At 47.3% G+C, this 44279-nt stretch carries 40 protein-coding genes; 23 read left to right on the forward strand and 17 right to left on the reverse strand.

What is annotated here, in order from left to right; all coding sequences use genetic code 11:
• Window positions 1–81 precede the first annotated feature (81 nt).
• On the reverse strand, window positions 82–1995 hold the full coding sequence (locus tag OS145_RS07610) for an AAA family ATPase (protein ID WP_006955748.1): 1914 nt from the start codon (window positions 1993–1995) through the stop codon (window positions 82–84).
• A 394-nt stretch (window positions 1996–2389) separates the two neighbouring features.
• On the reverse strand, window positions 2390–3304 hold the full coding sequence (locus OS145_RS07615) for a LysR family transcriptional regulator (protein WP_006955750.1): 915 nt from the start codon (window positions 3302–3304) through the stop codon (window positions 2390–2392).
• 99 nt (window positions 3305–3403) lie between these two features.
• Between OS145_RS07615 and OS145_RS07620 the strand changes: the two genes are divergently transcribed.
• On the forward strand, window positions 3404–3967 hold the full coding sequence (locus OS145_RS07620; RefSeq protein WP_006955751.1) for an FMN-dependent NADH-azoreductase: 564 nt from the start codon (window positions 3404–3406) through the stop codon (window positions 3965–3967).
• 2 nt (window positions 3968–3969) lie between these two features.
• Here OS145_RS07620 and OS145_RS07625 read toward each other — a convergent pair whose 3' ends face one another.
• On the reverse strand, window positions 3970–4161 hold the full coding sequence (locus tag OS145_RS07625) for a zinc ribbon domain-containing protein (RefSeq protein ID WP_006955752.1): 192 nt from the start codon (window positions 4159–4161) through the stop codon (window positions 3970–3972).
• 89 nt (window positions 4162–4250) lie between these two features.
• Between OS145_RS07625 and OS145_RS07630 the strand changes: the two genes are divergently transcribed.
• Entirely contained in the window at window positions 4251–5315 is a 1065-nt protein-coding gene (locus OS145_RS07630) for an efflux RND transporter periplasmic adaptor subunit (protein WP_006955754.1), read from the forward strand.
• Window position 5316: 1 nt separating this feature from the next.
• Window positions 5317–8409: an efflux RND transporter permease subunit gene (locus OS145_RS07635; RefSeq protein WP_006955755.1), complete on the forward strand. Its 3093-nt coding sequence runs from the start codon at window positions 5317–5319 to the stop codon at window positions 8407–8409.
• Here OS145_RS07635 and OS145_RS07640 read toward each other — a convergent pair.
• Together OS145_RS07640 and OS145_RS07645 are read right to left on the reverse strand one after the other, a co-directional pair.
• Window positions 8380–8895 carry an SRPBCC family protein gene (locus OS145_RS07640; RefSeq protein WP_006955756.1) on the reverse strand — a complete coding sequence of 172 codons (516 nt, stop codon included), beginning with the start codon at window positions 8893–8895 and terminating at the stop codon, window positions 8380–8382. The two genes, OS145_RS07635 and OS145_RS07640, sit on opposite strands and share 30 nt — an antisense overlap.
• A gap of 102 nt (window positions 8896–8997) precedes the next feature.
• Window positions 8998–9507 (reverse strand): fasciclin domain-containing protein, encoded by a 510-nt coding sequence (locus OS145_RS07645; RefSeq protein ID WP_006955757.1) that lies wholly within the window; start codon window positions 9505–9507, stop codon window positions 8998–9000.
• Window positions 9508–9642: 135 nt separating this feature from the next.
• Here OS145_RS07645 and OS145_RS07650 point away from each other — a divergent pair, with 135 nt between their 5' ends.
• The 11 genes from OS145_RS07650 to ttcA all read left to right on the forward strand — a co-directional run bounded on the left by OS145_RS07650 (window position 9643) and on the right by ttcA (window position 20417).
• Complete coding sequence (locus OS145_RS07650; RefSeq protein WP_006955758.1) at window positions 9643–11283, forward strand: methyl-accepting chemotaxis protein; 1641 nt, start codon at window positions 9643–9645, stop codon at window positions 11281–11283.
• Between the two features lie 153 nt (window positions 11284–11436).
• A complete protein-coding gene (gene ccoN / locus OS145_RS07655; RefSeq protein WP_006955759.1) occupies window positions 11437–12873 on the forward strand; it encodes a cytochrome-c oxidase, cbb3-type subunit I in 1437 nt (478 codons plus the stop codon).
• An 11-nt stretch (window positions 12874–12884) separates the two neighbouring features.
• Window positions 12885–13508 (forward strand): cytochrome-c oxidase, cbb3-type subunit II, encoded by a 624-nt coding sequence (gene ccoO / locus OS145_RS07660; RefSeq protein ID WP_006955760.1) that lies wholly within the window; start codon window positions 12885–12887, stop codon window positions 13506–13508.
• Entirely contained in the window at window positions 13505–13711 is a 207-nt protein-coding gene (locus OS145_RS07665) for a cbb3-type cytochrome oxidase subunit 3 (RefSeq protein ID WP_006955761.1), read from the forward strand. The genes ccoO and OS145_RS07665 overlap by 4 nt, the downstream gene beginning before the upstream one ends.
• Window positions 13704–14657 carry a cytochrome-c oxidase, cbb3-type subunit III gene (gene ccoP / locus OS145_RS07670; protein ID WP_006955762.1) on the forward strand — a complete coding sequence of 318 codons (954 nt, stop codon included), beginning with the start codon at window positions 13704–13706 and terminating at the stop codon, window positions 14655–14657. The genes OS145_RS07665 and ccoP overlap by 8 nt, the downstream gene beginning before the upstream one ends.
• A 58-nt stretch (window positions 14658–14715) precedes the next feature.
• Entirely contained in the window at window positions 14716–15213 is a 498-nt protein-coding gene (locus tag OS145_RS07675) for a FixH family protein (RefSeq protein ID WP_006955763.1), read from the forward strand.
• Window positions 15203–17602, forward strand: coding sequence for a heavy metal translocating P-type ATPase (locus OS145_RS07680; protein WP_006955764.1), 2400 nt, complete (start codon window positions 15203–15205; stop codon window positions 17600–17602). Before OS145_RS07675 ends, OS145_RS07680 begins: the two co-directional genes overlap by 11 nt.
• Entirely contained in the window at window positions 17599–17781 is a 183-nt protein-coding gene (gene ccoS / locus OS145_RS07685; protein WP_006955765.1) for a cbb3-type cytochrome oxidase assembly protein CcoS, read from the forward strand. The genes OS145_RS07680 and ccoS overlap by 4 nt, the downstream gene beginning before the upstream one ends.
• Window positions 17765–18427, forward strand: coding sequence for a sulfite exporter TauE/SafE family protein (locus OS145_RS07690; RefSeq protein WP_006955766.1), 663 nt, complete (start codon window positions 17765–17767; stop codon window positions 18425–18427). Before ccoS ends, OS145_RS07690 begins: the two co-directional genes overlap by 17 nt.
• 78 nt (window positions 18428–18505) lie before the next feature.
• On the forward strand, window positions 18506–19432 hold the full coding sequence (gene uspE / locus OS145_RS07695; protein WP_006955767.1) for a universal stress protein UspE: 927 nt from the start codon (window positions 18506–18508) through the stop codon (window positions 19430–19432).
• A gap of 64 nt (window positions 19433–19496) precedes the next feature.
• Window positions 19497–20417: a tRNA 2-thiocytidine(32) synthetase TtcA gene (ttcA, locus tag OS145_RS07700; protein WP_006955768.1), complete on the forward strand. Its 921-nt coding sequence runs from the start codon at window positions 19497–19499 to the stop codon at window positions 20415–20417.
• Here the strand turns inward: ttcA and OS145_RS07705 are convergent.
• Together OS145_RS07705 and OS145_RS07710 are read right to left on the reverse strand one after the other, a co-directional pair.
• Window positions 20414–21268, reverse strand: coding sequence for a glucosaminidase domain-containing protein (locus OS145_RS07705; RefSeq protein ID WP_006955769.1), 855 nt, complete (start codon window positions 21266–21268; stop codon window positions 20414–20416). The two genes, ttcA and OS145_RS07705, sit on opposite strands and share 4 nt — an antisense overlap.
• A 10-nt stretch (window positions 21269–21278) precedes the next feature.
• Window positions 21279–22082, reverse strand: coding sequence for a hypothetical protein (locus OS145_RS07710; protein ID WP_006955770.1), 804 nt, complete (start codon window positions 22080–22082; stop codon window positions 21279–21281).
• Window positions 22083–22154: 72 nt separating this feature from the next.
• Here OS145_RS07710 and OS145_RS07715 point away from each other — a divergent pair, with 72 nt between their 5' ends.
• The 6 genes from OS145_RS07715 (at window position 22155) to OS145_RS07740 (ending at window position 28274) form a co-directional block, all read left to right on the forward strand.
• Entirely contained in the window at window positions 22155–22754 is a 600-nt protein-coding gene (locus OS145_RS07715) for a pseudouridine synthase (protein ID WP_006955771.1), read from the forward strand.
• A gap of 43 nt (window positions 22755–22797) precedes the next feature.
• Window positions 22798–23928: a tRNA 2-thiouridine(34) synthase MnmA gene (gene mnmA, locus OS145_RS07720; protein ID WP_006955772.1), complete on the forward strand. Its 1131-nt coding sequence runs from the start codon at window positions 22798–22800 to the stop codon at window positions 23926–23928.
• Window positions 23925–24548: a high frequency lysogenization protein HflD gene (hflD, locus tag OS145_RS07725; RefSeq protein WP_006955773.1), complete on the forward strand. Its 624-nt coding sequence runs from the start codon at window positions 23925–23927 to the stop codon at window positions 24546–24548. Before mnmA ends, hflD begins: the two co-directional genes overlap by 4 nt.
• A 31-nt stretch (window positions 24549–24579) precedes the next feature.
• Window positions 24580–25953 (forward strand): adenylosuccinate lyase, encoded by a 1374-nt coding sequence (gene purB, locus OS145_RS07730; RefSeq protein ID WP_006955774.1) that lies wholly within the window; start codon window positions 24580–24582, stop codon window positions 25951–25953.
• The gene (locus OS145_RS07735) at window positions 25953–27083 is read left to right on the forward strand and encodes a cupin domain-containing protein (protein ID WP_006955775.1); all 1131 of its coding nucleotides are present in this window, start codon (window positions 25953–25955) and stop codon (window positions 27081–27083) included. The genes purB and OS145_RS07735 overlap by 1 nt, the downstream gene beginning before the upstream one ends.
• A gap of 153 nt (window positions 27084–27236) precedes the next feature.
• Window positions 27237–28274, forward strand: coding sequence for a Glu/Leu/Phe/Val dehydrogenase dimerization domain-containing protein (locus OS145_RS07740; RefSeq protein WP_006955776.1), 1038 nt, complete (start codon window positions 27237–27239; stop codon window positions 28272–28274).
• 17 nt (window positions 28275–28291) lie between these two features.
• Here OS145_RS07740 and ydiJ read toward each other — a convergent pair whose 3' ends face one another.
• Both ydiJ and ppsA read right to left on the reverse strand, forming a co-directional pair.
• A complete protein-coding gene (ydiJ, locus tag OS145_RS07745; RefSeq protein WP_006955777.1) occupies window positions 28292–31327 on the reverse strand; it encodes a D-2-hydroxyglutarate dehydrogenase YdiJ in 3036 nt (1011 codons plus the stop codon).
• A 17-nt stretch (window positions 31328–31344) separates the two neighbouring features.
• A complete protein-coding gene (gene ppsA / locus OS145_RS07750) occupies window positions 31345–33711 on the reverse strand; it encodes a phosphoenolpyruvate synthase (RefSeq protein ID WP_006955778.1) in 2367 nt (788 codons plus the stop codon).
• Window positions 33712–33840: 129 nt separating this feature from the next.
• Between ppsA and ppsR the strand changes: the two genes are divergently transcribed.
• Window positions 33841–34650: a phosphoenolpyruvate synthetase regulatory kinase/phosphorylase PpsR gene (gene ppsR / locus OS145_RS07755; protein ID WP_006955779.1), complete on the forward strand. Its 810-nt coding sequence runs from the start codon at window positions 33841–33843 to the stop codon at window positions 34648–34650.
• A gap of 69 nt (window positions 34651–34719) precedes the next feature.
• Here the strand turns inward: ppsR and OS145_RS07760 are convergent, their stop codons facing one another.
• The 3 genes from OS145_RS07760 to htpX all read right to left on the reverse strand — a co-directional run bounded on the left by OS145_RS07760 (window position 34720) and on the right by htpX (window position 37894).
• Window positions 34720–35517, reverse strand: coding sequence for a DUF1338 domain-containing protein (locus OS145_RS07760; protein ID WP_006955780.1), 798 nt, complete (start codon window positions 35515–35517; stop codon window positions 34720–34722).
• Between the two features lie 47 nt (window positions 35518–35564).
• Window positions 35565–36923 (reverse strand): class II 3-deoxy-7-phosphoheptulonate synthase, encoded by a 1359-nt coding sequence (locus tag OS145_RS07765; RefSeq protein WP_006955781.1) that lies wholly within the window; start codon window positions 36921–36923, stop codon window positions 35565–35567.
• Between the two features lie 95 nt (window positions 36924–37018).
• A complete protein-coding gene (gene htpX / locus OS145_RS07770; protein ID WP_006955782.1) occupies window positions 37019–37894 on the reverse strand; it encodes a protease HtpX in 876 nt (291 codons plus the stop codon).
• A gap of 128 nt (window positions 37895–38022) precedes the next feature.
• Between htpX and pepE the strand changes: the two genes are divergently transcribed.
• Window positions 38023–38733, forward strand: a complete 711-nt coding sequence (pepE, locus tag OS145_RS07775; RefSeq protein WP_006955783.1) for a dipeptidase PepE — start codon at window positions 38023–38025, stop codon at window positions 38731–38733.
• On the opposite strand, the gene bioD is transcribed toward pepE, so the two are convergent.
• From bioD to bioB, 4 genes are read right to left on the reverse strand one after another with little or no spacing between them, the layout of a single operon-like run.
• Entirely contained in the window at window positions 38722–39396 is a 675-nt protein-coding gene (gene bioD, locus OS145_RS07780) for a dethiobiotin synthase (protein WP_006955784.1), read from the reverse strand. The genes pepE and bioD overlap by 12 nt on opposite strands.
• Window positions 39397–39408: 12 nt before the next feature.
• Window positions 39409–40185, reverse strand: a complete 777-nt coding sequence (locus OS145_RS07785; RefSeq protein ID WP_006955785.1) for a methyltransferase domain-containing protein — start codon at window positions 40183–40185, stop codon at window positions 39409–39411.
• Window positions 40186–40194: 9 nt separating this feature from the next.
• Entirely contained in the window at window positions 40195–41325 is a 1131-nt protein-coding gene (locus OS145_RS07790) for an 8-amino-7-oxononanoate synthase (RefSeq protein ID WP_006955786.1), read from the reverse strand.
• On the reverse strand, window positions 41285–42337 hold the full coding sequence (bioB, locus tag OS145_RS07795; protein WP_006955787.1) for a biotin synthase BioB: 1053 nt from the start codon (window positions 42335–42337) through the stop codon (window positions 41285–41287). The genes OS145_RS07790 and bioB overlap by 41 nt, the downstream gene beginning before the upstream one ends.
• Window positions 42338–42443: 106 nt before the next feature.
• On the opposite strand from bioB, the gene bioA reads away from it, so the two are divergent.
• Window positions 42444–43739 carry an adenosylmethionine--8-amino-7-oxononanoate transaminase gene (gene bioA / locus OS145_RS07800; RefSeq protein WP_006955788.1) on the forward strand — a complete coding sequence of 432 codons (1296 nt, stop codon included), beginning with the start codon at window positions 42444–42446 and terminating at the stop codon, window positions 43737–43739.
• Here the strand turns inward: bioA and OS145_RS07805 are convergent.
• Entirely contained in the window at window positions 43736–44098 is a 363-nt protein-coding gene (locus OS145_RS07805; protein ID WP_006955789.1) for a hypothetical protein, read from the reverse strand. The genes bioA and OS145_RS07805 overlap by 4 nt on opposite strands.
• Window positions 44099–44279: the final 181 nt, after the last annotated feature.

The raw sequence follows: 44279 nt of genomic DNA on the forward strand, positions 1-44279 counted from the left end.
GTATACCACTGAAATCAGATTGCAGTTTAGCGTACAGCTGTACGCTAAACAACTCCGATTAGTGGAAGTGGGTGCTTTGAATCAACTAAACCAGCGTTGCCACCATGAACGATTCTCCGATTCTTGTTCATGATGTGCGTTTAGTTTGACTTGCCGATATAAGTCTTTCACAGGCATATCACATAAATATGACAACGCCTCATCAACGTGGTCAACGGTATGGATATGAAACTGACCTTGTTCGACCGCTTGGACTATGTCGGGTCTCAACACTAATTGCTTTTGGTTCGACTTGGGGATTAATACACGATGATTGCCATCTAAGCCACGCAACGCGCATAAATCAAAAAAGCCTTCGATTTTCTCATTAACACCGCCAATCGCTTGCACCTGACCAAACTGGTCAATAGCGCCGGTTAGCGCAACTGATTGCTTGAAGGGGACATCAGCAAGCGCACTGATTAAGCAACAGAGCTCACCTAAGGAGGCGCTATCACCGTCGACCTCATGATAAGACTGTTCAAATACCACCGTAGCAGAAACCGACATGGGTTCATGACGGGCAAAATGATGTGCTAAATAAGCGCTCAAAATCATCACACCTTTTGTGTGAATGTTACCCGAGAGCTCCGATTTGCGTTCGATATCGATAATATCGCCATCGCCATAATGGATGGTTGCCGTGATCCGCGATGGCTCGCCGAACTCCACGCCAGCGACACTGACGACCGTTAAACCGTTCACCTGACCCACGACTTTACCCGCAGTATCGATACGGACTTCGTTATTTAGAATACTGCGCCGACTCACTTCTTCTATATAACCACCGCGCTCACGTTGGTGTTTCACGGCACTACGTATGCTGTCACTGTCTATTTGTGTCTTTTCCTCGTGTGAGGCAACGGCATTCGCTTGTTTAAGCAATTGAAGGAGGGCGATGGCATCTAAGCTCAGTTCATGTTGATGCTCAGCCCAGCGCGACAACTCCGTTAGCACAGCGGCGTATGCGTCTTCGGTTAATGGCAATACGTCGGCAACATCCCATACATAGTCGAGGAATTTAAAATATTCTGAAACGGGCTGCTGTGTTGTGTCGTAACGCGACTGAAAGTCCGCTAAAAACGGGAATAGATCGCTGAAGTCGTCGTCATAGTCAGTGAGCGTCGCATAACTGCTGCGGCTTCCCACCAAGATAATTTTTATATCGATAGGTACCGGCTCTGGACGATAAAAATAAGCGGCTCCCGCTTCCATGGTGGGCTGCGGCCACTCAAAATAGCCACTCTTAAGCACTTCTTTTAAGCGCTTGTACATTGCCGGTTGGTCCAACAAAGCATCAATATCGATGGCTAGCACACCGCCATTGGCTTTTAGAATCCAACCGGGCTCTAAAAGATGAAGATCTGAACGCACAGTGCCACCAATGGACTGTACACCCATTTGGCCGAATAACTGCGATTCTGATACCCGATCACAATAATAATAAGGAGCAGGGTGCTCATGTCCGACAATCACTGTCGCAAATTGGTCGGACGCAAAATCATCAAAGGTTTTTTGTTTAACACGTTGGATATAGTCGCGCAGAGCGCGCGTATCGAACGACGTAACGAGTTCTTCAACAAGGTCATCGCGCTGGTCGAGCGGTTGCTGCAAGATGTGTTGTAACGCACCAATTACCGCAAACGCGTTACCCGATGGCACATTGACACACAGCGGGCGCAACGCATCGTCCGGGTCAGCTAAATAAAGCCAATCAAACCACCGACTGTGTTGCCATGTGGTCGTCGCAAAACACTCATCAAATACCTCTCTATGATTAAACCCACGAGGTACGATCGCAAAACAATGACCGTAAGCTCCCGTTTGCCGTAAAGCGGCCGTTAAACCGTTTAAGGCACGCTGTTGACCGACAAGCAATTGTGAACTGCATTCTTTCGGCCGTTGCGATAACCATGTGTGTGTTTGAGGAGTTAGTTGCGAAGCGCTCAGCTGCATATAAATCGAGTTCCTTATCCTATGGCCAGCTTAGATATGACCACAACAATCTTAGATGAAATTAATCGACCGATGTTAGCACAGGTTGGCTTTAGCTGTTAGCTAATAGCACGACGATATTGCTAAAGCTCGTACGCAAAATCTGCGATACATAACAGCCAAAACTGGACAAAATTTCACGTAGCAGCGCCTGAATAAACAGGCACATTTTAGAGTCGAAATCCTTAAATCGACTACGGCAAGGGCCGAGCGAGCGAAGCCGCATATCGACCGCCCCAAACTACCATATTAATGATTGCGTATAATGTATATTATGTTAAATCAGAGGTATATCAGCATAAGAGCTAGGTGAAGTGCTCACATTTTTACGTGAGCGCCGCCCTGCGTATGGCTGTCAGTAATTAAATAGTTCGGCGCGTTTGGGTAAGTTTTCGGTAAGATAATCTATCAACACGCGTACCGCTGGCAGTAATCCGCGTCGGTGTGGATACGTGAGATGCATAATGCCCACTGGCAATGTCCATTCGGGTAACACCTGCACTAGTTGTTGGTTTTGTACGGCTTCATTACATAAGTAAGTTGGTAATGCGGTTACACCTTGTGCCTTGATAGCCGATTCACGCAAAACAATCATATCGTCGGTAATAAGGCGTGGCTCAAATTTAATGGTTTGCTGCTCGCCTTTCTCGTGGGTCAACAAATAACGATACTGACCGCTGGTGTAATGCAAAGACAAATGATTCAGTGCTAATAAGTCGCTAGGCTCGTTTATTGGGTGTTGTTCTAGCAATGCCGGTGCGGCAAATAATGTCAGTGGCGATTCGCTCAATGGACGTGCAATTAAACTCGAGTCCTCAATATTTGGACGCACCCGTAAAGCAACATCGATGCCTTCATCAATTAAGTTAATCGGGCGATTAGTCACGACTAAATTAATGTTTATTTCTGGATACAGTGTCATAAACTCGGGCAATACATCCACAAGTAAACTTTGGCTTAATGCATAAGGCGCACTGAAATTGACTCGACCGCGTGGCTTTTCTAATAAGCGCTGGGTAACTTGCTGTGCACTTTCTGCGGCTTCGACCAGTTGTTGGCAATGCAATAAAAATGCTTCGCCCACATCGGTAAGCCGAATCCCCGATTGAGACCGATTAAACAAACGCATGCCCTGCTCTGTCTCAAGCTGTTGTAATCGCCGGCTCACCGTGGCTTTGGGCAAGCTTAACGCCCGAGCCGCAGATGAAATACTGCCAGCCTCAACCACTTTGGCGAATAAATAATAGTTAGTGATATCCGGAAGCGCCATACGGTGTACCAATTATGGAACGAGAGTTCTCATTTTAGACATCTTTTTAATTTTATGGAACACCATACAATAGCAGTATCAAATAATTGGAGGTGGTTTATGAACATTTTACACGTAGATTCTGGTATTTTCGTCGAGCAATCAGTCAGCCGTAAGCTCAGCGCCGATGTGGTAGCGCAGTTAAAAGCAAGCAATCAGAACGCACGCGTCACCCATGTTGACCTTATTCAAGCCCCGCTTGGTCATCTAACAGCAGAAGAGTTGTTGGCTGAAGAAAAACCGCATTTCGACAAGTACGTAAGCCAGTTACAAGAAGCTGATGTACTCGTGATTGGTGCACCGATGTACAACTTTACTATTCCGTCTCAGTTGAAAGCATGGATTGACCGTGTTTTACAAGCCGGTGTGACTTTCCAGTATACCGAGCAAGGTCCTGAAGGGCTGCTTAAGGGCAAAAAAGCGATTATTGCCTCAGGTCGCGGTGGTGTGTATTCAACGGGTGATCTCACAGCACTTGATCACCAAGAGAGTTACCTAAAACATGCCCTCGCCTTTATTGGCATCACGGATGTCGAGGTCGTACGTGCAGAAGGCATGAACATGGGTGATGAAGCACGCGAGCAAGGCTTTAAGAACGCGGCCGAGCAAATCGAACAGTTATAAGCTCATTCGTCATCGCGGCGCGCAATCAGTTGCGCGTCGTCTCCTATTTGTAAGATCTCTAATTCTATCGGCTGACAGCAAATCTGACAGTCGACAATTTGTCGCGTACCCAAGTCATTTAGCCAATCCAGCTCTAGCTCATTAATCGCCATACAATATGGGCATTCAAATGTCCGTGCATCCGCTAAGCTCATCGCTACGCCTCTATTTATCGCCGATAATTGAATCCAACTGCGTTATATCGCTCGTATACAAGTCAATCAAGTCACCAACGCAGGCTGTCATGAAATCCTACACTTTTCTACTGGCATCGCTACTGCTGATGCCTACATTGACTGTAGCACAAGATACGCAAGTTACCGTTGATAAGGCTCACTTTCGTGCACCGATAAAAGAAGTGCGTGTACCTTCGGTGGTCAATACACTTGAGCAAAGCCAGCTGAGTTTTGCTGTTGAAGGTCTATTTAAAGCCCACAACGTTGACGTCGGCGCCAAAGTGGCTCAGGGTGACACCATCGCGGAACTCGATAAGCAACAAAGCGAAGCACAGTTGACTGAGTTGAGTGCGCAAGTGCGCGCAAGCCAAGCGACGTTGGATGATCAACAACAACAGTTTGATGAACTGAACGCACTCACTGAGAGTCAATCCGTGGCAAAAAGTGAGCTTAGACGCGCTCGTGCGGCGCTCAACATGGCGCGCGCCGAATTAGAAAGCCGTAAAGCGGCATTGCTGCGTGCACAAGTTCAACTTGAGTTTCATTCGTTAAAAGCACCGTTTGATGGCGTTGTATCGGCGCGCTACATTGATTTGGGTGAATGGGTAACGCCGGGTACGGCGGCGTTTGAGCTAACACGTTTAGATAAGCTGTATGTCGATGCCTTCTTACCTTTCCGTTACTTGCCTTATGTAGATAAAACGACCGAAGTATCCGTCATTCGCAAGGATCTATCGGGCGATGTACGGCACTACGATGCGTCCATTTCGGATATTGTTCCGACGACTACTAACAGTGAACGCGCTTTTAGGGTTCGTATCAGCGAACTGCCTAGCGATTCGCTCTATGTGGGTATGCCCGTTGATGTTCAATTTGATATAAAGCTGTCAGAGCCTAGCACGGTAATAAACAAGGATGCGCTGATACGCTACAGTGATGGTCGAACGTCGATTTGGCTGGTTGAGAGCAACGGTAATCAAACGATCGCAAAGCAGCAGTTTGTTAACGTGACCTATCGCTTTGGCGACTTTATAGCCATTGAAGAACGTTTACCTGAAACTGCGCAGGTTGTTGTGCGTGGAAATGAATCGTTGAACGATGGTGAAAAAGTTTCCATCGTGTCGGGTGATTAATATGATTGAATGGCTCATCCGACATAAGCATACGACTATCGTTGCAGTCCTGATCCTTTGTCTACTTGGTATCACGGCAGCGTTTCGCATTCCTATCCAGATGATCCCCGACCTTGAAGTCAGAACCATCAGTGTTCAGACACAGTGGCCAGGCGCAACACCGCAAGATATTGAAAAGGAAATCCTCATTGAGCAGGAAGAGTTTTTAAGAACGATTCCGAACTTACAGCGCATGGAAAGCACGGCAAGTACCGGGCAAGCAACCATTGAATTGGACTTTCCATACTCGGTTAACATTGCCGAAACATTAATACTAGTTAACAATGCGTTAACTCAAGTGCCAAATTACCCAGAGAATGTCGATGAACCTAAGATTTTTGCAGCGTCATTCTCCAGTAATGCTTTCATGTACTTCCGAGTAGCGCCTATTGAAGGGAATCCGCAGCAACTCGACATGATAATGATGCGAGATTACATCGAAGACAATGTAAGACCGCGCATGTCATCGGTTGCCGGCGTGTCGCAAGTTGAGGTGAGCGGCGGTGCTGAACGGCAAGTTAGAATCCAGCTTGATGATGCAGCACTGGTTCAACACAACGTGTCGGTTGCTGACGTACAACGCGTGCTGCGCGCTCGAAATCAGGACACCTCTGCCGGCGATTTAGAGCAAGGTAAACGGCTATATCTGCTCCGCACAACGGGGCGCTACGATGCATTAGAGGACATCGGCGATACCATTATTCGTCGTGACGGGCAGCAACTCTTGCGCTTGAGCGATGTCGCGTCTATCACCCTCTCCCATTTTGAACTGCGTAGCGAGTCGTGGTTTAAAGATAATCAGGTGCTGAGTCTTCAGGTGCAGCGCGAGAGTGGCAGTAATGTTATCGATATTAAGTATGCCATGCTTGATGAAGTGGAGCGTATTAACCAAGAATTACTGCGCCCTGCGGGCATGGAGATTATCTTAAATTCCGATGATGTACGGTATGTCGAACAGTCAATCTCGAATGTATTAGTGAACCTGTTGATCGGTGCGGTGTTCGCTACAATAGTCATGTACGCGTTTATGCGTACTTTCCGCGGCACTATGATGGCGGTAATTGGCATCCCTATTTGTACCCTTGCCGGATTTATTGGTTTACTGCTGCTTGATCGCACGATAAATGTAATCTCGCTTGCAGGTATCGCGTTCGCACTCGGAATGACACTCGACAATGCGATCGTAGTATTAGAGAGCATTGAACATGAGCGGCGGCAAAATAAAAAGCCTATGCAGGCGGCGATTGATGGCGTCAAGCAGGTTTGGACCGCAGTACTCACATCGACACTGACAACGGTGTTGGTCTTTTTACCCATTCTATTTATTCAACAGGAAGCCGGACAGTTATATTCTGATGTCGCAATAGCAATTTCATCAGCGATCGTTGCGTCGATGATCCTCTCCGTCACACTGGTTCCACTACTAGCCGCTCAGTTTCCTCCACCACTTAAAAAGCAAAATATGGATTGGGCAGATGCCATCACTTCACGTGCTGAAAAGCTATATAAGCACCGAGGCCGTAGTTTAACCACAGTGGGAATTACTACGGTCGTTGTTGTTGGTATTTGGTGGTGGTTAATGCCCCCTGCTGAATATCTGCCGGAAGGTGAAGAAGCTAAGACTTTCGCGACGATGTCAGCGCCACCGGGTTACAACCTATCTACCATGTCGAATATCGCTAAAGAGATCCGCGATATTTTTGATCCTGCATTGGTCACAGAAAACACTGAAGTTAAACGGAGCGGGCTTACTATCCCCGCACTTAAAACAATTTCCTACAGTGTGCAGCCGACCAATATGCGTATTATTGCAGAAACCCGTGATCCCGACCGCATCGATGAGCTCATGGCGCGCATCACTGAAGTCTATGAACGTTACCCTGGCATGCGCGCGTTTGCTGCGAAAGGTTCGATTATCAGTAGTAATGATGGTGGCACGCGGAGCATTAATGTCGATGTCTCGGGTAACGAGCTTGCACCTTTGTACGCGGCTGCGCGCGCAATATATCAACGCAGTCAGGTAGTGTTTAAGCGGCCCCGAATTCAAACAACACCCAATGCATTAACGTTGGCGCAGCCACTGATTGAAGTAAAGCCGGACTGGGACCGCTTGAGCGAATTGGATATCAGTGCTGAGGTGCTTGGCAGTGCTGTAGCTTCCCTTTCAGACGGTGCCTTTGTGGGTGAGTTCTTTCGGGGGGATGACAAAATTGATATGTATCTATTCAGTGATCAGGCAACGTCAGTAAAACCGTCAGATCTCGATAGCCTGCCAGTCATTCAACGCGATGGACGGCCAGTATTTTTATCATCAGTTGCTGATATTGTGGAAACGGTAGATACGAGTACTGTAAGACGCGTCGATAGTCGTCGCACTGTCACTTTAAATATCATTCCACCTGAATCGGTTGCCTTAGAGCAAGGTGTCGAGCAAGTTCGCAGCGATGTGATTGGCTATTTGCGTGAACAAGGAGTCATACCTAAGGACATGACCACGCAGTTGTCAGGTGCAGCGGACCAGCTCGCCGAAACCCAGTCCGCGTTAATGGAAAACTATCTACTGGCCGTGGCGATTGTTTATTTGCTGATGGTTGCGATTTTTGCGCACTGGGGCCACCCGTTGCTCATCATGACAACCATTCCAATGGGGATAAGTGCAGGTATCGCGGGGTTAGCCCTGCTTAATGGAATTGGCCTATTTCAGCAACCCTTCGACATGATTACAATGTTGGGCTTTCTGATTTTGATGGGTACCGTGATCAATAACCCTATACTTGTTGTCGAGCGCACGCTGTTTTTGAAGAAACAGCAACACTGCTCGGTTCAAGACGCGCTTAGCGGTGCATTAAAAAGCCGTATTCGCCCTATCGCGATTACGACGGTCACAACATTGTGCGGCATTGCACCCTTGGTCTTTATTCCGGGTGAAGGTACCGAGCTTTATCGCGGCGTCGGCACCATCGTGATGTTTGGCTTAATGGGGGCGGCCATTGTTACAGTAACGACATTACCGGCATTAACGGCACTATTCTTGCGAAGTAAACTCAGTAAATGAGCTCATTTGTAGCGACAAGACCTTGTCTACAACCGGCGCAAGTTGGGTAAGATCAACGCTGGGGTATCCGCTAACGATATACTCCAGCGTTAACTCACTATCGCTGAAGGTCAAGGTCATCGTACCGTTTAACCCCAATCCCTGCAGCGGACCTAAGCCGCCTGTGAGACGAAGTACACGGCCGGGATCGACATAGGCAACGGTCATATGTTGAGCTTGTCTATCCCCTGCTATCTCGCAAAAACAGCCGCCGGCGACAGGGTCAATTGTCAGCGTGCCGTCTGCACCAAACCAAGTGTGATCAACAGGCCACCAGCTATCAATGTCATCGACAAATACTCGATATGCATTTGTCGCGCCGTCTTCATAGCGATGCGTTTGTTTGATATGAAAACCCGTACTGTCGCTTGATACAACGTCTGCCGAAGCAAAAGGTGATAAGAATAACGCGCTCACTAGGAAGTACAAGTGTGTGGTTTTTCGCATAGTTATCTCGTTAATATTTTAATTGAACGAGCATAGCATAGCGGACATAAAAAAAGCGGCAATATCATTGCCGCTTTTTTTTCTAAGGGGTCAAAGCTGGACTTATTGACCAGGCATTAACACGGCATCAATCACGTGGATCACGCCATTTTTAGCTTTGATATCCGCTTTAATCACCATCGCGTCATTAATCATCACGCCATTTGTTGCATCAACGGCAATAGTAGAGCCCTCAACGGTTTCTACATCGGTGGTTTTACCTTTGATGTCTGCGCTCATAATGTTGCCAGGTACTACGTGATAAGTCAGTACCGCACGCAACTTATCTTTGTCTTTAAGCAACTCGTCAAGTGCGCCGTCTGGCAGCTCCGCGAACGCATCATTAGTCGGTGCGAACACGGTAAATGGACCGTCACCTTTTAATGTGCCTACTAAACCGGCTTCTTTAATAGCCGTGACTAGGGTTGAGAACTGCGGATCTTTAGATGCAATTTGTACAATATCCCAATCACCTTTCATCTCTTTTTTACCACCATGATGATCGGCCAACGCTTGGGTTGATGAAAATGCGAGTACACCGCCTACTACTGCAAACATGAATTTACGAAACATAATATGCCTCCTCGAATAATTAGGGCATCGAATAATACGACGGCGTGTTTGATTTCGATTAAAAATAAAACTGTAAATGTTCTGTAATTTTGCCGATAAACCTATTTAGGAAGCGTTATCTGCACTGGAGCAAACATGGCTATACTCAATCGCTACTCGATCGTTCAACGACTCATTGCCCTACTCGGCATCGCAGCTATTGGCACCGCACTGATGGTTGCCTTTATGATGTTTATTCTGCGTGGTGTATTTGTCGATGAGGAAAAACACAAACTAGATGCCGTGCTGGATTCTGCGATAAGCGTTATAGGCTACTATCATAGTCTTCAAGAACAAGGTGAACTGACGGAAACTGAAGCCAAACAACGCGCGTTTGCCCGTCTTAATGAAATCCGCTACGAGGGAGAAGAATATATTTTCACCATCAACCGTAGCGGTGACATGGTGCAACATCCGTTTGCTAAGCAGCTTGTTGGGACAAATGTACTCGATTACAAAGATCCCAACGGTACGCGGCTATTTCAACAAATGGTGGACGGGGTAAAAAATCAAGATCGCGCAACGGTTGAATATATTTGGCAAAAAGGTGCCGATAAGAATAATTTGGTTGATAAGATCAGTCGAGTGCAAGTTTTTCAGCCATGGAACTTGATTGTCGGCACCGGCCAATACGTTGATAACATCGCCGCCCTACTTTGGGCGCAATTCTTTAAGCTAGTGTTACTGGCGATATTTCTATCCGTGCCATTGCTCGTTCTCTTTTTATTAATTATTCGAAGTATCGTGCGTCCATTAAAAGCCATTAATCAAGCGATGGAAAATATTTCCGAAGGTGACGGTGATCTCACCAAACGACTTGAGACTCAAGGCAATGACGAACTCACTCGAGTGGCTGAGTCATTCAATACCTTTGTTCATAAAATCCAGCAGCTTGTCACCAATGTGCAGGATTCGGTTGACGCTGAGCAGGCGGCAGCTGAGCAGTTGGCAAAATTATGTGATTCGAGTTCTTCGCAAACCGAGCGCTTAAGCCAACAAACCGAAGCCGTTGCTACAGCCGTCAATGAGCTTACATCTTCCGCCGGCGAAGTCGCAGATCATGCGCGCGAAGCAGCGGAATCAGCCAGTGTCGCGGATGAGCAATCGGGTCGTTCAGCCACCACAGTTCGGCGCGCCGTTCAGAACATTGATGAGTTGACACAACGTTTGAATCAAGCCAATCAACATGCAAAAACCTTGACGGAAGGTTCTAAGGAGATTGGCGACATTCTGAATGTTATTATCACAATTGCTGAGCAAACCAACTTGCTTGCGTTAAACGCCGCTATTGAAGCGGCTCGAGCGGGTGAAGCGGGACGGGGCTTTGCTGTGGTTGCAGACGAAGTTAGGCAGTTGGCGACCAAGACACAGAAATCGACGGATGAAATTGGCAGCATTGTCGACAACATTCAGCGCGCCATTAGTGATGTAACGAATATTATACGCGAAGCTGAATCAAGTTCTGAGCAAACCCGCGGTGAAACCATCGAAGCCGAACAAGCCATTAGTCAGATCCAAGAGGCTGTCGCAAATATCTCAGGAATGAATGTACAAATTGCGTCTGCAACGGATGAGCAAAGCCGTGTAACGCAAGACATTAGTCAGAATATAACGTCGATAAGTACGCTGACACATGATACTAAAGACGCGAGCCAACAGGTAAAACAAGTGTCTGATTCACTTATTAAAAACAGCGTTGATTTGAGTCAAATGATACGGCGGTTTCGCGTAAAATAGCCTTTTAGTTTATGGGGATATTGTTAATATGTCCTCTGTACGTTTATAGCCGTAAGGTGTAAACTATTGGCACTTTTACAAGGGAGCTGACTTTTATAAGTAAGCGGGTAAAAGTCGTCTTTTTCCTGAACTCAATCACCGCGGAATATCAAGATGAGTGAAACACTTCAAAACCAACCGATCGAATATAATATGAAGGTCGTTCGGCAGTTTACTGTCATGACCATTATTTGGGGTATCGTCGGCATGGGCTTGGGCGTGCTTATTGCTGCACAACTTGTGTGGCCTGAGCTGAACTTCAATACGCCTTGGCTTACCTACTCTCGCCTTCGTCCACTTCATACCAATGCCGTTATTTTTGCTTTTGGTACCAGTGCTTTATTTGCAACCTCTTACTACGTTGTTCAAAAGACATGTAAAACCAAGCTGTTCTCGGACCGCTTAGCAACGTTTACATTTTGGGGTTGGCAGGCTGTTATCGTGGCGGCAGTCATCACATTGCCCATGGGCTTAAGCACCACAAAGGAATATGCTGAGCTTGAATGGCCGATTGATATCCTGATTGCCGTTGTGTGGATTGCTTATGCAATCGTATTCTTCGGTACGTTAGCGATTCGTAAAACCTCGCACATCTATGTTGCAAACTGGTTCTACGGTGGCTTTATCGTGGTTATCGCGATGCTACATATCGTGAATAGCATGGCGATTCCAGTCAATTTCGTTAAGTCGTACTCAATTTACTCGGGTGCGGTCGACGCCATGATTCAGTGGTGGTATGGACACAATGCGGTAGGTTTCCTGCTCACAGCCGGTTTCTTGGGTATGATGTATTACTTCGTACCTAAACAAGCTGAGCGCCCTGTCTACTCATACCGTTTGTCGGTTGTTCACTTCTGGGCCCTTATCTCACTTTATATTTGGGCAGGTCCTCACCACCTTCATTACACTGCGCTTCCAGATTGGACTCAATCAGTGGGTATGGTGATGTCTGTAATCTTGTTCGTACCTTCTTGGGGCGGCATGATCAACGGGATTATGACCCTGTCTGGCGCATGGCACAAACTGCGTACTGACCCCATCTTGCGTTTCTTGATTGTTTCTCTATCGTTCTACGGCATGTCGACTTTCGAAGGCCCGATGATGGCGATCAAGTCTGTAAACGCCCTATCGCACTACACGGACTGGACCATTGGTCACGTTCATTCAGGTGCCTTGGGTTGGGTTGCGATGATTACTATCGGTTCAATGTACTACTTAGTTCCACGTTTGTTTAACCAGAAACAAATTCATAGTATCAAGCTGGTCAACGTGCACTTCTGGCTACACACGATCGGCGTAGTTTTCTACATCGTTTCGATGTGGATTTCAGGCGTAATGCAAGGCTTGATGTGGCGTGCAACCAACGCTGACGGCACCTTGACTTACAGCTTTGTTGAGGGCGTACAAGCTTCATATCCGTTCTGGACGGGCCGCTTTATCGGTGGTTTGTTTATTATCGCAGGTATGCTGCTAATGGCTTACAACTGTTATCAAACCATCCGTGCCGGCCGTCGTGAGACTGCCGCAGGTAACGTCGTACAAACAGCCTAAGGGAGATAACAATGAGTCGTGTAAAACATGAATTTGTAGAAAAGAACCTTGGCTGGTTGTCTGTTTTGATGATTATCGCAGTGTCGATTGGTGGTCTTGTAGAGATCACCCCACTGTTATTCCAAAGCCAAGTACAAGAGCCGGTTAAAGGTTTGAAACCTTACACCGCACTTCAGTTAGAAGGCCGCGATATTTACATGCGTGAAGGTTGCTCTAACTGTCACAGCCAGATGATTCGTCCGTTCCGTGCAGAAACCGAACGTTACGGTCACTATTCACTGGCAGGTGAAAGTGTTTGGGACCACCCTTTCTTGTGGGGCTCAAAGCGTACTGGACCTGACTTGGCTCGTGTAGGTGGTCGTTACAGTGATGATTGGCACTATGTGCATTTGATGAATCCACGTAACGTTGTACCTGAGTCAAATATGCCTGCCTTCCCTTGGTTAGCTGAAAACACGTTAGATGGTGCTTACACAGCTAAGAAAATGGAAGCACTTCGTACATTAGGCGTTCCTTATACGGATGAAGATATCGCTGGCGCAAAAGAAGCTGTTCAAGGTAAGACCGAGATGCAAGCGCTTATTGCTTATCTTCAATCACTCGGGACCGCTCTGAAACGCGCGGATAACGAATGAGTTACGAAGATTACGGCACTTGGCGGGGACTCTTCTCCATCGTGATTTTGGTAATTTTTATTGCCATCGTACTTTGGGTTTACCTGAGCCGCCGCGCCAACAAACAATTTGATGAGGCTGCTAACTCAATCTTTGACGAGAATGAGTCGGAGTCCTCATCTAACGAAAATAGCGAGAAACCGGAGTCCAAGAAAGATGAGTAACTTCTGGAGTGCATGGATCATTGTTCTAACGTTGGGGTTGTTGTTTGTCCTCATCTGGCTATTGCGTTGGAACATGAAAAACTATACGGACATCGATGAAGGCCAGGAGATGGACCATGAGTTCGATGGCATCGTTGAAGTCAATAACCCACTACCTAAATGGTGGACCTACTTGTTCTGGGCGTGTTTTGCTTGGGGCTTTGTTTACTTAGCACTGTATCCGGGGCTTGGTAAGTTCGACGGTTTATTAGGTTGGAAAAGCTCGAACCAAGATGTGCAATCGTTAGCTGAGTCACGTGCAGCCATGAAAGCTTCAAAAGATGACGGCTCTATCGTTCAGTACGACCGCGAAGTGCGTGATGCTGAGGAAGAGTTTGGTCCAATTTTCGAAGCCTATGCTCAAACGCCGATTCAAGAGCTGATCAAAAATGAGGACGCTTTAGAGGTGGGCCAGCGCCTATTCCTGCAAAACTGTTCTCAGTGTCACGGTTCAAACGCAATGGGCGGACGTGGCTTCCCTAACCTGACTGATGACGACTGGTTATATGGCGGTACTCCGCACGACATCAAGACGACCTTGCTTAACGGTCGTCAAGGCAACATGCCTGCATGGGGTGAGCAGTTCAGTGATCAGGAAATTACTGAGTTAGCGAACTATGTAGCGAGCCTAAGTGGTCGTGAACGTGACCCAGAACTCGTTGCCGCAGGTAAGAAAAACTTTGCGGTCTGTTCAGCGTGTCACGGTCCAAATGGTAAAGGTAACCAGCAGCTAGGTGCGCCTAATTTGACTGATAATGTTTGGTTGTACGGTGGTTCTATTGCCACTATCGAGGAAACTTTACATTACGGAAGAAACGGTGTGATGCCAGCGTGGAAAGATATTCTCGGAGAGGATAAAATACACGTTGTCTCAGCGTACATTTACAGCTTGTCTCACGATGAGTAAGTAAATCTGGTTTAAAGCCCCGCTACGGCGGGGTTTTTTGTTAAAGAGGATTATTATTATGCAGAAACCCTGGTATAAGCAGTTTTGGCCTTGGTTTCTAATCGCCCTGCCCGTAACCGTCATGTGCGTGTGTGCGACGATTATTTACCTCTCTGCATCCCAAGGTGGTTTTTCAATGGTAGTCGATGACTACTATAAACGCGGCAAAATGATCAACGCGGTCATTGAACATGTAGAAAAAGCAAAAAAACTGGGAATCTCATTTAATGTCACCGCTCACGACGGTAAGTTCACGTTGCAATATGCGTCTGGACAGCCTAGCGAACTCTCAGCACTCACGGTTGAGTTTGTCCATGCAACGCAATCCACTAAAGATTTTACTCGTCAAGTGACGGTTGGTGCAGATGGTGTATATCGAACCGATATACCTGCTGACATGTCAGGCAAGTACACGATTACCGTGACACCTCACAGTGCTGATTGGAAAGTCAGTGAACAGTTTTATTTTCCATTAGACAAAGCCACGTTGTTGGAGCCGAACCTCTATGGCGTCTGACGTTGAAGACGGCGTTTGTTTTCACTGTTTGCAACCGATACCGCACGGCGTCGAGCTATCGGTTGCGTTCCAAGGTGACGACAAAGCGGTGTGTTGTGCTGGCTGCCAAGCGGTCGCTGAAACCATCATTGAACATGGTTTAACAGCTTATTATAAACATCGTGATTTAGATAAACCTCAACAAACGCCATTATTACCCGAGCAACTCAAAGAACTCGACGTATATGACAACCCTGACGTTCAGTCAGATTTTGTCCGAAACACGGGTGATCATAGTAAGCAAACCACCCTTACCGTGAATAATATCACCTGTGGTGCCTGTGCATGGCTTATCGAGCGAGAACTTGCAAAAACACCCGGGATGATTAAATCGGTCGTTAACGTGAGTAACCAACGTCTTCACATAGAGTGGGACGGTAGCATAATCAAGTTAAGTGATATCATAGCCCGGCTCGCCCGTATTGGGTATCAAGCTCTACCCTTTCAGCAGAACCAAATAGAAGCCAACATCAACGCGCGGCGCAAAGGATTTATTAAACGGTTGGGTGTCGCTGGCTTAGCCACCATGCAAGTCATGATGATTGCCTTCGCTCTTTATTTTGGCGTGGTTTCCGATCTTGACCCAACAACTCAACAATATCTGTGGGTTGTCAGTTTAGTGTTTGCAACTCCCGTGATCTTATACAGTGGCCAGCCTTTTTATAAGAGCGCGCTCAAAAGTATTCAGGCGGGTAGCGTTAACATGGACGTTCCCGTCAGTATCGCGTTAATCGGTGCATACATTGCAAGTTTATATGCAGTCATTATCGGACGCGGTGAGGTCTATTTTGAATCGATCTCGATGTTTACCTTTTTCCTGCTGACGGGTCGTTTTTTAGAGTTGTTAGCCAAAGAAAAGGCTCTCAAATTTTCTACCAATCGCCTTACTTACATGCCCAACTTGGCGCACCGTGAATATGATGGTGGACTAGAGGATATTGCAGCCAAACAACTCAAAATTAACGACATTATTGTTATTAAACCTGGCGAAACCATACCCGCGGATGGCGTTCTCTTGAGCGATAAGGCCTCGGTCGATGAAAGCTTGCTGACGGGAGAAAGTCGCCCAGTCACCAAAGCAACCGGTGACGGTATTGTAGCAGGCTCGGTTAATCAAAGCGCGACACTGAGAATTAAAGTCACAGCTACCGCTCAACAAACCGTATTGGCTGGCATTGTTGCTATGCAAGATGCTGCTTTAGCCGACAAGCCCAAAGTGCAGAAAGCGATTGACCATATCGCGCAGTATTTTGTGATGACGCTGCTTGCGATCGCCGCGGTTACTTTTTTAGTGTGGTCTTGGTTTGATCCCGATCATGCCCTGTGGGTGACCTTGGCAGTATTGGTAGCTACTTGTCCGTGCGCCCTGTCGTTAGCCGCGCCCACATCGATTACAGGCGCCGTGCATCGACTCAACCGGATGAACGTTTTAGTCAAAGGTGCACAACTGCTTGAGAGCGTAAAACACCTTGATACGGTGGTGTTTGATAAAACCGGTACACTCACTTACGGTCAATTTAAACTGATCGCGCGTGAAGACTATGCCGACATCGATATGATAAATGCGATTGTAAGTGGTTTAGAGCAGCGCTCTGAACACCCGATTGCGGCCGCCTTATCTCAGTTAAGCGATCAACCCACATCACCTGATGCCATTCAAAATTACCCTGGACAAGGCATACTGGCGGAAATTGCTGGCACCGACTATCGATTAGGTCGTTGCGAGTTTATCCAAATCTGGCACCCTAACTGGCAACCCAAGCGACAAAGCAATGTTATTTTAGCCAACCGTCAAGCTGTGTTGGCAGAATTTCAGGTAGATGATGAGGTGCGAGAGGATAGCCATGACGTCATTTCTGCGTTAAAACTGCAAGGTATCCGAACCATCATGTTAACGGGTGACAGCGACGCACGGGCTCAAACACTTGCCTCTCAGTTGGACATTGACGAGGTGCTCAGCGAGCAGTCGCCAGCTGATAAGGTTGATACCATTAAGTCACTGCAGCAACAAAAGCATACTGTTTGGATGATCGGTGACGGGATTAATGACAGTCCCGTTTTAGCACAAGCGGATCTTTCAATGACCTTTGCTCATGCATCCGATATGGCGCAAACAGCGGCGGATGTGGTGCTACTTAATGACCAACTAACACGTGTATTGGATGTTATCGAAACGGCACGAAAAACGCGTATCATTATGCGTGAGAACTTTATCTGGGCAGCAGGCTACAATCTGACCATTTTACCTATCGCTGCGTTAGGTTTAGTTGCGCCTTGGGCGGCCGCATTGGGTATGTCGTTAAGCTCGTTAGTCGTGGTGGCAAACTCACTAAGGTTGTACCGTTTATGAGTGTTATTTACGCATTAATTCCTGTCGCTATCCTGTTTGTCATTTTAGCTGTCGTTATCTTTTTTTGGGCTGTACGCTCAAATCAATTTGAAGACATTGAACGTCAGGGTATGACGATTCTAATGGATGACGATGACGAAAAAGAGCAAGAAAAGCCAAACGATGACCGATCAGATTAATTGGTTTACTCCTCTTTTGATGGGGCTTGCGGGAGCGGGCCATTGCTTGGCGATGTGTGGCGGCCTTGCCGCAGCCATGGGTGTTAATCAGAACCGCCTAACTGTGTTTGTTTATAATTTAGGCCGTCTTACATCCTATTCGTTGTTAGGCGCTATTATGGGTGGCGCAGTAGCATTACTCGCCCCCGACACGCCCTACACGACCCCTGTTCTTAGAATTTTTGCCGCCACCATGATGATACTATTAGGCCTATACTTAGCTGGGTGGTGGCCAATACTGGTTAAACTTGAGTCATTAGGTCGCCCGGTATGGCGTAAGCTCCAGCCGTTCGCCGCAAAATTGCGTGGACAACACGGATTACTACCTGCTTACCTTGCGGGCATGTTTTGGGGCTGGTTACCTTGCGGTTTAGTGTACAGTGCATTGAGTTACGCAGCGGCTTCGGGGAGTGCCTTTAGTGGTGCAGGTTATATGGCTTTATTTGCTTTAGGTACGTTTCCCGCGATGATCGGTTTGGGACTAATTAGCCAGCATGTTGCTCAGCTATTCAGAAGCCAAGGGGTTAGAACAGCCTTAGGCGTCATGATGCTACTCTACGGTTTATGGTCGCTTTTGATCGTAATCAAAGCGTTGCTACAGGGTTAATGCTGATCACTGGTATAGCATCCATTATTGCGCTAAGTTAATGGTAACAATCATTGGTTATGTGTGTGGGAGCATAACATGGAACGATTTAAACGGATTCTCGTCGTGGTTGACCCCGCTGATGAAGAGCACAAAGCGATAAACCGATCATTGCATATCGCTCGTTTAACGCAGGCAAAAATCAGCCTACTCCTCTCTATTTATGATTTCTCTTATGAAATGACCACGATGTTATCGCGCGATGAACGCGATACGATGCGCACAAACCTGATCGCTGATCGTCGAGCCTGGATTGCCGACTTACTAGAGGGCTTTGATACGGATGGGCTCGATATTGATATTACTGTCGTTTGGCATAACCGCCCGTTTGAAGCGATCATCGAGCATGTTCAAAAGCTCGAAGCGGATCTGTTGGTCAAAGCAACGCAAGTTCAACCGAGTTTTCAAAATCTATTATTCACCCCGACCGACTGGCACTTACTGAGAAAGGCGCCCTGCCCAGTCTTGTTGGTTAAGGAACATGCTTGGCCACAACATGGACAAGTGTTGGCCGCCATACACAGTGGTTCGGAAGAGCACGAGCACCAACAGCTTAATGACCGTGTTGTAGACACCGCTCAAGCAATGACTGAAGTTCTCAATGCAAGCTTGCATTTAGTGAATGCTTACCCGGCGGCACCTATTAACGTCGCGGTAGAGATTCCCGAATTTGACGTGACTCAATATAGCGACGAACTTGAAAAACATCACAAAAATGCAATGGCTAACTTTGCTCGTAAATACCGTATACCTAATGCACAGCAGCATGTCGAACAAGGTTTGCCTGAACAAGTGATTCCCGACTTAGCTAAACGACTGGATGCAGAACTTGTCGTTTTAGGGACGAAAGGACGGACTGGCTTTTCGGCGGCGCTGTTGGGAAATACCGCTGAACATGTACTAGAGCGTCTTAACTGTGATGTCCTTGCTATAAAGCCCGCTGATTTTAAATCGCCAGTGGCATAATAAACAGTGGTTCGCTATAATCGCGCCCTATTTTTCGACGATATCAATATAGGCGTGAGTGGGTATGCAAACGGATCGCACTGAAGCGAAAAAACAGTACGGTTTTAATAAACTGCAAAAGCGCATCCGCAGAGAGACCGGTAAGGCGATTCAGCAGTTTTCAATGATCGAGCATAACGACAAGATCATGGTTTGCCTCTCGGGAGGCAAGGATAGCTACACCCTGCTCGACACCCTAATGTACCTAAAGCGAGTGGCCCCGATCAGTTTTGATATTGTGGCAGTTAACCTGGATCAGAAGCAACCTGGGTTTCCTGAGCACGTGTTACCCAATTATCTCAATAGCCTCGGTGTTGATTACGAAATTGTTGAGGAAGACACCTATAGCATCGTAAAAGACAAAATCCCCGAAGGAAAAACTACTTGCTCACTCTGTTCACGCTTACGCCGAGGGATTCTATATAAAACGGCTAAGCGATTAGGCGCTACTAAGATTGCGCTTGGTCACCACCGCGATGACATGATAGAAACGCTGTTTTTAAATATGTTTTATGGTGGGAAACTGAAATCGATGCCGCCGAAGCTAGTCAGCGATAATGGCGAACACGTGGTTATCCGACCACTGGCTTTTTGCCGGGAGAAAGACATTGCACGTTATTCTGAGGCGATGGTGTTTCCAATAATTCCATGCAACTTGTGTGGTTCACAGGAAAATCTTCAGCGCAAAAATATCAAGGCAATGTTAAATCAATGGGACCGCCAATTCCCCGGCCGTATTGAGAGTATCTTTACTGCTATGCAAAGTGTGACGCCATCGCACCTAGCAGATAGTCAGTTGTTTAACTTCGATGAGGTGCGAGCCACTGGTTTAGAAACGGACGAAGGCGACACCGCATTCGATGCGCCCTCTTTTGACCAATCATTCGTTCCTGAAGACGATGATGAACAGTTGATGTCCTCTATCAAAATTACACATATCGCTTAATTTGAAGAAACGGCGGCTTCTGGAGTCGCCGAGTTTTCTTGTTCCATAATAGCTTCAACGATCGGACGATTAACCCGAATCATCGCTTTCAGCTCATCAATGTAATCTTGTCCTCGCTCAGAATAGCTGTGCAAACCGCTTAATAGAGGAATCGCACGTACTTGCTCCTCTCGATCACGCATCACTTCACGGATCTGACGTAACTCAAGATACGGTTCATGTGTATTAATGTTGCGCATGTAACTTCGAACCGATTGCGCCACGTGGTCAAACTTTGCCACTTCGTGATTCATCCCCTCAGGTCGTTGGCTTGGTACTAGTCCACAACCCTCGCGATAACACCACTGGCCAAATAAATTGAGCCCTTCTTGTGCAAACCGTGATGTACCCCAGGCGGACTCGTTCGCCGCTTGAACGAGGACCATCATGGTAGGAATAATATCCACCCGGCGCTTGAGGATTTCAAATTGCTGTTCGTTATCTAGGGTTGGATCAACTTCGTAGTAATCGACTAAACGAGCGAGTTGACTTTTATCTTGTTCGTTTTCAAAACCTCTGCTGTACGCATTCTCGATGGCAAATAGCTGTTGTCTTTCGTGCAGAATACGTAAGTTCTCCGCTTCAATGATGGGCAGTAGATAGCGAAAAAACTCCCTCTTTTTCTCTCGTACATCATTAAACTCGTCAAAATTAGGGATCTCTGTACGAGGTTTTAGGGTTGGCACTGGAGGCAAACCGTGGCTCACTATATCTTTGTCGCTTGTCGGCTTCTCATATTTACTAAAAAACGGTAACAACAAAGCGGCTATACATACCAAGATAAAGAAAATAATAAATAATTTTTTTCGCATTTGAACTCCTTTAAGCAGTCCAGTCATCGGATTGATTTGATTGAGAGGGTGGCTGCAAGCGCACATTGACACCGATGACTTGGCGATAAATCAAACCCAACAGATTTACTAAATAAGGAATCAAAACAAAAAGCAATAGCCCATATGTAATGAGACCCATGATAAAAACCATGTAAAAAGCAAATGTTAGCGCAATAAAAAACGGCAAATGATAATGAGTAATACGGATTGAATAATAGATTGCGTTCAATGGCGATATGCGGCGTTCGACAACTAAGGGTATCGCTAAACAAAAAATCGCTGATGTATACAAGGTCACTATATAGCCTAGTAAAGGCGAGATGCTTGCAGCCAACCATACAAACAGTTGTGAAATTAACGTAGTGATCACGCCCGCAGCAATGAGCGAGGTCACCACTTCAAATCCCTTAAAAATGTGCAAGCCCTTGGTCGGAATATCGATGCTGTGACGTATCCCCATCAGAATAATGCCGCCAAACAACGGAGCCGCTATCGCAGTACTAAACACGGCTAAGCCTAAGCCTTGAATTGGTGTCATTTGATTAATCGCTTCGGGAGATGAAAGTACTGACATCGGCAACACAATTTGAATGACAGTGACGATAACGAGTAGTACTGCGAGAAAGCTGATCATGGCCGTTACCAGAGGCCAAAAATGCCGCCCAGTAATAGCAAACGCTTCCTTTAGCCATTGCACCGGATGAACACGGTAGTTTCCCTTCAATGCTTCGGCTAAATCTCCGCCCACAATCATTTGTTCTTTTGATTCGTTTTGCTGCAATTTCGACCCCATAAAGCTCTATACATTTGATATAATTAGCGTCAACCATCGATTTTACCATCGATTCTGTAGCTGAGGAAATTTATGCCCACTCAACATCGACGTAAGCGCAGTCCGAAGCGTCCACGTCCAGTAAACCCGAAACTTGTTCTACTCAATAAGCCTTATGGTGTACTCAGTCAGTTTTCTGGGGAGCCAGACGATGTCACCCTTAAAGATTTCGTTCCTCATTCAAACGTTTATCCCGCCGGGCGGCTTGATAAGGATAGTGAAGGTTTAATGTTACTGACAAATGACGGCGTCTATCAGGCGCGTCTTGCGAATCCGAAATATAAAGTAGCTAAGACTTACTGGGTACAAGTTGAGGGCATTCCCGATGAAGCGCAATTAACGGCATTGCGTAATGGTTGTGAATTAAACGACGGACTTACCAAGCCGGCACAAGCTTTTGCTATTGACGCGCCTATAGGTTTGTGGCCGCGCAACCCGCCGGTGCGTGAGCGTAAAACAGTTCCCGATTCTTGGTTAAGCTTATCGATCACTGAAGGGAAAAACCGTCAAGTTCGTCGTATGACGGCTCACGTAGGACTGCCTACCTTGCGATTAATCCGTGCGCAAATCGGTCCGTTTAAGTTGGCTGGGTTACAGCCAGGAGAATGGCGCGAAGAGCCCCCAGTATGGTAAACTGTGCGACTAGCGTTCCGTGTAGTAACAGAGACAGTAAATCATGACTGAGTCCAAGAAAAACCCCAGTGAAACCAAAGTCATCGTCGGTATGTCTGGCGGCGTAGACTCTTCCGTATCCGCCTACCTACTTCTTCAACAAGGCTATCAAGTTGAAGGCCTCTTTATGAAGAACTGGGAAGAGGATGATGACGATGAATATTGTGCCGCCGCTGATGATCTCGCCGATGCAGAGGCCGTGTGTGAAAAACTGGGCATTGAGCTACACACCGTTAATTTTGCCGCGGAATATTGGGATAACGTGTTTGAGCATTTCTTAGACGAATATAAAGCCGGCCGCACTCCTAACCCTGACATCATGTGCAACAAAGAAATCAAATTTAAAGCATTTCTGGAATTTGCAGCGGAAGCCTTGGGCGCCGACTATATTGCTACGGGTCATTACGTGAGACGCGCTTTTAACGATGGCAAGTGGCAGTTATTACGCGGTTTAGATAATAACAAAGACCAAAGCTACTTTCTTTATACGTTGAGTCACGAGCACGTTGCTCAAACGTTGTTCCCTGTTGGTGAGCTCGAAAAGCCAGAAGTGCGCCGTATTGCCGAAGAGCAAGGTTTAGTTACTGCCGACAAAAAGGATTCCACAGGTATCTGTTTTATTGGAGAGCGCAAGTTTAAGGACTTTTTGCAACAATACCTTCCTGCTCAGCCGGGTAAGATCGAGAGCGTTGATGGTGAAGAGCTCGGTGATCATGAAGGACTAATGTACCACACCATAGGCCAACGCAAAGGACTTCATATTGGCGGTTTAGCTGACGCCGGCGATGATCCGTGGTACGTCGTTGATAAAGATGTCGAGCGCAATGTACTCGTCGTTGCTCAAGGCAAGAATCATCCTCGCCTATTCTCAAAAGGCTTAATAGCGAACCAACTACATTGGGTCAATCGTGAGGAAATAACAGAGCCGTTGCGGTGTGTGGTAAAAACACGCTATCGCCAAGCCGATATAGCTTGCCAAATAACACCTGCCGCAGATGGACGTATCACGGTTTCTTTCGATGAGCCTGTGGCTGCCGTAACGCCTGGTCAATCGGCGGTGTTCTATATCGATGATGTCTGTCTGGGTGGCGGAATTATTGAACAACGTATTACCGATTTTGAGGTGCGTTTATGAACGATTGGCAACAGCGGGTTGTTGCTTTAGCGGGAATGGCACAAGCCGCAATCGCCGTTCAGCAGGTCGCACGTACAGGCCGAGTCCATCATGAAGCTGTAGTGGACACCCTTATCAATAGCGTACTTAACCTGGAACCAGAGTCGACAGAAGCTGTCTATGGCGGTTTAGAAGGTGTTCGTCCTGGGTTGATTTTACTCGCCCAACAGTTTCGCAATAATGCCCAGCGTGACCTCGAAATTACTCGGTACATGGTAGGCATGGTGCACCTATCTAGACGCTTGCTGAATCAGCCAAAGTCGCTCAACTTATTAGCAGAGCGGCTACATCAGGTTGGCCGCCAGTACTATGAGTTTGGCTTCGATAAATATCAGATAACGGCGAGTCTCGCTTCGATTTACCGTGAAGTGATTAGCCCATTAGGGCAACCGATAAGAGTCAATGGCAATCCTAAACTATTAAAGCATGAGGCCAACCAACACTTGATTAGAGCCTTGCTTCTATCAGGTGTACGTAGCGCAGTATTATGGCAACAAGTCGGTGGTAAACGACGTCAGTTTTTATTAGGACGCAAGCGTATGCTGGCGGCCGTCAATGAACTACTCAGCGTGAGTGCATAACTTAAACTGTTTAACTTGGAGAACTTTGGATATGTTACCTTTTTCAACCCTTACGGCTATATCGCCTGTTGACGGGCGTTATGCCAGTAAAGTTGAGCCATTACGTGCCATATTTAGTGAGTATGGTCTAATTAAATACCGCGTGACTGTCGAAGTGCGTTGGTTACAAATGTTGGCTCAGCATGAGGGCATTAAAGAAGTTGCTCCACTTAGCGATGAAGCGAATCAACGCCTTAATGCGATCGTTGAAACATTCAGCGTCGAAGATGCTGAACGTGTGAAAGAAATCGAGCGCACAACAAACCATGACGTGAAAGCGGTCGAGTACTTATTGAAAGAGAAAGTCGCTGACTTGCCAGAATTAGCCAAAGTCAGTGAGTTTATTCACTTTGCTTGCACGTCAGAGGATATCAACAACCTATCACATGGTTTAATGCTTACAGCTGCGCGAGACGATGTCTTAGTGCCTGTTATGCAAGAAATTGTCGATACTGTAAAAGCAAAAGCACGTGAATACCGCTCGGTAGCAATGATGGCACGTACTCACGGCCAACCCGCCACGCCAACCACCATGGGTAAAGAGTTTGCTAACGTCGCGGTGCGTTTGCAACGTCAGCTTGAGCAAGTGCGTGCAGTGGCACTGATGGGTAAAATAAACGGTGCCGTGGGTAACTACAACGCGCACTTAGCGGCTTACCCGAACGTTGATTGGCATCAGGCTTCAGAACAGTTCGTGACTTCTTTAGGCCTGACTTGGAACGCTTACACAACCCAAATCGAACCGCATGATTATATCGCCGAATTATTCGACGCGGTCGCACGCTTTAATACCGTGTTAATCGACTTTGATCGTGACTTATGGGGTTATATTGCGCTTAACCACTTTAAGCAGAAAACGATTGCTGGCGAAGTAGGCTCATCAACCATGCCGCATAAAGTAAACCCCATCGATTTTGAAAACTCCGAAGGTAACTTAGGCATCGCCAATTCGGTTATGAATCACCTCGCGCAAAAGCTTCCGATTTCCCGCTGGCAGCGCGATCTGACCGACTCAACCGTATTGCGTAATCTCGGTGTTGGTATCGCCCATGCGGTTATCGCGTATCACGCTTCCTTGAAAGGGCTGAGCAAGCTTGAAGTCAATGAATCGGTATTAACAGCCGAGTTAGATGCAAACTGGGAGTTAATGGCCGAGCCCGTACAAACGGTGATGCGTCGCTACGGCATCGAAAAGCCGTACGAAAAACTCAAAGAGCTCACGCGTGGTAAGCGTATCAAGCCGGCCGATTTGGTAACATTCATTGATGCGCTCGATGTCCCTGAAGCCGCGAAAGATGAAATGAAAGCCATGTCACCGATGAACTATATTGGTCGTGCTGAAGCATTTGTAGACGAGCTTAAGTAATGTATTTAGAGAATGTCGATAAGCAAGCCTTTCTCGATTCTGACTGGCAAAAACGCCCGCGCTTGTTTAAGCGTGGGCTCGCTAACGTTGACTTAATCGAGCCCGAAATTTTAGCCGGTCTAGCCATGGAAGATGGCGTTGATGCTCGTATTATCGAACATCGAGCTCAAGCCTGGTCAGTCACTCACGGCCCTTTCGAGGAGTACGAATCACTCGGTGAAGAGAATTGGACGTTACTCGTGCAAGCAGTCAATGAATGGATGCCCGATGTCCACTCGCTGTTGCAGGCGTTTCGTTTTTTACCCGAGTGGCGCATTGATGATGTGATGGTGAGCTTCTCCGTTGAAGGCGGTGGCGTTGGACCACACGTTGACGAATACGATGTGTTTATTGTGCAAGGAGCGGGTCGTCGTCATTGGCGCGTGGGTGCACGTCAATCGACTACGCCAACTTATCCGTGCGAAGATCTCAAGCAGATCAAAGAGTCCTTTGATGCGGTCATCGATGAAGTACTAGAGCCCGGTGATGTTCTGTATATTCCAGCCGGCTGCCCACATGATGGCATCGCACTTGAACCTTGTCTCAATTATTCCGTCGGTTTCCGTGCGCCGAATCAAGCCGAATGGCTTGCTAAGCTCGCTGACATGGCATTACAGACTGAGCAACTTAAACAACGTTACACCGATCCGAACCTCTCGAGTGACAACCCGAGTCATATCGTAACTGAAGCGCAGCTAGGCCAAGTCAAACAACTTCTTAAATCAGCGGTTGAATCGAGTGATTTTGATGAGCTCATTTTACGTGCTCAGTCAATGAGTAAGCGCCCTCTTCCTGAGCCCGAGTTGCCGATGGTGGCCGAACAAGTGCCTGCTTTGCTAACGATGGATAATGCAACCGTCGTTCGTACACCGGGTTCGCGTTTACTTAAGCACTTCGACAAACCACATTACTTTGCCAACGGTGAAATGTTTGTAGTGACTGCTGAAGCTGAGGCACTGGCTAAGCAGCTTGCAGAGCTCACCGATGAAACAGCGATTACCGAATTGGCGCCCGTGTGCAGTGACGCGTGTGGGCAAGCGCTGATCGCATGGTTAGTCAATCAGGGTGTTATCGAGCTATTAATTGACTAATTTTTATTAACAAGTTGCCGTTTACGTCAACTGTAAACAACAGTTGCTAAACACCCGTTTGAATAACGATTTTAGTTTTGTTTTTTAGTAGCGCGTTAACATTCCAAGTGGTAATGTGCGCGCAATTTTGAAAACCAATGAGGATGGAAATTCATGTCTCTATTTGAGCATATTGAATTCGATAATCACGAACAAGTGACCTTCTGCCATGATGAAGAATCTGGTCTTAAGGCTATTATTGCCGTTCACGATACAACGCTCGGCCCGAGCTTGGGCGGTACGCGTTTATGGAACTACGCTTCATCGGCTGAAGCATTAACCGACGTGTTACGTCTTTCACGTGGCATGACCTATAAAAGCGCCATGGCTGGCCTTCCTCTAGGTGGCGGTAAAGCCGTAATCATCGGCGATGCTAAAACCATTAAAAGTGAAGCCCTATTCCGTGCTTACGGTCGTTTCATTGAAACCTTAGGTGGCAAATACATCACCGCTGAAGACGTCAACATTCGCACGGCGGATATCGATATCGTTGCTAAAGAAACAAGCCATGTTGCCGGTACTGCAGATAAAGCAGGCGATCCATCGCCTCACACTGCTCTCGGTACTTATTTAGGCCTTAAAGCGGCGGCAAAACACCGTTTAGGTTCTGATGACCTTAATGGCGTAACCATTGCAGTGCAAGGTTTAGGTGCTGTTGGTTATGACTTTGCCGAATACTGTGCTAAGGAAGGCGCGAAGTTGATCGTAACGGACATCAACGAAGACGCTATGCAACGAGCTAAAGATGAGCTCGGTGCACAGGTTGTGGGTCTTGACGAAATCTATGGCGTCGAGGCTGACGTGTACGCGCCATGCGCACTCGGTGCAACCATTAACGATGAAACGCTTAAGCAGTTAAAAGTGAAGATCATTGCAGGTAGTGCAAACAATCAGTTAGCGACTCCAGCACACGACCAGAAAGTTAAAGACATGGGTATTCTATACGCCCCTGATTATGTCATTAACGCAGGTGGTGTTATCCACGTGTGTTCCGAAGCGGCTAATTTCTCGCTTGAAGAGACTGACAAACGTGTGCGTGATATCTACAACACACTCGATAAGCTCTTTGCTCGTGCCAATGAAGAAAACCGTCCAACCGGCGAATTGGCCGACGAGATGGCGCGCGAAATCATCGCTAACGCGAAAAAATAATAGCGTAATGAGCTACCTTAGTGATTAAGGTAGCTCAAAATAACTTCAAGCGGGTGTCTCACCCGCTTACCTTCCAAACGTTTTACCTGCGAGCGGCAAGAGAATCCAGTCGCAGTAATACCACTGGTTCCGTACTGTTTAACCGCTTCAGCCCAATCCATTTGATACAACGCAATACTCTCTTTCAAATTGCTACGTTCATGCCCAAATGTTCCGGCCATACCACAACAGCCCGCTTGGACAATATCGAGCTGCAAGCCGACACTGGTAAATAGCGCCTGCCAGTGCTTTGCTGACTCGGGAATAAAGCTCTGCTCGGTGCAGTGTAACAGCAAACCGTAACGGCGATGACTGCTCTGGAGTTCGAGTTTCTCCGCCTTGCCCTGTAACCACTCAATGACTGTTTGCACGTTCAATGCTTCAGCTTTATCACCTAACACGTGGTGATACTCGTCGCGGAATACCAATGCGGTGGACGAATCAACACCCACGCGTTCAATTTCGGTATCGAACAAGGGCGCTAGGTATTCATAAACACGTTCAGCCGTTTGCTTAAACTCCGATAAAAAGCCTTTCACATGTTGAGCTTTACCCTGTCCTACAAAGGGTATCAATACAGGTTGATAACCTAAACGAGCAGCGAGTTGCGCGAAAGAATGCACGATCTCAGCTTCATAAAAGCTGGTGAAAGGATCTTGTACGATAGCCACCAGCTGCTGTTGCTGTTCTACTGGTAACTGGGCGAGCTCACTCGGCTCCGCGACTCGGAATTCTGACGCCTGCCACCGTTTAACCAAGTTAGGCACTGAAAATGCGGGCGTATCGACATAACCCACAACTTGTTTCAAGAAAAAGTTGCTCAGTGGGTTTTTGATAATGGCATTACTAAACTTAGGAAATTTCGCGCCTATCTTAGCGGTACTCTCAACGCTTCGTACCAAATGATCCTTGATAGGCCGCGGGTATCTTGAGTAGTAATGCTGTAAAAACTCAGCCTTAAATGTCGGCACGTCGACACTCACAGGACACTGATTAGTACAGGCTTTGCACGCCAAGCACTTGTCCATTGACACCTTCACTTCGTGGCTGTAGTCATCTTTCGAATCATTGCGGTTACGCCACTTTTCAAACCAAGATACTTCGTCATCAGGCTGCTTCTCCGCGCGGTAATTCTGTTCCGCAGTTAAGCGCAACCATTCACGCATCAATGACGCGCGCCCTTTGGGCGACATACGACGGTCACGTGTCACTTTATACGAAGGACACATTGCTGCTTTGGTATCGTAGTTGAAACACAGTCCGTTGCCATTGCAACTCATGGCATTGTCGTAATAGTCACGTGTCTGAATCGGAATTTGACGGTCAAAATATCCGCGCTTTTGCGCATCAACAGAAACTAACTGCGCTTCGCTGTTTAACGGCGTAGCGATTTTACCTGGATTAAACTGGTTAAACGGGTCAGCGGCTGCTTTTACTTTTTGTAGTTCTTGATAAAGCGCCTCGCCAAAGAATTTCGGCGCATATTCTGAGCGATAGCCTTTACCATGCTCGCCCCACATCAAGCCACCGTATTTGGCTGTCAATGCAGCTACTTTATCACTGATTTCGCGCAATAGAGCTTCATCATCTGGGTTGGTTAAATCCAGCGCGGGTCGCACGTGCAACACCCCTGCGTCGGCGTGACCAAACATACCGTAATGGAGGTTGGCATCATCTAGGATGTCGCGAAACTCCATTATAAAAGCCGCCAACTGCTCGGGAGGAACCGCGGTGTCTTCTGCGAAAGCAACCGGTTTACGCGCACCTTTAGTGGCACCTAACAGCCCGACCGCTTTTTTTCGCATGGCATAAATGGTTTGGATACTTTCTAGGTCATCGCATATTTGATACCCGATCACCCCTTTATTATCTTTAGCTTTAATGAGCTTATCCAAGCGTTTACAAAGCGCATCAATTTTCCGCTGATTTTCCGCTTGGTCCGTCGCGGCAAACTCGACCATATTAATGCCATTCATGACCTGTCCTTCGACCTCTTCTAGCAACGGCGAAACGCTATGCCAGATGATGTCTTCACGCGCCAAGTTCAGCACATTGGAATCAATGGTCTCTACTGATGTTGCCTCAGCTTCAACTAAGAACGGTGAGTTATTCAGTGCCGCTTGGAAGTCTGAATACTTTACGTTGATTAAGGTACGGTATTTGGGGATCGGTGTGATGTTGAGTTTTGCTTCTGTGACAAAGCCTAACGTGCCTTCTGAACCCGCGATCAGGCGGGATAAATCGAGCGTATGATGCTCTGCATCGAAGGTGTGTTTTAAGTCATACCCGGTTAAAAAGCGGTTTAATGGTGGAAATTTGGCGTCTATCGCCTCGCGCATACCCACACAGGTATTGAGTGCTTGTTTATATAACCGCCCCACCCGCGAATCGACTTCGCTGTAAGTTTGTGCCTGCTGTAAGTCGACCGGTTCACTGGCTAACAGCTCACCACCTTGCAACACCGTGCGTAACGACAAAATATGATCACTGGTTTTACCGTATACCAACGAGCCTTGGCCCGATGCATCCGTATTAATCATGCCGCCGAGCGTGGCACGATTGCTGGTTGATAAGTCCGGTGCAAAGAAATAGCCATGTGGACGCAACGCGTCGTTAAGCTGGTCCTTTACCACGCCGGTTTGTACACGCACCCAACCCTCATCCGCATTGACTTCCAACACGCGATTCATATGGCGACTTAAGTCCACCACAATACCCGGCGTTAACGACTGTCCGTTAGTGCCCGTACCACCGCCTCGAGGGGAAAATGTCACTGAATGAAACTCATCTTGAGCTGCGAGTTTCAGTATCGTTTGAATGTCGGCTTCGTTGACAGGATAAAGGACGGCCTGCGGCAACTGTTGATAAACACTGTTATCCGTCGCCGCGATAAGCCGTCCTGAAAACGTGACATCAATCTCCCCACTAAAATCTGACTGTTCAAGCTCACCAATATATGCCTGATACAACGACGGCAGTGCGCGCTTGGCGTCTAACTTAGGGAGTTGTGTCATAACGTTTTATAGTCCTCTTACAGTTGTTCTGATAAGTACATCCAAGTTTCAATAACAGTGTCAGGGTTAAGCGAAACCGAATCAATTCCCTGCTCGACTAACCATTGAGCAAAGTCAGGATGATCTGACGGACCTTGACCACATATACCGACGTACTTACCACGTGCTTTAGCCGCTTTAATGGCCATTTCAAGCAATGCTTTAACAGCGTCGTTGCGCTCATCAAATAAGTGTGCAATTAAACCTGAGTCCCGGTCGAGTCCCAACGTTAGCTGGGTTAAATCATTCGAACCAATTGAGAAGCCATCGAACATATCAAGGAATTTATCGGCCAATAGTGCGTTTGATGGTAGTTCACACATCATGATCACACGCAAGCCGTTCTCACCTTGTTTCAGTCCCTGCTCTTCAAGCAAATCGATAACTTGGCGACCTTCCTCTAACGTACGTACGAAAGGAATCATGATTTCGATGTTGCTTAGACCCATTTCATTGCGTACACGCTTAATCGCTTCGCATTCGAGTGCAAAGCAATCGCGGAATTCCTCTGAGATATAGCGTGATGCGCCACGGAAACCGAGCATCGGGTTTTCTTCATCCGGCTCGTATTGACTACCGCCCACTAAGTTTGCGTATTCATTCGACTTGAAGTCTGACATACGAACAATAACGCGCTCCGGTGCAAACGCCGCGGCTAAGGTTGAGATCCCTTCAGCAAGACGCGCTACATAATATTCACGAGGTGATTCATAACCGGCGATCATGGTGCTGATCGTTGCTTTCAACGCATCTGGTTGATCGTCAAAGTTAAGTAATGCTTTGGGATGCACCCCGATCATGCGATTAATAATAAACTCAAGGCGTGCAAGACCTACACCCGCATGCGGTAAACCAGCAAAGTCAAAAGCACGGTCTGGGTTACCGACATTCATCATAATCTTTAATGGTAAATCTGGCATTGCATCAACGCGCGACTCAGTGACTTCAAAGTCAAGCTCGCCTTCGTAGATGTACCCGGTATCACCCTCTGCACATGACACGGTAACCGCTTGGCCATTGCTAATCAGCTGAGTTGCATTACCACAGCCTACAACCGCTGGAATGCCTAACTCGCGAGCGATGATAGCCGCGTGGCATGTACGACCACCGCGGTTGGTCACGATAGCCGCCGCGCGCTTCATAATAGGCTCCCAATCCGGGTCGGTCATATCAGTAACCAGCACATCACCAGGTTGGACTTTGTCCATTTCTTCGATGCTATCCAATACGCGTGCCACACCTTTACCGATGCGCTGACCAATCGCACGACCTTCACAGACCACCGCACTGGTGTCTTGTAGTGCAAAGCGTTCGATCGCTTGCCCTTTTTGGTTGGACTGCACCGTCTCCGGACGTGCTTGTACGATATATAACTTGCCATCGATACCGTCTTTAGCCCACTCGATGTCCATCGGACGACCGTAGTGTTTCTCGATGATTAATGCTTGGCGAGCCAGTTCTTCTGCTTCTGCATCGGTAATCGAAAAGGTTTGGCTTTTAGCTGAATCGATGTCCTCGATCAGTGTTTGCTTACCATGTGCACGATCTTCAGAAAACACCATTTGGATTTTCTTACTACCCAAATTACGGCGCAACACCGCTGGACGTCCCGCGTTAAGCGTTGGTTTGTGTACATAAAACTCGTCTGGGTTTACCGCACCCTGAACGACCATCTCACCCAAACCGTACGATGAGGTGACGAAAACGACTTGGTCAAAACCTGATTCAGTATCAATTGTGAACATCACGCCTGATGAAGCAATGTCACTTCGAACCATGCGCTGTACACCCGCCGAGAGAGCTACGCCTCTATGGTCATAACCTTGGTGCACGCGATAAGAAATCGCACGGTCATTGAATAACGAAGCGAAAACGTGTTTGATGGCTTCCATCACGGCATCAAGACCGCGGACGTTTAAGAAAGTTTCCTGTTGGCCCGCAAACGAAGCATCCGGCATATCCTCTGCCGTTGCCGAGCTACGTACAGCAAAGCTGAATTCATCGTTGTCTTCACTGAGTTGGCTAAAGGCTTGCTTAATATCGGCTTCGAAGGCAGGTTGGAAAGGCGTGTCGATGATCCACTGACGAATGGTGCGGCCCGCTTCGGTTAATTTATTGACGTCATTAACGTCGAGGCCGTCGAGCAATTCATATATTTTGTCATTCAGACCACTTTGCTCAAGAAACTCGTTATATGCATCTGCTGTCGTCGCAAAGCCACCGGGGACTTCAACCCCTGCACCCGCGAGGTTACTAATCATTTCACCGAGTGAGGCGTTTTTACCCCCCACTCTGTTGACATCTTGCATTCCTAGTTGCTGATACCACAGTACGTTTTCTTGCACGTCTTTTTCCTCGATTTAATCCGATGGGAGGTATGATGTGGCAAACATTTTACACATACTTAGCCAACAAGTTAATATCCGATTTACAAAGCTTTCGATTTTTATCTATAGAATAAGGAATAAACGGTCATGAGAACCGCGTTTTACGTCTCTGATGGGACCGCTCTCACTGCAGAGGCGTTTGGTCATGCTTTGCTTTCGATGTTTCCCACCGAGTTTCGACATAAAACACTGCCATTTATCGATACTCAGGCTAAAGCGGAAATGGCGTGCAAACAGATTCAGCGTGCCGCTGAGGACGATGGCGAACCGCCGCTCATTTTTCACACCTTTGTCAATGTAAAACTCAAGCAACGTATTACCCAGTGCGGTGGAATTAGTTATGATTTTCTCGATAACTTTGTCGGCCAAGTCGAGCACGAGCTGGGGATTAAAGCAAAACCAAAAACTCACCGTACTCATGGCGTGCATAAGGACTACAACTTTCGCGTCGAAGCGATTAACTACGCGCTCGATAACGACGATGGCAAAAAGCTGAACCAGTTGGATCAGGCTGATTTGATTCTTGTCGGTGTATCACGCACGGGTAAGACACCAACGAGTCTCTACCTAGCCATGCAATATGGCATCAAAGTAGCGAACTACCCGATCACCGAGGACGACGATTTCGAACGACTCAGTCTGCCCTATGAGTTAAAGATGCAGCGTCACAAATTGTTTGGACTCACGCTCGATTCGCAACGTTTACATGAAATTCGCAGTCAGCGACGTGAGGGTAGCCAGTACGCGTCGATGCAGCAATGTCGCTTCGAGTTGTCGGAAGTCGAAAAATTATATCGCAAAGAAGCCATTCCTTTCATTAATTCGACACGTTTCTCAGTTGAAGAAATCGCCGCCAAGATACTTGCGCAAACGAATCTTCAACGCCGCCGTTACTAGTTCGTTATTGGTCAGTTCCAACAAAAACGGCGACCTTTTGGTCGCCGTTCAATACAGCTAACGCTGAGTTTAACTTGCGTTGGTGCTTTCGAAAATCTTATCCGCAGATGCCGCAACGAAGCCCGAATACAATTTACCCGGCTCAATTTCGTAGCGTTTAGCGAACTCATAAAAGCATGAAGGAATTTCTACTGTCTTATCGCTGAACTCGACTGGATGGTGATTAGCCATGGTCGAGGACTGTTCAAGATAGACTTCCGGAGAGCCTTTGATTTCGCCACCCGAAGTGTTCAGTTTAAAACCATTATCTTTAAGCGTTTGGTTGACCTCTTCTAGATCGGTGTAACCCGGTAATTGGTTAACACTCACGGTGAAGTGGTTAGCACAGAAACCGAATGCAGCCATCCACGCCGCGTATTCGCTTTCTTCTAATAACGCTTGATAATCTTCATGACTGACTTGCCAATGCGTTCCCGAGTACAAGAAGTCGTCTTTTTTGACATCTTCTGGATTAATGTGGCTCACCATTTCTTTGACCTTAGCCTGCAAGCTATCACTAAACTCCTCAGTCATCAGCTCGCTGATGAAGACCTTAGGCAACGTTGGATCTTCGTGCTCAAAGTGCTTCGCACGGAGTTTCTTGGCTTCAAAGTGATAGTCTCCACCCTCTTTGTAGCCTAGATCTAAAAAGTGTTGCGCGAGCGCTTCAAGACGTACCGGGGCAATATCAAACGTTCGGAAAGCAACGTGATCGTTTACAATCGGATGCCCTTTTCCGAGTACCTCGTGCACCTTAGGTGCCGATGGTGTACGAGAAATGTAATCTTGCCAAAGACGTTCAAACAGCTGCTCGACATGTTGAGACATGAAATTTAATCCTTTTAACGTAAAAGTTACTCAAAAATAGTGGCGAATTAACCGTGCCCATTTCGTGCGGCCCCGAGTGACTCAGCCACTAAAAAGGCAAGCTCTAGCACTTGGTCGGCGTTCAGCCGGGGGTCGCATTGGGTGCGGTAGCGGCTGGATAAATCAGCTTCGCTAATTTGGTACGCACCACCTGTACATTCTGTCACATCCTCGCCGGTCATCTCCAGATGGATACCACCTGCATAGCTCCCCTCTGCTTGATGTACCGCAAAGAATTGACGTAATTCTTTATGTATGGCGTCAAAGTTACGTGTTTTCAACCCACCATCTGCTTTTGTTGTGTTGCCATGCATTGGATCACTCGACCACACCACATTCCGACCTTCTTGCTGCACACGTCGAACCAGACGCGGAAGGTTGTCGGCTAAATTGTCGGCACCCATACGTGAAATGAGCGTTAGACGGCCTGCCTCATTATCCGGATTGACCGCATCGATTAACCGAATTAGCTCGTCAGGATCCATGGTCGGTCCGACTTTGACGCCAATTGGGTTATGGATTCCGCGCATGAATTCAACATGCGCGTGGTCAAGTTGACGAGTGCGTTCGCCAATCCAGATCATGTGCGCCGAGCAGTCGTAGGGTAGACCGGTCAATGTGTCGGTGCGTGTCAAAGCTTGCTCATACGGCAATAATAAGGCTTCATGTGAGGTAAATAGCTGAGTTTCATGTAAGGTGGCATTATTTTCAGCATTAATTCCCAACACTTCCATAAATTTAAGCGCGGACTGAATTTGCTCGGCAATCTCTTGATAGCGTTCTTTCAGTGGGTTCGCGGCTAAAAAGCCCAAGTTCCACTTATGAACTTTATGCAAATTAGCGAGGCCACCTTGAGCGAATGCGCGCAAAAGATTTAGCGTTGCTGCAGAGTGATGGTAGGCCTTCAACATGCGTTCTGGATCAGGCGTACGAGCCGCGTCAGTAAATGCCATATCATTAATGATATCACCGCGATAGCTCGGTAAGCTCACACCATCGATCGTCTCAAGATCACTTGAGCGTGGCTTTGCATACTGCCCGGCCATTCGCGCGACCTTAGTCACTGGGCACGAACCTGCAAAGGTCATCACGATGGCCATCTGCAAAATAACTTTAAATGTATCGCGGATTTTAGGCGCATTAAAGTCTGCAAACGATTCTGCGCAGTCACCGCCTTGCAGTAAAAAGCCCTCGCCATGACAGACATCCGTCAACTGACTACGTAACGCACGTATCTCTTCTGCGAACACTAATGGCGGAAATTGACTCAGTTGTGACTCAACCTGTTGTAAGTGTTCTTTGTTTGGGTATTGCGGCTGTTGCTTGATGGGTTTATCACGCCAACTACGTGCACTCCACTGGCTCATAACATCCTATCCAGTTGTGGTTATCGAAACCACCAATCTAGCGGGGTCAGGCGTGAAAAGCAATGCCCAACCCCGCGTGAATGCTAAGTTTTTATTTAAATTCTGCGTAATGCTTCAATTCGCTCACTTAACGGTGGGTGTGACATAAACAAACGACTCAAACCACTGCGTTTACCATTGATACCAAAAGCCAACATTGAGCCCCTCAATTCAGGTTCCTGACCCCGCTGCAAACGCTCGAGTGCGGCTATCATTTTTTGCTTACCAACCAGTTGAGCCGACCCCGCATCAGCACGGAATTCACGTTTGCGTGAAAACCACATCACGATGATGCTGGCCAAAATACCAAATACGATCTCTAGCACCATAACGATCCCAAAGTATGCCAGGGTTCCAAGACCGCCACCTTGCTGATTATTGCCACGGGTCGCGTTATCAATCGCACTCGCAATAATGCGAGCAAAGAACATTACGAACGTATTCACTACGCCCTGAATCAGGGTCAATGTCACCATGTCACCGTTAGCAATGTGACTCACCTCATGCGCTAACACCGCTTCGATCTCATCTTGATTCATCTGTTCAAGCAACCCGGTACTGACAGCCACCAGAGAAGCTGACTTACTCCGACCAGTGGCGAATGCATTAGGCGCGTGAGACGGGAAGATAGCGACTTGTGGCATCGGTATACCGGCTTTTTGTGTTTGTTGCTTCACCGTTTCAACCAACCAGCGTTCAGCCGGTGTCCGCGGTTGCTCGATAACTTGCGCGCCTGTCGCCCTAACCGCCATCCAGCGAGAAATAAACAGTGATACGAAGGCGCCACCAAAACCAAACAGACCACACAGTATTAAAAGACCTAGCGGATTTTGCACGGTGAGACCCGTGTTTGCGCTAATAATATTAAACACGAAACTAACGACCACCAAAATGGCTATATTGGTCATCAAAAACAGCAAGATGCGTTGCATACACATACCCTCAGTAAGCTAGGACAAATCGGTCTAGATGATATGCTAAATGTGGGTGATTGGCTTACATTTCTAGTGACGAATACGTAAAATATTTTAATTATTCACGTTAGAATTAGAGCTAACCCATGACACAACACAAGAATCTACTACTTTTAAGCAGTTCTCGCGTCGGAGATACCGACTATCTTGCCCACAATAGAGAATGGATTAAGAACGCCGTAGGCGATGCAACATTGCTTTTTATTCCCTATGCCGGCGTGGGTATGACGCATAGCCAATATACCGATAAAGTTCGCAACGCGCTTGCGCCTGTCAACGTGGCCGTCACTGGTATTGAGGAATATGCCGATCCGATAGCAGCCGTGCGTGAGGCCCAAGCAATTGCTGTTGGTGGCGGCAACACCTTTCAGTTATTGAATTTAATTTATCAACACCAGCTGATTGAGCCGCTTCGCGATACAGTAAATGCGGGGACTCCCTATGTTGGCTGGAGTGCAGGTTCAAATATTGCCGGTAAAACGATCAAAACCACCAATGATATGCCGATTGTTGAGCCACCGAGTTTCAATGCTTTACGTTTAGTTGAGCTACAAATGAATCCACATTACACCGACTATCATCCACCTGGTTTTAATGGCGAAACACGCGATGACCGTCTCAATGAGTTCATTGCGTTAAATAACACTGAGACGGTATTGGGTTTGCCAGAGGGTACAGGACTGGAAATACGGGCCAGTGAATGTCACTGGCGAGGAGATGCACAGCCCGTGCTGATAGATAGCACAGGCAAGCATGTGCAACATGACTTACAGCGTATAAGTCAATTAATCGGGTAAATTAATTAAGTGCCCGAGTGCCAAGTTTTGCCAGTTCGCATCAAAGCTTATTGAGCCGAGATGTGAACTTGCCATACGCTGCTTTAGTGTATCGAGATTCTGTTCAGACCGTGCCATGGGTTCAACGCTAGGCTGATTAGTTATCCAGCCTGTAATGGGCACTGACGATGAAAATATCGCTTGCTCAGTGAGCATCGCATGATTCAGACAGCCGAGCTTCATACCGACGGTTAAAATGACCTCAGCATTAATTGCTTTTACAAACTCAGGCATCATTAATTGATCGGAGAGCGGTAAAAGCCAACCACCGGCTCCTTCAACAACAATGACATCGGGGTTCAACGCAACAAGTCGCTCAAAGTGCTGGAGCATATCCTCAAGTGATAATGATACATCAGCTTCTTGTGCCGCAATATGAGGCGCGATTGCCGGCTCAAATGCAAATGGGTTAGTTAAACCATAATCACAATCCAACGTCATATGGCGTCGTGCATTGGTCGCATCAGCATTAATCCAGCGCGTCCCATCCCAGTCACAACCACTCGCAACGGGCTTCATAGCCAGCGTTTTGAGCCCTTTGTCTGCAAGGTGTTGTAACACAGCTTGGGTAACAACAGTTTTACCAGAGTCTGTGTCAGTACCTGTAATAAAATAAGCTTTCATATTAACCTTTAATTAATACATCTTGTCTTTAATTAATGTTGCTTCTAGCACTTTCCAGGTCAATGGGAGTCCTTTTGATGTGCGTTTTTGCTCATAATTGGCTTTCAATTTTTGCCATCGCGTCGGCGTCATTAGGCCGCGATCTTGCTGTGGTGTTTGGCTCGCACCTACACCTTTAATATGGCGCAGTAAACTCTCAAACTGCTCAAAATAATCCGTATGAACGACAACCTCACTGGTGACTTCAAATCCTGCCTGACGAAACTTAGCTTCAACTTCAGCTTGTGTGCGGTAAGCTATCGTATGCTGTTTATCATCAAGCGCTGAATAGACGTCTACCAGTTCAGCGAAGGTCCCCGTGAGCAGAGTGTTCATCAGCACTTGACCGCCGGACCGAGTGACACGAAAAAGCTCATTTGCCACGGTGTTTATATCAGGGCACCATTGCAATGAAAAATTAGCAAATACGGTGTCAAACTGAGCATTTTCTGCCGGAATACATTCTGCGCTACCCTGCTTATACGCAACCTGCGGAAACAACTTGCTCGCCTGCGCTAGCATGCCTTTCGCAGGATCAACGCCTAGATACTCGTGACAGTGCTCAAGCAGAAATTGAGTTTCGGAGCCCGGTCCACATCCTAGGTCCAAACAGTGCCCCAGACTGCTGACATACGCTCTTTGATATAAACGTTGCGCAAAGACGTGCTGTGTTTTATTAAATTGCGTATATGTCGTGGCTGCTTTATCAAAGCGCTTAGCTACTTGAGTGAGCCATTGTTCAGGTTGCATTGTCACCGGTTATGTCCTTTCTGCATTAAGATGATCGAACATCACATCAATCATCTTCATATCAACCGTACTATTGAGGCTAATACGTAGACGCGCTGTGTCTTTTGGCACCGTAGGTGGCCGCACGACGCTGACATCGATACCCGCCTCTTTCAAGCGTTTCCCGGTCGCCATGGCGCGACCTTCTTCACCCAGAATAATCGTTTGGATAGCGCTGTCAGAAGCCACTGAGTGATACTGGTATTTCTTAATCAGTTCCTTCATCCGAGCGATCCGTTCATTCAGTGCGTCACGCCTTAACTGCCCTTCGCGTCCTCTAACAATCTCAATCGATGCGAGTATCGCTGCCACCTGCATCGGTGGCATCGCAGTCGAATAAATATATTCGCGACAAAATTGGCGAATCTCGTCGATGTCATCTCGACTGCCAACAAGCGCCGCCCCACTGGCACCCAGCGCTTTTCCAAAGGTGATGGTGCCCAGCTTAACCTGTTGGTTGAGCTGCCCTAGATAACCTTCACCGTGCTCTCCGATGACACCAATACCATGTGCGTCATCCAGTAACCACTGAACAGGTGATTGTTCAGTGAAGTCCCGGCTTTGAGCAATGCTAAGCCGATCCCCATCCATGCTGTAGATACTTTCACTGATAAACCAGTCGTGAGTTTGAGCTGTTGATGGCCAAGTTAGGTGAGGCACGCGCTTAAATCGAATACCGCTATTTAACATGCCTTCCACCATGGACGCGTGTATCAAGCGATCAGCGTAAATGCGTCCGCCCTGTGCTTGGCAATGCGCCTGCAATAAACAGGTAATGGCACCATGATTTGCCGCGAATCCTGTATTAAACAGGATAGCATCCTCGAACCCCAACCAGTCGCACAGTGTTTCTTCAAGCTGTTGATGCAACTGGGTGTAGCCACTCAACAAGGGGGAGCCTGTACTTCCCACTCCCCAGTTATCAATTGCTTGTTGTGCCGCGGCTTTTACCCGTGGATGTTGCGCTAAACCCAAATAATCATTCGACGACAACTGCGCAGGTCGCGCACTGGCGGTGCGCACCTGCTGCGTTCTATAGAGATTTGAATCGCGACGCTGCTCAAGACGCGTCGTAATAAAGTGGCGGTTGCTGTTGTTCACTAATCGCCTCGTTAATGACGGTTTGATGGACTTCATCGTCATAGCCATCACGGGTTTCTGGCGTAATACCTAAACGGTTAAACAATTGCAGGTCGGCATCGGCTTCGGGATTACTCGTGGTGAGCAACTTCTCACCATAGAAAATAGAGTTTGCGCCGGCTAGAAAGCACATGGCTTGCATTTCATCACTCATGTACTCGCGACCTGCCGACAGACGCACATGCGAAGCAGGCATCAAAATACGTGCAACAGCAATGGTGCGCACGAAATCAATCGGATCTAAATCGTCTAGGTTTTCAAACGGCGTACCTTTCACTTTAACCAACATATTAATTGGAACGCTTTCAGGGTGCTTGGGCAAATTAGCCAACTGGACCAACAATGATGCACGATCCTCAACGGATTCACCCATCCCAACGATACCGCCCGCACAGACTTTCATACCCGCATCACGCACATTACGCAAAGTATTGAGTCGGTCTTGATAAGTACGGGTAGTGATAATGTCGCCATAAAACTCGGGCGAGGTATCCAAATTATGATTGTAATAATCAAGCCCTGCCTGTTGCAGCGCAGCGGCTTGTTCGGGCGATAACATACCAAGCGTCATGCAGGTTTCTAAGCCTAACTCTTTTACACCTTTCACCATCTCAATAACATAAGGCATGTCGCGATCTTTTGGATTTCGCCACGCAGCACCCATACAAAAGCGGCTCGCACCTTTATCTTTTGCGAGTTGTGCCTCTTGCAATACTTTTTCAACGGCCATGAGCCGCTCACGATCAAGCCCCGTGTGGTAATGCGCACTTTGTGGGCAGTATTTACAATCTTCGGGGCACGCACCTGTTTTAATTGATAGTAAAGTGCTGACCTGCACTTGATTAGGATCAAAATGCTGACGGTGAACAGTCTGGGCTTGAAACACCAAGTCGTTAAAAGGCATTGTCAGTAATTGGCTGACCTCTTCCGGCGTCCAGTCATTTCTCACTTCTGTCTTTATTTGCGCGCTCATATCGCTGTTCTCTTTTATTTATTGGCTTCTCATGCTCGACTAGATTACTGCTAATCGATAAACTGTCAATTTTTTACGAACGCAAAACTTTACAAGAGGTTATAAAGTGAGCAACTCGTTACAGCAAGCTATCCAGTTTGACCAGCAACACATATGGCACCCTTACACCTCTATGACGGATCCCTTACCTTGTTATCATGTCAAATCCGCAAGCGGATGCGAAATTGAGCTGTCATCCGGCGAAATCTTGGTGGACGGTATGTCCTCTTGGTGGGCCGCTATTCACGGGTATAACCATCCTCAACTTAATGCGGCATTGCATGCGCAAGCCGATAAGATGAGTCACGTGATGTTTGGTGGCCTCACCCATCAACCCGCAATCAACATGGTTGAGCGTTTAATAGACCTCACACCTGCACCTCTTGACCGCGTGTTTATTGCAGATTCGGGGTCAGTCAGCGTCGAAGTCGCGATAAAGATGGCACTCCAATACTGGTTCTCTATCGAGCAGCCCAAGAAAAACCAATTATTAACCATTCGTGGTGGCTATCATGGCGATACGTTTGCTGCTATGTCAGTGTGCGATCCGGTTAATGGCATGCATCATATGTTTCGTCACGCTTTGTGTAACCAGCATTTTGTCGAGCGTCCGGCAGTGGAATTTGACGATGAATGGGAGCCCAGCAGTTTAAGCAGTATTCAACAAGAGCTGGAGCAACATCACACAGAGATTGCCGCGGTGATCATCGAGCCCGTAGTGCAAGGTGCTGGCGGAATGCGATTCTATCACCCAGAGTATTTAACGCAGTTGAGAGAGCTCTGTAATCATTATGACGTCTTGTTGATCGCAGATGAGATTGCTACGGGGTTCGGTCGCACGGGTCAACTATTTGGCTGCGATCATGCCGGTATCGTACCGGATATTATGTGTGTCGGTAAGGCACTGACCGGAGGCTATATGACGTTAGCCGCAACGGTGACACATGCTAAGGTTGCAGAAGCCATTGGTCAGGGACAAGGCGGTGGCGCATTAATGCACGGACCTACCTTTATGGGGAACCCACTTGCCTGTGCCGTCGCAAACGCGTCCTTGAGCATCATTCAAAGCGGTGACTGGAAAACGCAAGTACCGCGTATCGAATGCCAGTTACGCGAGGAACTTGGTCCATTAAAGCGTCACCCGAGTGTTGCGGATGTCCGAGTATTGGGTGCAATCGGCGTTGTTGAACTGAATAAACCTGTTAATGTGGCGCGCACGCAAGCACTTTTTGTCGAGCTCGGTGTGTGGATACGTCCATTTGGTCGTCTCATGTACATTATGCCACCCTACTGCATCAGCGCACAGCAACTCAGTAAGCTTACGCATGCGATTGCGGTCTACCTTGAAACAACCACTAATTAGCTAAAACCGTAAAAGAATAATAATAAGCCACTGATACTGGCGAGCCCCAGTATCAGTGTATTCACCCATATATGCGTTCGACGTCTTCGGTGGAGCCATATATTCAGCACACACGCGACACAACTCACTACAAGCCCAAGCGCCATTAGGAAAAGATAAAGCTGAGCTAGGCTCGCAATCCAACCTGAACGAAGGTCTACATCCAACCATTCACTGAGTAATGTACCCGTTTCCGGTTTTGCGTAGTCATAGACTATCAATGCAGCAATAAAAATAAGCCAGCCGAGGATAGAAAGCGTCCCCATGACTCGCCGCCAGGCACCCAATTTCTGCAATCGTTTACTGTCATTGCTACGCATATCGTCAGTTTTAATAGGATCCTACTTGAGTCTGTGCCAAAGACAGGTAACATAGCAACCTTTATTTAGTTAAATTTGCATTTCGGAGATTTCTAACCCATGTCGTATGCTTCTGTCGTGGATGTGTTAGCAGGAAAAGTCGCCGTTGATGAAACAGTTACGGTCCGTGGATGGGTACGGA

This window comes from Idiomarina baltica OS145 (assembly GCF_000152885.1).
Lineage (GTDB): Bacteria > Pseudomonadota > Gammaproteobacteria > Enterobacterales > Alteromonadaceae > Idiomarina > Idiomarina baltica.

Coding starts and splice junctions, on each gene's coding strand:
- OS145_RS07610 (WP_006955748.1), bottom strand. CDS start 1,995: ATGCAGCTGAGCGCTTCGCAACTAACTCCTCAAACACACACATGGTTA.
- OS145_RS07615 (WP_006955750.1), bottom strand. CDS start 3,304: ATGGCGCTTCCGGATATCACTAACTATTATTTATTCGCCAAAGTGGTT.
- OS145_RS07620 (WP_006955751.1), top strand. CDS start 3,404: ATGAACATTTTACACGTAGATTCTGGTATTTTCGTCGAGCAATCAGTC.
- OS145_RS07625 (WP_006955752.1), bottom strand. CDS start 4,161: ATGAGCTTAGCGGATGCACGGACATTTGAATGCCCATATTGTATGGCG.
- OS145_RS07630 (WP_006955754.1), top strand. CDS start 4,251: ATGAAATCCTACACTTTTCTACTGGCATCGCTACTGCTGATGCCTACA.
- OS145_RS07635 (WP_006955755.1), top strand. CDS start 5,317: ATGATTGAATGGCTCATCCGACATAAGCATACGACTATCGTTGCAGTC.
- OS145_RS07640 (WP_006955756.1), bottom strand. CDS start 8,895: ATGCGAAAAACCACACACTTGTACTTCCTAGTGAGCGCGTTATTCTTA.
- OS145_RS07645 (WP_006955757.1), bottom strand. CDS start 9,507: ATGTTTCGTAAATTCATGTTTGCAGTAGTAGGCGGTGTACTCGCATTT.
- OS145_RS07650 (WP_006955758.1), top strand. CDS start 9,643: ATGGCTATACTCAATCGCTACTCGATCGTTCAACGACTCATTGCCCTA.
- ccoN (WP_006955759.1), top strand. CDS start 11,437: ATGAGTGAAACACTTCAAAACCAACCGATCGAATATAATATGAAGGTC.
- ccoO (WP_006955760.1), top strand. CDS start 12,885: ATGAGTCGTGTAAAACATGAATTTGTAGAAAAGAACCTTGGCTGGTTG.
- OS145_RS07665 (WP_006955761.1), top strand. CDS start 13,505: ATGAGTTACGAAGATTACGGCACTTGGCGGGGACTCTTCTCCATCGTG.
- ccoP (WP_006955762.1), top strand. CDS start 13,704: ATGAGTAACTTCTGGAGTGCATGGATCATTGTTCTAACGTTGGGGTTG.
- OS145_RS07675 (WP_006955763.1), top strand. CDS start 14,716: ATGCAGAAACCCTGGTATAAGCAGTTTTGGCCTTGGTTTCTAATCGCC.
- OS145_RS07680 (WP_006955764.1), top strand. CDS start 15,203: ATGGCGTCTGACGTTGAAGACGGCGTTTGTTTTCACTGTTTGCAACCG.
- ccoS (WP_006955765.1), top strand. CDS start 17,599: ATGAGTGTTATTTACGCATTAATTCCTGTCGCTATCCTGTTTGTCATT.
- OS145_RS07690 (WP_006955766.1), top strand. CDS start 17,765: ATGACCGATCAGATTAATTGGTTTACTCCTCTTTTGATGGGGCTTGCG.
- uspE (WP_006955767.1), top strand. CDS start 18,506: ATGGAACGATTTAAACGGATTCTCGTCGTGGTTGACCCCGCTGATGAA.
- ttcA (WP_006955768.1), top strand. CDS start 19,497: ATGCAAACGGATCGCACTGAAGCGAAAAAACAGTACGGTTTTAATAAA.
- OS145_RS07705 (WP_006955769.1), bottom strand. CDS start 21,268: ATGCGAAAAAAATTATTTATTATTTTCTTTATCTTGGTATGTATAGCC.
- OS145_RS07710 (WP_006955770.1), bottom strand. CDS start 22,082: ATGGGGTCGAAATTGCAGCAAAACGAATCAAAAGAACAAATGATTGTG.
- OS145_RS07715 (WP_006955771.1), top strand. CDS start 22,155: ATGCCCACTCAACATCGACGTAAGCGCAGTCCGAAGCGTCCACGTCCA.
- mnmA (WP_006955772.1), top strand. CDS start 22,798: ATGACTGAGTCCAAGAAAAACCCCAGTGAAACCAAAGTCATCGTCGGT.
- hflD (WP_006955773.1), top strand. CDS start 23,925: ATGAACGATTGGCAACAGCGGGTTGTTGCTTTAGCGGGAATGGCACAA.
- purB (WP_006955774.1), top strand. CDS start 24,580: ATGTTACCTTTTTCAACCCTTACGGCTATATCGCCTGTTGACGGGCGT.
- OS145_RS07735 (WP_006955775.1), top strand. CDS start 25,953: ATGTATTTAGAGAATGTCGATAAGCAAGCCTTTCTCGATTCTGACTGG.
- OS145_RS07740 (WP_006955776.1), top strand. CDS start 27,237: ATGTCTCTATTTGAGCATATTGAATTCGATAATCACGAACAAGTGACC.
- ydiJ (WP_006955777.1), bottom strand. CDS start 31,327: ATGACACAACTCCCTAAGTTAGACGCCAAGCGCGCACTGCCGTCGTTG.
- ppsR (WP_006955779.1), top strand. CDS start 33,841: ATGAGAACCGCGTTTTACGTCTCTGATGGGACCGCTCTCACTGCAGAG.
- OS145_RS07760 (WP_006955780.1), bottom strand. CDS start 35,517: ATGTCTCAACATGTCGAGCAGCTGTTTGAACGTCTTTGGCAAGATTAC.
- OS145_RS07765 (WP_006955781.1), bottom strand. CDS start 36,923: ATGAGCCAGTGGAGTGCACGTAGTTGGCGTGATAAACCCATCAAGCAA.
- htpX (WP_006955782.1), bottom strand. CDS start 37,894: ATGCAACGCATCTTGCTGTTTTTGATGACCAATATAGCCATTTTGGTG.
- pepE (WP_006955783.1), top strand. CDS start 38,023: ATGACACAACACAAGAATCTACTACTTTTAAGCAGTTCTCGCGTCGGA.
- bioD (WP_006955784.1), bottom strand. CDS start 39,396: ATGAAAGCTTATTTTATTACAGGTACTGACACAGACTCTGGTAAAACT.
- OS145_RS07785 (WP_006955785.1), bottom strand. CDS start 40,185: ATGCAACCTGAACAATGGCTCACTCAAGTAGCTAAGCGCTTTGATAAA.
- bioB (WP_006955787.1), bottom strand. CDS start 42,337: ATGAGCGCGCAAATAAAGACAGAAGTGAGAAATGACTGGACGCCGGAA.
- OS145_RS07805 (WP_006955789.1), bottom strand. CDS start 44,098: ATGCGTAGCAATGACAGTAAACGATTGCAGAAATTGGGTGCCTGGCGG.